Origin of the sequence: Jiella soli (genome assembly GCF_020615385.1) — a bacterium.
In the GTDB taxonomy this organism is placed as follows: domain Bacteria; phylum Pseudomonadota; class Alphaproteobacteria; order Rhizobiales; family Rhizobiaceae; genus VKMB-3413.
Window position 1 is genome coordinate 129,447 of the sequence record NZ_JAJAVB010000015.1, and the last position, 57,491, is coordinate 186,937.

At 65.7% G+C, this 57,491-nt stretch carries 50 protein-coding genes and 1 other annotated feature (1 of these 51 only partly in view); of the genes, 23 read left to right on the forward strand and 27 right to left on the reverse strand.

Features of this window, described 5'->3' with window-relative positions:
• Nucleotides 1–50 precede the first annotated feature (50 nt).
• From LH400_RS09075 to LH400_RS09100, 6 genes are all read left to right on the forward strand, one after another.
• Nucleotides 51–1,277 carry a 3-methyl-2-oxobutanoate dehydrogenase (2-methylpropanoyl-transferring) subunit alpha gene (locus LH400_RS09075; RefSeq protein ID WP_229152351.1) on the forward strand — a complete coding sequence of 409 codons (1,227 nt, stop codon included), beginning with the start codon at nt 51–53 and terminating at the stop codon, nt 1,275–1,277.
• 97 nt (nt 1,278–1,374) lie between these two features.
• Entirely contained in the window at nt 1,375–2,388 is a 1,014-nt protein-coding gene (locus LH400_RS09080; protein WP_229152352.1) for an alpha-ketoacid dehydrogenase subunit beta, read from the forward strand.
• Nucleotides 2,389–2,390: 2 nt separating this feature from the next.
• Entirely contained in the window at nt 2,391–3,791 is a 1,401-nt protein-coding gene (locus LH400_RS09085; RefSeq protein ID WP_229152353.1) for a dihydrolipoamide acetyltransferase family protein, read from the forward strand.
• Nucleotides 3,792–3,801: 10 nt separating this feature from the next.
• Nucleotides 3,802–5,199 carry a dihydrolipoyl dehydrogenase gene (gene lpdA / locus LH400_RS09090; protein ID WP_229152354.1) on the forward strand — a complete coding sequence of 466 codons (1,398 nt, stop codon included), beginning with the start codon at nt 3,802–3,804 and terminating at the stop codon, nt 5,197–5,199.
• A gap of 411 nt (nt 5,200–5,610) precedes the next feature.
• The gene (locus LH400_RS09095; protein WP_229152355.1) at nt 5,611–6,048 is read left to right on the forward strand and encodes a putative pterin-binding protein; all 438 of its coding nucleotides are present in this window, start codon (nt 5,611–5,613) and stop codon (nt 6,046–6,048) included.
• Nucleotides 6,027–8,021, forward strand: coding sequence for a putative bifunctional diguanylate cyclase/phosphodiesterase (locus LH400_RS09100; RefSeq protein ID WP_229152356.1), 1,995 nt, complete (start codon nt 6,027–6,029; stop codon nt 8,019–8,021). Before LH400_RS09095 ends, LH400_RS09100 begins: the two co-directional genes overlap by 22 nt.
• Before the next feature lie 139 nt (nt 8,022–8,160).
• Here the strand turns inward: LH400_RS09100 and LH400_RS09105 are convergent, their stop codons facing one another.
• The 7 genes from LH400_RS09105 to LH400_RS09135 all read right to left on the reverse strand — a co-directional run bounded on the left by LH400_RS09105 (nt 8,161) and on the right by LH400_RS09135 (nt 14,346).
• Nucleotides 8,161–9,021, reverse strand: a complete 861-nt coding sequence (locus LH400_RS09105; protein ID WP_229152357.1) for a universal stress protein — start codon at nt 9,019–9,021, stop codon at nt 8,161–8,163.
• A 126-nt stretch (nt 9,022–9,147) separates the two neighbouring features.
• On the reverse strand, nt 9,148–10,632 hold the full coding sequence (locus LH400_RS09110; protein WP_229152358.1) for a SulP family inorganic anion transporter: 1,485 nt from the start codon (nt 10,630–10,632) through the stop codon (nt 9,148–9,150).
• An 84-nt stretch (nt 10,633–10,716) separates the two neighbouring features.
• Nucleotides 10,717–10,769 (reverse strand) — a sequence feature (sul1 is cis-regulatory element that is thought to sense ions involved in sulfur or methionine metabolism; They are found in Alphaproteobacteria).
• Between the two features lie 212 nt (nt 10,770–10,981).
• A complete protein-coding gene (locus LH400_RS09115; RefSeq protein WP_229152359.1) occupies nt 10,982–11,131 on the reverse strand; it encodes a YjiS-like domain-containing protein in 150 nt (49 codons plus the stop codon).
• A gap of 254 nt (nt 11,132–11,385) precedes the next feature.
• Complete coding sequence (ppa, locus tag LH400_RS09120; protein WP_229152360.1) at nt 11,386–11,922, reverse strand: inorganic diphosphatase; 537 nt, start codon at nt 11,920–11,922, stop codon at nt 11,386–11,388.
• A 332-nt stretch (nt 11,923–12,254) separates the two neighbouring features.
• Complete coding sequence (locus tag LH400_RS09125; protein WP_229152361.1) at nt 12,255–12,761, reverse strand: GNAT family N-acetyltransferase; 507 nt, start codon at nt 12,759–12,761, stop codon at nt 12,255–12,257.
• 226 nt (nt 12,762–12,987) lie between these two features.
• On the reverse strand, nt 12,988–13,365 hold the full coding sequence (locus tag LH400_RS09130) for a PH domain-containing protein (protein WP_229152362.1): 378 nt from the start codon (nt 13,363–13,365) through the stop codon (nt 12,988–12,990).
• A 612-nt stretch (nt 13,366–13,977) separates the two neighbouring features.
• Nucleotides 13,978–14,346: a hypothetical protein gene (locus tag LH400_RS09135; RefSeq protein ID WP_229152363.1), complete on the reverse strand. Its 369-nt coding sequence runs from the start codon at nt 14,344–14,346 to the stop codon at nt 13,978–13,980.
• 460 nt (nt 14,347–14,806) lie between these two features.
• Between LH400_RS09135 and LH400_RS09140 the strand changes: the two genes are divergently transcribed.
• From LH400_RS09140 to LH400_RS09150, 3 genes are all read left to right on the forward strand, one after another.
• On the forward strand, nt 14,807–15,205 hold the full coding sequence (locus LH400_RS09140; RefSeq protein ID WP_229152364.1) for a hypothetical protein: 399 nt from the start codon (nt 14,807–14,809) through the stop codon (nt 15,203–15,205).
• 2 nt (nt 15,206–15,207) lie between these two features.
• Nucleotides 15,208–17,385: a pyrroloquinoline quinone-dependent dehydrogenase gene (locus LH400_RS09145; protein WP_229152365.1), complete on the forward strand. Its 2,178-nt coding sequence runs from the start codon at nt 15,208–15,210 to the stop codon at nt 17,383–17,385.
• A 99-nt stretch (nt 17,386–17,484) separates the two neighbouring features.
• Complete coding sequence (locus LH400_RS09150) at nt 17,485–18,210, forward strand: hypothetical protein (RefSeq protein ID WP_229152366.1); 726 nt, start codon at nt 17,485–17,487, stop codon at nt 18,208–18,210.
• A 229-nt stretch (nt 18,211–18,439) separates the two neighbouring features.
• On the opposite strand, the gene LH400_RS09155 is transcribed toward LH400_RS09150, so the two are convergent.
• Entirely contained in the window at nt 18,440–20,398 is a 1,959-nt protein-coding gene (locus LH400_RS09155) for an acetoacetate--CoA ligase (RefSeq protein WP_229152367.1), read from the reverse strand.
• 158 nt (nt 20,399–20,556) lie between these two features.
• On the opposite strand from LH400_RS09155, the gene LH400_RS26335 reads away from it, so the two are divergent.
• Together LH400_RS26335 and LH400_RS09165 are read left to right on the forward strand one after the other, a co-directional pair.
• A complete protein-coding gene (locus LH400_RS26335; RefSeq protein ID WP_229152368.1) occupies nt 20,557–22,413 on the forward strand; it encodes an AsmA family protein in 1,857 nt (618 codons plus the stop codon).
• A gap of 64 nt (nt 22,414–22,477) precedes the next feature.
• Entirely contained in the window at nt 22,478–23,707 is a 1,230-nt protein-coding gene (locus LH400_RS09165; protein ID WP_229152369.1) for a hypothetical protein, read from the forward strand.
• 33 nt (nt 23,708–23,740) lie between these two features.
• Here the strand turns inward: LH400_RS09165 and LH400_RS09170 are convergent, their stop codons facing one another.
• The 9 genes from LH400_RS09170 to LH400_RS09210 form a co-directional block, all read right to left on the reverse strand.
• Complete coding sequence (locus LH400_RS09170; protein ID WP_229152370.1) at nt 23,741–24,565, reverse strand: ABC transporter permease; 825 nt, start codon at nt 24,563–24,565, stop codon at nt 23,741–23,743.
• Complete coding sequence (locus tag LH400_RS09175; RefSeq protein ID WP_229152371.1) at nt 24,562–25,506, reverse strand: ABC transporter permease subunit; 945 nt, start codon at nt 25,504–25,506, stop codon at nt 24,562–24,564. The genes LH400_RS09170 and LH400_RS09175 overlap by 4 nt, the downstream gene beginning before the upstream one ends.
• 16 nt (nt 25,507–25,522) lie before the next feature.
• Nucleotides 25,523–26,674 carry an ABC transporter ATP-binding protein gene (locus LH400_RS09180; RefSeq protein WP_229152372.1) on the reverse strand — a complete coding sequence of 384 codons (1,152 nt, stop codon included), beginning with the start codon at nt 26,672–26,674 and terminating at the stop codon, nt 25,523–25,525.
• A 178-nt stretch (nt 26,675–26,852) separates the two neighbouring features.
• Nucleotides 26,853–27,944, reverse strand: a complete 1,092-nt coding sequence (locus LH400_RS09185) for a polyamine ABC transporter substrate-binding protein (RefSeq protein ID WP_370638362.1) — start codon at nt 27,942–27,944, stop codon at nt 26,853–26,855.
• A gap of 133 nt (nt 27,945–28,077) precedes the next feature.
• Nucleotides 28,078–28,590 (reverse strand): GNAT family N-acetyltransferase, encoded by a 513-nt coding sequence (locus LH400_RS09190; RefSeq protein WP_229152373.1) that lies wholly within the window; start codon nt 28,588–28,590, stop codon nt 28,078–28,080.
• 76 nt (nt 28,591–28,666) lie between these two features.
• Nucleotides 28,667–28,891 carry a hypothetical protein gene (locus LH400_RS09195; protein ID WP_229152374.1) on the reverse strand — a complete coding sequence of 75 codons (225 nt, stop codon included), beginning with the start codon at nt 28,889–28,891 and terminating at the stop codon, nt 28,667–28,669.
• Between the two features lie 23 nt (nt 28,892–28,914).
• The gene (locus tag LH400_RS09200) at nt 28,915–29,709 is read right to left on the reverse strand and encodes an aspartyl/asparaginyl beta-hydroxylase domain-containing protein (protein WP_229152375.1); all 795 of its coding nucleotides are present in this window, start codon (nt 29,707–29,709) and stop codon (nt 28,915–28,917) included.
• A 160-nt stretch (nt 29,710–29,869) separates the two neighbouring features.
• On the reverse strand, nt 29,870–31,291 hold the full coding sequence (locus LH400_RS09205; protein WP_229152376.1) for a helix-turn-helix domain-containing protein: 1,422 nt from the start codon (nt 31,289–31,291) through the stop codon (nt 29,870–29,872).
• An 85-nt stretch (nt 31,292–31,376) separates the two neighbouring features.
• Entirely contained in the window at nt 31,377–31,520 is a 144-nt protein-coding gene (locus tag LH400_RS09210; RefSeq protein ID WP_229152377.1) for a hypothetical protein, read from the reverse strand.
• A gap of 405 nt (nt 31,521–31,925) precedes the next feature.
• On the opposite strand from LH400_RS09210, the gene aceA reads away from it, so the two are divergent.
• The 12 genes from aceA (at nt 31,926) to LH400_RS09270 (ending at nt 47,209) form a co-directional block, all read left to right on the forward strand.
• Entirely contained in the window at nt 31,926–33,233 is a 1,308-nt protein-coding gene (gene aceA, locus LH400_RS09215) for an isocitrate lyase (RefSeq protein WP_229152378.1), read from the forward strand.
• 166 nt (nt 33,234–33,399) lie between these two features.
• Nucleotides 33,400–33,660, forward strand: coding sequence for an SMc00767 family acetate metabolism repressor (locus LH400_RS09220; protein ID WP_229152379.1), 261 nt, complete (start codon nt 33,400–33,402; stop codon nt 33,658–33,660).
• A 145-nt stretch (nt 33,661–33,805) separates the two neighbouring features.
• Nucleotides 33,806–34,042: a CopG family ribbon-helix-helix protein gene (locus LH400_RS09225; protein WP_229152380.1), complete on the forward strand. Its 237-nt coding sequence runs from the start codon at nt 33,806–33,808 to the stop codon at nt 34,040–34,042.
• 55 nt (nt 34,043–34,097) lie between these two features.
• Complete coding sequence (locus LH400_RS09230) at nt 34,098–34,322, forward strand: type II toxin-antitoxin system RelE/ParE family toxin (RefSeq protein ID WP_229152433.1); 225 nt, start codon at nt 34,098–34,100, stop codon at nt 34,320–34,322.
• Between the two features lie 306 nt (nt 34,323–34,628).
• Nucleotides 34,629–36,059: a glutamine synthetase family protein gene (locus LH400_RS09235; protein WP_229152434.1), complete on the forward strand. Its 1,431-nt coding sequence runs from the start codon at nt 34,629–34,631 to the stop codon at nt 36,057–36,059.
• Between the two features lie 4 nt (nt 36,060–36,063).
• On the forward strand, nt 36,064–37,347 hold the full coding sequence (locus tag LH400_RS09240) for an NAD(P)/FAD-dependent oxidoreductase (protein ID WP_229152381.1): 1,284 nt from the start codon (nt 36,064–36,066) through the stop codon (nt 37,345–37,347).
• Between the two features lie 174 nt (nt 37,348–37,521).
• Entirely contained in the window at nt 37,522–38,340 is an 819-nt protein-coding gene (locus LH400_RS09245) for a biliverdin-producing heme oxygenase (RefSeq protein WP_229152382.1), read from the forward strand.
• Nucleotides 38,337–40,931, forward strand: a complete 2,595-nt coding sequence (locus LH400_RS09250; protein ID WP_229152383.1) for an HWE histidine kinase domain-containing protein — start codon at nt 38,337–38,339, stop codon at nt 40,929–40,931. The genes LH400_RS09245 and LH400_RS09250 overlap by 4 nt, the downstream gene beginning before the upstream one ends.
• A 123-nt stretch (nt 40,932–41,054) precedes the next feature.
• A complete protein-coding gene (gene zwf / locus LH400_RS09255; RefSeq protein ID WP_229152384.1) occupies nt 41,055–42,536 on the forward strand; it encodes a glucose-6-phosphate dehydrogenase in 1,482 nt (493 codons plus the stop codon).
• Nucleotides 42,537–42,545: 9 nt separating this feature from the next.
• Nucleotides 42,546–43,250 (forward strand): 6-phosphogluconolactonase, encoded by a 705-nt coding sequence (gene pgl / locus LH400_RS09260; RefSeq protein WP_229152385.1) that lies wholly within the window; start codon nt 42,546–42,548, stop codon nt 43,248–43,250.
• Nucleotides 43,251–43,286: 36 nt separating this feature from the next.
• The gene (gene edd, locus LH400_RS09265; protein ID WP_229152386.1) at nt 43,287–45,104 is read left to right on the forward strand and encodes a phosphogluconate dehydratase; all 1,818 of its coding nucleotides are present in this window, start codon (nt 43,287–43,289) and stop codon (nt 45,102–45,104) included.
• A gap of 116 nt (nt 45,105–45,220) precedes the next feature.
• Complete coding sequence (locus LH400_RS09270; protein WP_229152387.1) at nt 45,221–47,209, forward strand: polysaccharide biosynthesis protein; 1,989 nt, start codon at nt 45,221–45,223, stop codon at nt 47,207–47,209.
• Between the two features lie 5 nt (nt 47,210–47,214).
• Here the strand turns inward: LH400_RS09270 and LH400_RS09275 are convergent, their stop codons facing one another.
• The 10 genes from LH400_RS09275 to urtB form a co-directional block, all read right to left on the reverse strand.
• Entirely contained in the window at nt 47,215–48,327 is a 1,113-nt protein-coding gene (locus tag LH400_RS09275) for an ABC transporter ATP-binding protein (RefSeq protein WP_229152388.1), read from the reverse strand.
• Nucleotides 48,328–48,364: 37 nt separating this feature from the next.
• On the reverse strand, nt 48,365–50,047 hold the full coding sequence (locus LH400_RS09280; RefSeq protein WP_229152389.1) for an alpha-glucosidase family protein: 1,683 nt from the start codon (nt 50,045–50,047) through the stop codon (nt 48,365–48,367).
• Nucleotides 50,047–50,562, reverse strand: a complete 516-nt coding sequence (locus LH400_RS09285; protein ID WP_229152390.1) for a GNAT family N-acetyltransferase — start codon at nt 50,560–50,562, stop codon at nt 50,047–50,049. Before LH400_RS09285 ends, LH400_RS09280 begins: the two co-directional genes overlap by 1 nt.
• Before the next feature lie 2 nt (nt 50,563–50,564).
• Nucleotides 50,565–51,392: a carbohydrate ABC transporter permease gene (locus LH400_RS09290; protein WP_229152391.1), complete on the reverse strand. Its 828-nt coding sequence runs from the start codon at nt 51,390–51,392 to the stop codon at nt 50,565–50,567.
• Complete coding sequence (locus LH400_RS09295) at nt 51,392–52,393, reverse strand: carbohydrate ABC transporter permease (protein ID WP_229152392.1); 1,002 nt, start codon at nt 52,391–52,393, stop codon at nt 51,392–51,394. The genes LH400_RS09290 and LH400_RS09295 overlap by 1 nt, the downstream gene beginning before the upstream one ends.
• A gap of 165 nt (nt 52,394–52,558) precedes the next feature.
• Nucleotides 52,559–53,824, reverse strand: coding sequence for an ABC transporter substrate-binding protein (locus tag LH400_RS09300; protein WP_229152393.1), 1,266 nt, complete (start codon nt 53,822–53,824; stop codon nt 52,559–52,561).
• Nucleotides 53,825–54,166: 342 nt separating this feature from the next.
• The gene (urtE, locus tag LH400_RS09305; RefSeq protein ID WP_229152394.1) at nt 54,167–54,862 is read right to left on the reverse strand and encodes an urea ABC transporter ATP-binding subunit UrtE; all 696 of its coding nucleotides are present in this window, start codon (nt 54,860–54,862) and stop codon (nt 54,167–54,169) included.
• A 325-nt stretch (nt 54,863–55,187) separates the two neighbouring features.
• The gene (gene urtD, locus LH400_RS09310) at nt 55,188–56,054 is read right to left on the reverse strand and encodes an urea ABC transporter ATP-binding protein UrtD (protein ID WP_229152435.1); all 867 of its coding nucleotides are present in this window, start codon (nt 56,052–56,054) and stop codon (nt 55,188–55,190) included.
• Between the two features lie 95 nt (nt 56,055–56,149).
• Nucleotides 56,150–57,313, reverse strand: a complete 1,164-nt coding sequence (gene urtC / locus LH400_RS09315; protein WP_229152395.1) for an urea ABC transporter permease subunit UrtC — start codon at nt 57,311–57,313, stop codon at nt 56,150–56,152.
• Nucleotides 57,310–57,491: the final stretch of an urea ABC transporter permease subunit UrtB gene (gene urtB / locus LH400_RS09320; protein WP_229152396.1), read on the reverse strand. The gene runs 1,438 nt beyond the window's last position; 182 of the gene's 1,620 nt are visible here — the last part of the coding sequence; the start codon falls outside the window, past its right edge — the gene reads right to left on this strand; the stop codon is at nt 57,310–57,312. The genes urtC and urtB overlap by 4 nt, the downstream gene beginning before the upstream one ends.

Genomic DNA, 57,491 nt, shown 5'->3' on the forward strand with positions numbered 1-57,491 from the left:
CGGGCGCGCTGCCGACGGCGCAGCGGCGCCGGATAGCGGCGGGAGGTGGCATGGACGGTCGACTAAGTCTGCATGTGCCGGAACCGGAGGTGAGGCCGGGCGGTGCACCGGACTTCTCCGGCGTGAAGATCGCCCGGGCGGGAACCGTTCGGCGGCCGCCCGTCGATGTCGAACCGGCCGAGATCCGGGACATGGCCTATTCGATCATCCGCGTCCTCAACCGCGCCGGCGAGGCGGTCGGCGAATGGGCGGGAACGCTCTCAGACGCGGAACTCCTCGCCGGTCTGAAGACCATGATGCGCGTGCGCGCCTTCGACCGGCGCATGCTAATGGCACAGCGCCAGGGCAAGACCAGCTTCTACATGCAGTGCCTGGGCGAGGAGGCGATCGCCTGCGCTTTCCGCAAGGTGCTGCGCCCCGGCGACATGAACTTCCCCACCTATCGCCAGCAGGGCCTGCTGATTGCCGACGACTATCCGCTGGTCGACATGATGTGCCAGATCTACTCCAACCGCCGCGACCCGCTGAAGGGCCGGCAGTTGCCGATCATGTATTCGTCGAAAGAGCACGGCTTCTTCTCTATCTCCGGCAATCTCGCGACCCAGTTCGTCCAAGCCGTCGGCTGGGCGATGGCCTCGGCGATCAAGGGCGACGACAAGATCGCCGCCGCCTGGATCGGCGACGGGTCCACCGCCGAGAGCGACTTCCACTCCGGCCTCGTCTTCGCCTCGACCTACAAGGCGCCGATCGTCCTCAACATCGTCAACAATCAATGGGCGATCTCGACCTTCCAGGGCATCGCCCGCGGCGGCTCCGGCACCTTCGCCGCGCGCGGCCTCGGCTTCGGCATCCCCTCGCTCCGCGTCGACGGCAACGATTATCTGGCGGTCCATGCGGTGGCGAAATGGGCCGAGGAGCGCGCACGGCGAAACCTCGGACCGACGCTGATCGAATGGGTTACCTACCGGGCCGCTGCCCATTCCACCTCCGACGATCCCTCCGCCTATCGCCCGAAGGAGGAGAGCGACGCCTGGCCGCTCGGCGATCCGGTAAAGCGGCTGAAGAACCATCTGATCCTGCGCGAGGCCTGGAGCGAGGAGCGCCACGTGCAGGCGGAAGCCGAGATCGACGCCGAAATCCTCGCCGCGCAGAAGGAGGCCGAAAGCCACGGCACGCTGCATACCGGACCGAAGCCGTCGGTCCGCGACATGTTCGAGGATGTCTATGAGGAAATGCCCACGCATCTGAGGCGGCAGCGGCAGGAGGCGGGGTATTGAGCGCTGTCGACATGGATTTGCGTCTGGCCAGCTCCCTCTGTCCTGCCGTAGGGCACGAAGCGTCCAGAATCGGCCGCCCATGCACAAGGATCACCCCATGCCTCGGATGACGATGATCGAGGCGATCCGCGACGCGCATGCGGTCAAGATGGCCGAGGACGACAATGTCGTCGTCTTCGGCGAAGATGTCGGCTATTTCGGCGGCGTCTTCCGCTGCACGGCGGGCCTGCAGGAAAGGTTCGGCAAGAGCCGCTGCTTCGACGCGCCGATCAACGAGAGCGGCATCGTCGGAACGGCGATCGGCATGGCCGCTTACGGCCTCAGGCCGGTGGTCGAGATCCAGTTCGCCGACTACGTCTATCCCGCCTATGACCAGATCGTCTCGGAGGCCGCGCGGCTGCGCTACCGGTCCGCCGGCGACTTCACCTGCCCGCTCGTCGTGCGCATGCCCACCGGCGGCGGCATCTTCGGCGGGCAGACGCATTCGCAGTCGCCGGAAGCGCTCTTCACCCACGTCTCCGGCCTGAAGACCGTCGTTCCGTCCAACCCCTATGATGCCAAGGGCCTGCTCGTCGCGGCAATCGAAGACAATGATCCGGTGATCTTCCTAGAGCCCAAGCGCCTCTATAACGGCCCCTTCGACGGCGACCACGACAAGCCGGTCACGCCCTGGTCGAAGCATGCCCTCGGCGAGGTGCCGGAAGGCCGCTATACCGTTCCCCTCGGCAAGGGCATCGTGCGCCGCGAGGGAGCGGCCGTAACCGTGATCGCCTACGGGACGATGGTGCATGTCGCCGAAGCGGCGGCAGAGACAATCGGCGTCGACGCGGAGATCCTCGACCTTCGCACGCTGATGCCGCTCGACCTCGACCTGATCGTGGCCTCGGTGAAGAAGACCGGCCGCTGCGTCGTCGTCCACGAGGCGACGCTGACCTCCGGCTTCGGTGCCGAGCTCGTTGCGGTTGTCGCCGATGCCTGCTTCTATCATCTCGAAGCTCCGATCCTGAGGGTGGCCGGCTGGGACACGCCCTATCCGCACGCCCAGGAGTGGGACTATTTTCCGGGCCAGGCCCGCATCGGCGGCGCGCTGAAACGGGTGATGGAAGGCTGAGGATGGGCACCTTCACCATCAAGCTCCCCGATGTCGGAGAAGGCGTCGCAGAGGCCGAACTCGTCGAATGGCACGTCCAGGTGGGCGATCCGGTGAAGGAGGACATGATCCTCGCCGCCGTGATGACCGACAAGGCGACGGTCGACATTCCCTCTCCCGTCGACGGAACAATCAAATGGCTCGGCGGCGAAATCGGCGAGACGCTGGCCGTCGGCTCGCCCCTCGTCCGGCTCGACGTCGACGGCCCGGGCGGCAGCAACGAGCCGGAAGAGAACGCGGACGACGGCGCGGCCCGGTCTACCAGCAGCGGGCCGGCTGCCGCAGAGACTGCGGATCAGGCCGCATCGAGCGATGCCCCGCCTGAATTCGCCAGGAGCCGCGACGGCGGCACACCTCCCTCCGAGCGGCCGACGGCCGGGGCCGGCCACGGGTCTCGGCCGACCTCCGATACCCCCTCACGGGGTGAGGTCAGGCCTTACGCAAAGGTGGAGCCGCCCCTTCACGTGGCCCGGAAGCCGGGTGAAAAGCCCCTCGCCTCGCCTGCGGTGCGCCGCCGGGCGATGGAGGCGGGCGTCGATCTGCGCCGGGTGCCGGGCTCGGGACCGGCGGGCCGGATCGGGCATGACGATCTCGACGCGTATCTCGAGGGCGGCGCCGAACCCGCGACCGGCGGGCGGCTCGCGGCGGAGACGTCTGTCACCGGAGTGAAGATCGTCGGCCTCAGGCGCCGCATCGCCGAGAAGATGGCGCTCGCGCGCGACCGCATCGTCCCGATCACCTATGTCGAGGAGATCGACTGCCAGGCGCTCGAAGAGCTGCGCGCAGCGCTGAACCGGGACCGCCGCGACCGTCAAGGCGGCGAGCGCCCGAAGCTCACCCTCCTGCCATTCCTCATGCGGGCCATGGTGATCGCCATCCGCGACCAGCCGCAGATGAACGCCCTCTACGACGACGAGGCGAATGTTCTCTCCATGCATGGCGGCGTCCATATCGGCATCGCGGCGCAGACCGGTTCCGGCCTCGTCGTTCCTGTCGCGCGACATTGCGAGGCCCGCGACATCTGGGCTTGCGCGGCCGAGGTGACCCGCCTGTCGGAGGCCGCGAAGGCCGGGACCGCCAAGCGGGAGGATCTCACCGGCTCGACCATCACCATCACCTCGCTCGGCGCCCTCGGCGGGATCGCGACGACGCCGGTGATCAACCATCCGGAGGTCGCCATCATCGGGGTCAACAAGATGGAGGTGCGCCCGGTCTGGAACGGCGATCGATTCGTGCCGCGCAAGCGGATGAACCTCTCCTCCAGCTTCGACCACCGGGTGATCGACGGCTTCGACGCGGCGGTCTTCGTCCAGCGCATCAAGGCGCTCCTGGAGACGCCCGCTCTGATCTTCGCGGAAGGCTGAGGCGCAAGACATGGCCGACATCTCCTGCCAGCTTCTCGTCATCGGCGCCGGGCCCGGCGGCTATGTCTGCGCGATCCGGGCCGGCCAGCTCGGCCTCGACACCGTTATCGTCGACGACCGCAAGCCCGGCGGCACCTGCCTCAATATCGGCTGCATCCCCTCGAAGGCTTTGATCCACGCCGCCGACGAATATTTCGCGATGCGCGAGGCGGCCGCGCGGCGCGCGATTCCCGGGCTCACCGCCGGCGAGCCGGATCTCGATTGGAGTGCCGTGGTCGGCTGGAAGGACGGCATCGTCAACCGGCTGAACAACGGCGTCACCTCTCTCCTGAAGAAGGCGCGGGTGAAGCTCGTCGACGGTCGTGCGCAGTTCCTCGACGGCAAGACCGTCCTCGTGACCAGCGAGACCGGGACCCAGCGCATCACCGCGCGCAACATCGTCATCGCCACCGGGTCGGAGCCCGTCGAACTTCCCGCGCTGCCCTTCGGCGGCAAGGTGATCTCATCCGAGGGTGCCCTCTCCCTCACGGCGCCGCCGAAGCGTCTTGCCGTTGTCGGTGGCGGCTATATCGGCGTCGAGCTCGGGACCGCATTCGCGAAGGCGGGTTCGCAGGTCACAATCGTCGAGGCGGCCGAGGAGATATTGCCGCTCTACGATGGCGACCTCGTGAAGCCGGTCCGCGCGCGCCTTGCCGAACTCGGGGTCGAAGTCCTGACGGGGGCGAAGGCGCACGGGCTCGCCGGCGAAGGCGGCGACCTGTTGGTCGAGGCGACCGAAGGCGGCGAACGGCGAATTTCGGCCGACCATGTCCTCGTCACCGTCGGCCGGCGTCCGCTCACCGAGGGCTGGGGACGGGAGGAACTCGTCCTCGACATGGACGGCCAGTTCCTGCGCGTCGACGACACCTGCGCGACCGCGATGCGCGGCGTCTACGCCATCGGCGACGTCACCGGCGAGCCGATGCTGGCGCACCGCGCGATGGCTCAGGGCGAGATGGTTGCCGAGATCGTCGCGGGCAAGCGACGCCGCTTCGACCCGCGAGCAATTCCGGCGATCTGCTTCACCGACCCCGAGATCGTCTCGGTCGGCCTGTCCCCTGCGTCGGCGAAGGCCGTCGGCATCGACATTGTCACCGGCCGTTTTCCGTTCCAGGCGAACGGCCGGGCGATGACGCTCGGCCGCGACGACGGATTCGTGCGGGTAGTCGCGCGGGCCGGGGATCATCTCGTCCTCGGCGTCCAGGCCGTCGGGGCCGGCATTGCCGAACTGTCGGCAGCCTTCACGCTGGCGATCGAGATGGGCGCATGTCTGGAAGACGTCGCCGGGACGATCCATGCCCACCCGACGCAAGGTGAAGCCTTCCTCGAAGCGGCCATGCTCGGCCTCGGTCAGGGCCTGCATCTCTGACGCTCCGTCGACAGGGCCCGTCCTAGCGCATCGGGCGACAAATCGGCATCGCTCGATGCTCTCGATCTCCTTGGTGGCGCGCCGGGTGGCCGAAAAACCGGTTTCCACTTTTTCGCCCGGCGCTCTAGCGACCGACCGGCCTCCGATGCCGATCCGGTGGCCATTTCTTCGATCGAAATGATTGTCGCGTCTGCCCTCACGGCACTTAAGGGCGCGGCTCATGCGGGAGCGATGCCGCAAATTCTCCGAAATGACGCGATGCGTGGGATTTTCCCGAGCCAATTAATATTTCGAAGACCAGGCTGAAGTAACAAGAAGGAAGTATCCAGCGGCCCGGGCAATGGTATGTCATCGATATCATCAAGAAGACAGATATTACTGTCCCTGTTGGGTTCGTGCATGCTGTTGTCGATGCCGCGCGATTGGTCTCCCGCGTTTGCCGACGAAACACCGGTCCTGACGGTCCACAGAGGTCACCAGGAGATCCGCGCCTTCACGCTCGGCGACCTTGAGGTCTTTCCGCAAGCGACGATCACGACGGGGACGCCCTGGCACCAACGCGTGGAAACATTCAGCGGCGTCGCCCTCGATGATTTCCTGGCAAGCCTCGGACAGCCTGCGAGCCGGCTCCGCCTCCTGGCGCTGAACGACTATCTCGTCGATGCCGACATCTCCGACCTCGCCGGCACCGGGGCGATCCTGGCGATCCGCGAGAACGGCGCGCTGATGCCCGTCTCCGACAAGGGACCGGTCTTCCTGATGTTCCCGTTCGACAGCGACGTCCGTCTGCGGCACCAAAGTTATTACAGTCGAGCGGTTTGGCAGCTATGTCGCATCGAACTTTCCTGAAGCGGCTGCGAGCGGCGACACGTCTGGGGCGAACCAAGCTGGTGCCGCTCCTTGCCGTCGTGACGGCGCTTCTCGCGGTTACCGCAGTGGCCTTCTCGGTCCTCGCCCTGCGCTTCCAGAACGACGTGATCGAGGCGTCCCGCTACAATAGGACCTTCGACCTTTCCCAGGCACAGGCCGAGGCTTTGCGCCTGCAACTAGCTGTCGCCAGCCAGTTCGTTCCCCACGCACCCGGCAGCGCATCCGACGTGGCGCTGCGCTACGCGATCATGAAGACACGGGTCTCGGTCCTGCACGGGCCAGGACACTATGTGCATGACGTCGTCGGGACGCATGGCAAGGAGATCGCAGCCCTCGGTCAGGCGGTCGCATCGATCGAACCGCTCATCGCCGAGGCCGACAAGCCGGACGCCGCTGCGAAGATCCTTTCGGTCTTGGCGCCCCTGAACAGCGATCTTGCGCGCTTGGCCTCCCTCTCCAACGCGATCGCCGGAGACGTGGTGGCGAGGAACCAGGAGGACCTCATCAGGGTCTTCGACGCGATCTGCGTCGTCATCGTCGGCCTCGTCCTCTTCGGTCTCGCCCTCCTGGCCCTCATGAACCAGCAGACCCGCAAACTCGACCTCGCGGCCAAGCGTGACTGGCTGACCGGACTGCCTAACCGCACTGCCCTCCACGCGATGGCCGAAAGGCTCGATCCGGACCAGGATCATGCCCTGATCTTTCTCGACCTCGACAACTTCAAGGACGTCAACGACGGCCACGGACATTCCGGCGGCGACCATATTCTGCGCGAGACCTGCAATCGGTTGCGGGAAGCCGCCGGCAAGGAAGCCTTCGTGGCGCGACTGGGCGGAGACGAGTTCGCCATTCTCATCAGTGGGGAAAATGCCGAAGCGCGCGCTCGGGACTGTGCGGCGCGCCTGTCGTCGTCCTTGTGCTCCCCGATCTGCCTCGACGGCGGGCAGGTCGTGGTCAGCGTCAGTCTCGGCGTCGCCCTCCACCGACAGGGACAGGCATTCGACCTGCCGAGCCTGCTGAAGGATGCCGACGTCGCACTCTATGCGGCTAAGGGCGCCGGCCGCTCGCAGCATGTCATCCTCACGCCCGATCTGCGCAAGGTCTCAGACTTCCGCCGACAGCTCCAGCACGACCTGCCGCTCGCCCTGGTCAACGAAGAGTTCCATCTGGTCTTTCAGCCCATTGTCGATCTGACGAACGGGCGCGCGCGCGGTTTCGAGGCACTCCTGCGCTGGGAGCATCCGCGCCTCGGCGGAATCTCACCGCAGGCGTTCATCCCGCTTGCCGAGGAGACCGGGGATATCGTCGCATTGGGGCGCTGGGTGATCGAGGAGGGCTGCCGCGTCGCGCACAATTGGCCGCAGGACATATTCCTGTCGCTCAACGTCTCGGCTGTTCAGTTCGCGGACCCGGAGCTTTCGCGTTGCGTCGCCGCCTCTCTCAAGCGCTGGGACATCCCTCCGCACCGTCTGACGCTCGAGATCACCGAAAGTGTGCTGGTGCGCAACGACGACGCCCAGCGGATCCTCGAGGATCTGCGTCAACTCGGCGTGCGGGTCTCGCTCGACGACTTCGGCACAGGCTATGCCTCCATGGGCTATCTGCGCCAGTACAGCTTCGAGAAGATCAAGATCGACAAGTCCTTCGTCAACGACATGGCGGTCGGCAACAACAGCTTCGCGATCGTCTCGGCGATCTGTTCGCTCGCCGTCAATCTTTCGGCCGAGGTCGTCGCGGAGGGAATCGAGACCGCCGAACATCTCGATCTCGCCTGCGCCAGCGGCTGCTCACTCGGGCAAGGCTATCTGTTCGCCCGGCCGATGCAGGAACGGGACGTCCTGCCATTCCTCAAGACCAATGCCGGCCCGGCCGAGATCGCCGAAGCCCGCGTCCGCCGTGTCGCCAGGGAGAGCCTTTCCCGGACGGCCGTCAGCCTCGCCGGCGGAACCTGATCTCGAAGAGGGAGGCGGCCGTCTTCGCGTCCGCCTCTCATGGTCCCACGATCTCGAAGGAACACCGGTTTCCGGACAATCCGATGCGGCAACGAAGAGATCGCCGGAGAAGCGATTTCAGTTACCGCCCGAGGACGCTCTAGCGGAACATCAGCACCGGTCGGCGGCAGCCGCGCACGATCTCGGCTGTGGTCGAGCCGATCAGGAAGCTGCGGATCCGCGAGTGGCCGTAGGCACCCATGACCAGAAGATCGACATCGTCGCGCTCCCCCTCGGCCGCGATGACGTTATCGGGTTCGCCGACGAGGATCCGGCTGGTCACCTCGTAACCGGCCTCGCCGAGCCGGGATTCTGCTGTCTGAAACGCCTTGTCCTGCCCGGCTTGAGACGCCTTGTCGGAGACCGTGAGGAGTTCGCAGGCCGCATCCTTGAGCAGCGGGCTCGCCGCAAGATAATCGATTGCCTTCAACGCGCTCGGGCCCCCGTCGAAGGCGACGATAAAGCGGTGGATCGGCCGGAAGGCGCGGGCCGTGACCAGCACCGGACGGTTCGCACCGCGCAAAACGCGTTCGAGGTTCGAGCCGAGATGGAGCTTGGCGAAATCGGCTGCTTCGCCGCGCTTGCCGATGATCGTCAGGTCGGCCGCCTCTTCCCGCTCGGCGATCGTCTCGACGAGATCGCCGAAGCGCATCTCCTCGTCGACGGTCTCGACACCGGCCTCGCGCATCCGCGCTGCCGCCTCGCCAAGGATCAGTCGTCCGCGCCGGCGCGCGAGCTTCGCCTTCTGCTCGTCGAGATCGGCGAGTTCCTTCAGAAGCTGCTCACGCTCGCCGAAGTCGAGACTGCCGGAAAAGTCCGCCGGCACGGAAGCGATGTCGCGCCGGCCGATGACATGCAGCAGTTCGACCGAGGCTCCGAGGCGGCGCGCCGCCCAGGCGGCGTTGTCGCAGACGCTCGGCGTATAGTGCGAGCCGTCGACGAGTGCGAGCAACGATGTCATGGCTTCGGTTCTCCCTGGGGCGACGGGCGCCGCTTTCTTGCTTGTTCCCGGATGCGAGCCAACGTCTGATGCGCCGACGTCAGGAGACTTTCGCAAAGCCCCGGCCGCCGCAAGACCGTGCCGCGGTCAGTGTCCGGGCAATTCGTCCAGCGCGCCCGGCTTGTCGGCGACGCCCAGCCGGTCGACCAGGGTGCGGCTCGCCTCATTCATGCCGAGGACCTCGACCTCCGTGCCTTCGCGGCGGAACTTGATGACGGCGCGGTCGAGAGCGCCGACCCCGGACAGATCCCAGATATGGGCACGGCTGACGTCGATCGTCACCTTGTCCACCGCCTCGCGGAAGTCAAAGGCTTTGGCGAACGTCTCGACCGAGGCGAAGAACACCTGGCCGAGAACGCGATAGGTGCGATGCGTCCGGTCGGCCGAGAGGTCGGTTTCGATGGCGAAGAGCTGCGCCACCTTGGACGCGAAGAAGATGCCGGAGAGGAGCACGCCGAACAGGACGCCGATCGCCAGATTGTGGGTCGCCACCACGGTCGCGACCGTCGCCAGCATGACGGCCGAGGAGCGGCGCGGATGTGTCCTGAGATTGATGATCGATTCCCAGGAGAACGTGCCGATCGAGACCATGATCATGATCGCGACGAGCGCGGCCATGGGAATGATGGCAACGAGGTCGCCGAGGACGACGATCAGGAAGAGCAGCGTCACGCCTGCGAAGGCGCAGGAGAGCCGGCCGCGGCCGCCGGATTTGATGTTGATCACCGTCTGGCCGATCATCGCGCAGCCGGCCATGCCGCCGAAGAAGCCGGTCACGGCATTGGCGACGCCCTGGCCGATGCATTCGCGGTTCTTGTCGGAGCCGGTGTCGGTCAGATCGTCGACCACCTGCGCCGTCATCAGCGATTCGAGCAGCCCGACCACCGCGATCCCCGCCGAATAGGGCAGGATGATCAACAGCGTCTCCAGCGTAAACGGCACGTCCGGCACGAGGAAGCTCGGCAGGGTCGAGGGCAGTTCCCCCATATCTCCGACGGTCCGCAGGTCGAAGCCGAAGCCGACCGACAAGGCCGTCAAGACGATGATGGTGACGAGCGGCGACGGAACCGCTGTCGTCAGCCGCGGCAGGAGATAGATGATCGCGAGACCCAGCGCGACCATTGCATAGGTCAGCGGCGGGACGTTCACGAGCTCCGGGATCTGCGCCATGAAGATCAGGATCGCCAGCGCGTTGACGAAGCCCGTCATAACCGAGCGGGAGACGAAGCGCATCGCGTCGCCGAGCTTCAGCGCCCCGGCGAGGAGCTGCAGGAGGCCGGCGAGAATGGTGGCGGCGAAGAGATATTGCAGGCCATGCTCGGCGACGAGGGTGACCATCAACACCGCCGTCGCGGCGGTCGCGGCCGAGATCATGCCCGGGCGGCCGCCGAAGATCGCAGTGAGGACCGCGATGGAGAAGGAGGCGTAGAGGCCGACCTTCGGATCGACGCCTGCAATGATCGAAAAGGCGATCGCCTCGGGTATCAGCGCCAGAGCGACAACGAGGCCGGACAGGAGATCGCTGCGAATATTGCCGAGCCAATCGGCCTTCAAGGTGCGAGTCGAGATCATCGGCTCCAGAACACATTGCTGCGCCGCCCGCCGGCCCAGCCGGCGAAGAAGAGCGGATCGCGATGTCCGCCAAGGGCGACGTCAGATTGGCCGGGGGATGGGCGCCCGGCATAGCCACCCGCCGGAGCGGGTCCTTGTTGCATCGCACTCATGGCCGATTGCGGCTGCCAAGGCAACCCGCCCGGCGGGAAGACTTAGGGTGCGGGCCATCGTGCTAGCGCGGGAATCCCTATCCCCAGAACGCCGAAGCCCGCCGGCTCTGTCGCAGGCGCCTCAGAGAGGACGTCGCTTCAGAAAGGGCGGGCAGGCAGACTATGTGTGGCTCGCCGAAGAGACGAGCGGCCGGAACTCAGCGGCGGCCGTAACGGACAGCGCGGGAGATGCTGGCGCGCTCGACGCCGATGTCGGCGAGTTCGCGGTCGTCCATCATCTGGAGCTCGCGGATGTGGTTGCGGACGGTGCGGAAGGAGTTGATGCGGTTGGCGAAGCGGCGGAACATTGTGATTGTCCATGTGCGGGATTGCGATGACGCTCAGATATTCCTCGCACCTGCGCAAAAGAAGAGCAGTCTTTGCACATCAGATGTGCAATTGGTGCATGCCCCGCAACGCCCTATGGCTAACCGATCGTGAACGCCGGTATCGCCTGCAGAATGGTCGATCCGGCAACGGTCGACGAGACCGCCCTCGCCCTGCAGAGCGCGGCCCGCTTTGCCGCGCCCTGCCCAGTGCTCAAATGTAGTGCAGGATGAGCCTATGCCTTCTGCTTATTCGCGCGATCGATGGCCGCGGTGATCAGCGCGCGCGCCCGCGAACTGTCGCCCCAATCGCCGATCTTGACCCACTTGCCGGGCTCCAGATCCTTGTAATGCTCGAAGAAGTGCTGGATCTGCTTCAGCGTGATATCAGGCAGGTCGCTGTATTCGTGGACCTTTTCGTAGCGCAGCGTCAGTTCGGGAGACGGGACCGCCAGGACCTTCTCGTCCTGGCCGCTGTTGTCTTCCATGACGAGCACACCGATCGGCCGGCAGTTGATCACGCAGCCGGGGAAGAGCGGGCGGGTGTTGCAGACCAGAACGTCGATCGGATCGCCGTCATCGGACAGGGTGTGCGGCACGAAGCCATAATTCCCCGGATACGTCATCGGTGTGTACAGAAAGCGGTCGACGACGAGACAGCCGGCGTCCTTGTCCATCTCGTACTTGATCGGCTGGCCCCCGACCGGCACCTCGATGATGACGTTGACATCGTTCGGGGGGTTCTTGCCGCGGGCGATGGCGTCGATGCGCATGGTAGATCCTCTTCGGTCAGTAATGAATGGTCGTGTCGGCTTGAAACGGCGGATGCCGACGCTCCCGGAGAAACGCCTGCCCGCGCTCGCAACGCCCTCTCAGGCGACCCTGCGCGGGGCGTAGGACCGACATGCCGGCCGGTTGGCCGCCCGGCGTTCGCGCCGTCTCTTCCAGGTGCGCCGCAAGCCCCCACGGGGACGCGCGGTCATTATCCGCTCCCCCTATTTCGCGCAACAGAGCCGTCTGCCCCCGCCCAAGGGACAAGCCCAGCGGGCGAGGAAAGGCAGATGTTAAGATTGCAGGACGGGGCCCCACAGGACGGGGCGCGAATTCAGCTCCAGACGAAGGCGATCTTCTGGAGCGAGCGTCCCTCGAAGCATTCGCGACCTTCGGCGCGTTCCATGCCGCCGAGTTGCTCGTAGAAGCCGAGCGCCATGTCGTTCTCGGCCAGCGCCCAGACCACCAGGCCGCGCAGGTCCCGCTCGCCGAGCAGGCTCCTGGCCGCCTCGAACAGGCGCCGTCCGAAGCCGAGGCCCTGAAAGGCGGGCTTGAGATAGAGCTCGTAGATCTCGCCTTCCGCGGCGATTGCCGCAGTCCTATTCCGGCCGAGGGTCGCGTAGCCGACCGTCTCGCCGCCAAAATCGACCACGAGGATCCCCGCCCCGCTTCGGATCGCTCTCGACCACCACGCAGTGTGTCGCCGGCCGATCATCGCGGTCAGTGACCGGTGCGGAATGATGCCGGCATAGGCGCCCCGCCAGGCTGCCTCGTGCACGGCCGCGAGTGCGGTGGCGTCACGCTGTTCTGCAAAGCGAATCTCGGCGGCGATCGTGGTCATCGCTCGTTAACCATAGAAGAAGATTTCCGATCCGCCAGCGCGCGCAAAAAGTTTCCTATCATCGCCCGCTTTGGGTTCAACTTTGCGTGATCAGCCGCCCGAGATCCCCCGAGGCCTTGAGGATTGGGGCTCCCGGTCGGCGTCGACCAGCCGGCGCGGCCGTCACGGCATAGGAAACTAGAGCCGCTCTTCGAGGGGAGCATGCTTCCTGCACGGCGCCCGCTCCTCACCGGGAAAGCACGCCTTCTGCCAAGGCCCGCTGGATACCGGCGATGTTGGCGCGCCGGGACAGCTCGCGCTGGATCGGCGGCTGACCGCTGATCCACAGCGTCATCTCCGAATCGACGTCGAAGTGACCGGCCGTCTCGATCGAGAACATGGTGATCGACCGGTAGGGAATCGACTGGATGTGGCGCTTGCGTCCCGTCATCCCCTGTTTGTCGATGATGATCAGCCGGAGATCGGTGAAGACCAGCACGTCCCGCACCACCTGGAACGCCAGCACGATCGTCTCGTCCGAGACCAGAAGCGGATCGAGATCAGACCGGATTTGGTCGACGTCGACATCGCTGGTGAGCCCGATAAGGCCGGACAACAATCCCATTGGATCAACTCCTGCTGGTGACGAAAATGCGCGCGTGCAGGGAAATGGGGCCTTCTCCTGCAAAAGCTGCGTGGTTGCGGCACGTCGGCGCGAAACCGTCAGCCCGCCTTCCGGTCCGGTCGTTCTACAGCGGCCGACAGTGCTGCGGGAGGCGAACAGGTGCGCCGACGGCCGCCACCCACAGAAACTTCGCAGTCGCACCGGCCCGCGCGCAGACTGAGTGAAGGCTTTCCTTGGAAAAAGCTTAGACTTTGATCTTTCCGCCTCGTCACCGCTGTGAAGAGCGTCGACGCGATACCCGTGCTCCCCCCTTCGTTCCTGCCGCTGACGCAGCGCCAGCGGCAGGAATGGCGGGCCTCGACGTGGCCGTCCCGCCAGATGCGGCTACTCCCTCCGCCCATTCCGTCTTGGACCGCGGAGCATTTGGCGGGGTGGAACGGATGGCCTCGCCGAACCTGATGCCCGATCAGGCGTAGGGCCTGACGGCAATCGCCCGCCGGAGGCCAATCGCCGGAAGGTGGGGAAGACCCTTGCGCCTGCAGTGGGAGATTCGGCTCCCCTCAGGATCGGGCCGTGGCGTGAAAACGTTTGGTGGCGCAAAACGGACGCGGATCAGACCAGGCCGAGCGTGTTGCAGTCGACATAGACCCCAAGACGTTCGTTGCGATCGCGCCCCAGCTGCCGCAGCCGGAATTCAGGGTTCGGTCCCGCGTTCGGTGAGACGCTCACGACGCGGAACGGATAGCTGCTGGATGCGCCGTCCTGCGCGGCGGTCACGATGCCGCAGACCGCGACCGCCCCCTGTTCGGTCCGCCCCGCATGCGAGCCGAGGAAGGTCACCTGCCATTCTTCGGGAAAGGCGGCCCGGACCGCCTGCCGCACGGCGGCTGTCTCGGCTGCCGTAAGGACATGGGGCGAGGTCGGAGCGAGGACCTCCTCCTCCCCGCCCGGCCAAAGGCTCGTCAGGTCGATGTCCGGCATTTCCAGAGGCGGAAGGCTGACCGAGGGAATGGTCCATTGCGGCGCCTGACCGCAGGAGGCCAGCGGGATCGTCAGGGCTAATGCGAGGGCCGCCGAAACAGCCGTTCGCCGGCCATCCCGTAGGCCGATGCGGCAGTGCGGGCGCGCGGTGTGCGCACGGATCCCCACTTGCTCTGGTCGGGATGCTCTTGACGACATCTCGAGACGTGTCCCTCCCCGCGCCGCCTCCGGGCCGGAGTGCCAAATCCATAGGATGGGTGCCGCAACGACGCAATCGACACCTTCGGTCGAAAGCGTCTCGTCCGAAAATGGTTGCAGAAGGGCGACGCCCGCAGGGCGCGGAAGGCCGACAGTCGTACAATGTCGGCATTGTGTTGCCGGCTACGGAAAAGCGGCCTCGTTGCACAATTCGCAGGCGCTAAGTCGCAGAGCAGCTGCAAAAATAGCTGGAGTTCCTCCCATGCCAGAGAGACCCGCAAGAGCCATGGCCTACGGTGCCTGGCTCCTGGTCCTGTCCGCGCTCGTCGGCTTGATCGTTGCCGCCGTCAACGCCTTCAACCCGGGCAATGGCATCGCCTTCAGCTTCGGTGCCTATCTCGTTCTCGCATCAACGACGCTGCTCCTCGTGGCCGCGCTGATCGTTGCATTCGTGCGCAGTCGCCCCCGCTGGCTCGGCGGCCTGCTAAGCTTCCTCGCCCTTCTCGACCTGATCGGCACGGGCCTCGCCGCCTACTTCCTCGAAGCCAACATTCTGCTCGGGGCCATGGTCGTCGGACTGATCGGCTGGCTCGTCCATCTCTTCGTCGACCCCTCCCCGCGTCCGGATCCGACCGACACCATGAAAGCAAGGGCCGCGTAACCATGTTGCATGACACCCGCACGGCACTGACAGTCCTTCTGCTCCTGTCGAGTTCCCTCACGACCGCAATCGCACAGGACAGTCCGCCGGCCGGAACCGACGCGCCCGCCAGCCAGAGCGGTGGCGAGGCGCCGGGTATCACTTCGCCGCAGCAGGAGAACCAGGGAGAGGCAGCGGCCGGGTCGTCCGAGCCACAGGATCAGAAGCGCGCCGAGCCGCAGACGACGACGACCGAGACCAAGGGCGGCGCCACGGTCGAGACGCCTGCTGCGGCCACCGAAGATACTGGCGGTGCTGCAGCCGTCGAGGCGAGCGCCCAACCGGCAAAGAAGGGGCCCGACGCCTGGATGCAGTCGCCGCAGAGCTGGACGACGTTCAACGGCGACCTCATGGCACAGAAATATTCGCCCGCCGACCAGATCACGCCGGACAACGTACAAAACCTAGAAAAGGTCTGGGAATATCACACCGGCGACGTCTCGGACGGCTCGGGCGACATCCCGACCACGGTCTGGTCGGCGACCCCGCTCTTCGTCAACGATACGCTCTATATCGGCACGCCCTTCTACCGGATCATCGCCCTAGCACCGGACACCGGCAAGGAGAAATGGAGTTTCGACCCGCACGCCAAGCTCGAGGCCCTGACGCAGCCGGCCATGAAGAATCGCGGCGTCGCCTATTGGCAGTCGGACGATCCCAAGAGCGGCGAGGCATGCCAGAAGATCGTCTATATCGGCACGATGGACGCCAAGCTCTACGGCGTCGATGCAGACACCGGCAAGCCCTGCGACAGCTTCGGCAAGGGCGGCATGGTCGACGTCAACCAGTGGAACACGATCAACGACAAATGGCCGCTGTCGCTTCTTCAGGCGGCGACGGTCTATCACGACACGCTGTTCCTCGGATGGGCCGGCAAGGACTGGACCAACAGCGCGGCGCCTCCGGGCACCGTCTTCGCCCTGGATGCTCGGAGCGGCAAGCTGAAGTGGATGTTCCACGCCTTGCCCAACGAGGTCATCTCCCGCACCGGCACGGCCAATGTCTGGGCCTCGATGTCGATCGACCCCGAGCGCGGGATTCTCTACATCCCGGTCTCCTCCCCGAGCCCGAACTATTACGGCGGGGCGCGCAAGGAGAAACTCCCTCTCGCGACCTCGGTCACGGCACTGGACACCGACACCGGCAAGGTGATCTGGAGCCGCCAGCTCGTCCATCACGACATCTGGGACTACGATACCGACGCGCCGCCGACGCTAGTCGACATCCAGAAGGACGGCCAGACCATCCCGGCCCTCGTCCAGACCTCCAAGCAGGGCTTTCTCTATGTCCTCAACCGGGAGACGGGCGAGCCTGTCTATCCGATCGAGGAGCGCCCTGTCCCGGCCTCGGACGTTCCGGGCGAAGAGGCTTCGCCGACACAGCCCTATGTCGCCAAGCCGCAGCGCGTGATCCCCGACGAATGGCCGGGTGTGTCGACGCTTGCCGATTGGGTGGGCTTCGGCGAATGCAGCAAGCGGGCGGCGAGCTACCGCTATGACGGCCCGTTCACGCCGCCGAGCCTCCAGGGCACCATCGCCTATCCGCCCACGACGGGCGGCTCGCAATGGGGCGGCGGCGCCGTCGATCCGAACACCGGCATCTACGTCGTCAACTCCAACTCCGTCGTGCAGATCTACACGCTCATCCCGCGCGACGAGTTCCAGCAGAAGAGCCAGGAGGGCGAGACTTCCGGCTATTACGCCCAGGGAGATGCCGACTACGCTTTCAAGCTGGAGACCTTCCTCAACTGGGCGGGCATGCCCTGCTGGAACCCGCCATACGGGACGATCGCGGCCTATGACCTGAAGACCGGCGACCGCCTCTGGAACGAGCCCTTCGGCCAAGTACAGAAATACGGCTTCTACATGCCGGAATCCTGGGGCTCGGTGACGATCGGGGCGCCGGTGATCACCAAATCGGGGCTGATCTTCATCGGCGCATCGATGGACTCGCGCGTGCGGGCGCTCGACCTGAAGACCGGCAAGGTCCTGTGGAAGACGCTGGTCGACGCGCCAGCTGTCTCCATGCCTGCCGTCTACACATACAAGGGCCGGCAATACGTGACCTTCGTCGTCGGCGGCAACACGATCCTGCTGCCGAAGGTGGCGGACCAGGTGGTGACCTACGCTTTGCCTGAGTAGCGGGCAAACGATTTACTTCTTGCGATCAAGACGTTGCCGGAACCGGCGGCGTCTCCCGGCGTTTTCTCTCGGGCACCAATAAAAAGAGAGATCTGGGATATGAAACGTCTTTCCGTCCTTCTTGCTGGTGCGGCGCTTTGCAGCCTCCCGGTGACCGCAGCGTCGGCAGATTGCCGCGCCGAACTCGCGAACCTGACGTCCGACAGCACGACGACGTCCTCCGTCACTCAGACCACTGAGGGCGGCACGTCCGGTTCCGCGGATGCCTCTGCCGCCGCGCAGGGCACGACGACGAATTTCGAGACCGGCAAGACCTCGGGTGGTTCGGCGGCCGCCGCAGATCAGAAGTCCGCCAATATTTCCAAGGATGGGACCCTCGCCCCGCTCGAAAGCCCAGGCGATGCCGACGCGCCCGCTTCGGCCAATAGCTCAGGCGAACAGGGCGGGATGTCGAGCGACCAGTCCTCGGCGTCGGCGCAAGGCACGACGACCAGTGGATCGGATACTGCCAGCGCAGGCAGCGTCTCCAAGGACGGCCAGACGATGCCGATGGCGAGCGGACAAGGCCAGGGCGAACCGAACGTCGCAATGTCCGGTCAGGACGTCAACGCCCAGCAGTCGGGCCAGAAGACAGCGGCAGCCGCGAGCGGTCAGGGCACCGGTGGGAATGCCGGCAATACGTCCGAGACGGCCAGTGCGTCGGGGAGCGGCTACGATCAGGCGGTCCAGCGTGCGCAAAATGCTCTCGCGTCCGGTGACGAGACAGCCTGTCTCGCAGCCGTCGAGGAAGCTCGGGGAATGCAGGGCGAGCGCACGACGCAGTAAGTTCTCTGAAGCGGCGGCTCACCTCGCGCGGACAATTCGCGTGCGAGGTGAGCTTGCGGTCGGCCAGTAGGGGACTGCGTAGACTAGACGCCAACACCGGTCACGCCCCAATCAACTGGTGGTCGACCGGCTCACCCTCTGTCGGAGCAAGTCAAACTTCGACGCCTGAGCCTGCGGCTCGTCGTCGTTACCACTTGCGCTCCAGAGGGTTTTCCGCACGCCGCCGGTCTCAGCTGGAAAGCTCCCCCCGCCCCTCGAATTCCCTCAGCGCCTCGGGATTGGCCAGCGCCTCCTTGTTCTTCACCGGTCGGCCCTCGACCACCTCCCGCACGGCCAGCTCGGTGATCTTGCCGGACTTCGTGCGGGGGATGTCCTTCACCGCAAGGATTTTCGCCGGCACGTGGCGGGGCGAGGCGCCGGTGCGGATCGCCTGCTTGATGCGGGTCACGAGGTCATCGGAAAACTCGGTGCCGCCAGCGAGCCTGACGAAGAGCAGGACGCGCACGTCACCCTCCCAGCTCTGGCCGATGCAGATGGCTTCGGCGACCTCCGGGAATTGTTCGACGATATTGTAGATTTCTGCGGTGCCGATCCTGACACCCTGGGGATTCAGCGTCGCGTCCGAGCGTCCGTGGATGACGATGCCGCCATGCTCGGTCCATTCGGCGAAGTCGCCATGCGCCCAGATGCCGGGGAACTCGGCGAAATAGGCGCCCTCATAGCGTTCGCCGCCGGGATCGTTGAAGAACTCGACCGGCATGGAAGGAAACGCCTTGGTGCAGACGAGATCGCCCTTTTCTCCACGCACGGGGCAGCCTTCGGCATTCCAGACGTCGACCGCCATGCCGAGGCCCGGTCCCTGGATCTCGCCCTCGTAGACCGGCAGCCAGGGCACGCCGAGGACGAAGCAGGAGACGATGTCGGTGCCGCCCGAGACCGAGGCGAGATGGACGTCGGGTTTCACCGCCTCGTAGACATAGTCGAAGCTCTCGGGCGACAGCGGCGAGCCGGTCGATGCGATCACTCGGACCGAGGAGAGATCGTGCGTGTCGATCGGCTTCACGCCGGTCTTGCGCGCCGTGTCGATGAATTTGGCACTGGTGCCGAAGAAGGTTGCCTTCTCCTCGGCCATGAAGTCGAAGATCACTTCCGGGCGCGGGTGGAAGGGCGAGCCGTCGTAGAGCAGAAGCGTCGCGCCGGAGGCGAGGCCGGAGACCAGCCAGTTCCACATCATCCAGCCGCAGGTGGTGAAATAGAAGACGCGAGCGCCCGGCTCGATCCCGCAATGGAGCTGATGTTCCTTCAGATGCTGGATCAGCGTGCCGCCGGCCGAATGGACGATGCATTTGGGAACGCCCGTCGTGCCCGAGGAAAACAGGATGTAGAGCGGGTGGCGGAAGGGCAGCCGCTCGAACTCGAGCTCGGCGGGCTCGAATGGCCGAAGAAAATCCTCCAATGCGACACCGTTCGAGACCCTGCCGGCGACCGCCCCGGCCTTGCCCAGATATGGCGCGATGATCGTTCGCCCAACCTTCAGCTTCTCGGCGATCGGTGCGAGCTTATCGGCGATGTCGATGGTTTTGCCGGCATAGTAGTAGCCGTCGCAGGTGATCAGGAGCTTCGGCTCGATCTGGCCGAAGCGGTCGAGGACACCGCGCTCGCCAAAATCGGGCGAGCAGGACGACCAGACCGCGCCGATCGAGGCGCAGGCGAGCATCGCCGCGATCGTCTCCGGCATGTTCGGCATCATCGCCGCGATCCGGTCGCCTGCGCCGACGCCTTCGGCCCGGAAGGCCTGGGCGAAGCGCGAGACCAGCGCCGTCAGCTCGTCCCAGGAGAGCCGGCGCGCGACCTTGTCTTCGCCGCGAAAGACGATCGCATCCCCATCGCCCCTGCCCGGCCGGCCAAGAAGGTTTTCGGCGAAATTCAGCCGCGCCCGCGGAAAGAACCGATCGGCCCGCATCGACCCCGCGTCGAGAAGGGCCTCGTCCCCCTTCTCGCCGACGACACCGCAGAAATCCCAGACCGCGGACCAGAATCCGGCGCGATCCTCGATGGACCAGCGATGCAGCGTCGCATAGTCGGGGAAGGACTGGCCGGAGAGGTCGGCCGCCGCCCTCGCAAACCGGGTCAGTGGCTGCGCCTCGACATATGCTTCGCTCGGGGTCCAGAGCAGCTTTCCGCCCATTATCGCGTCTCCTGATGCCGGCCGCCTTGGTGGTGCCATAGAGGTGGGACATTGGCAACGAGGCTCGGACTTGCGCTGTTTGACCGGGCGGTGGGCCACTGTCATGGCTTCCTGCTATGCCGGCATGTGGACGGAAGCCGATTCGACGAGGAGACTTGGTGGCGAGCGAGGCCTATCTCACATGGCGGGAAGCGCTGTCGGGCCGGATGCGCCGCCTGATGCCGTTCATCCAGCGCCCGCGCCTTGTCGTCAGTGGGATCGTTCTCCTCGTCGTTCTTGCCGCCGCGATCGCGTTCGTTCCCAAGCTCAGCCTCAGCCAATCGGCCGCCAAGGCGACCGTGATCGCCCGGCTGGAGACGCTGATCGGCCAGAACGTGTCGATCGACGGGCCCATCCGGTTTTCGCTGCTGCCGCGCACGCGTCTCGTGGTCGAACGGGTGCGCATCGGCCGCGGCAACGGCTTCGACATCGACCAGATCGTCGCCGATCTCGACCCGCTCGATGCCCTGTGGGGACAGCCGCGCCTGTCGCGCCTGGTGCTGATCCGGCCGGCGCTGAGGCCCGACTCCGCCTTTGGCGACATCGCTCTTGCCGATCCCGATTCAGCCGGCCTTGCCCGGCTGCGCGAGGCCGTGGGCAATGTCCTCGGCCGGATGAAGGGCCTGCAGATCTTCGAAATCCGCGACGGCGTCTATCGCCCCGCCCTGTCCGACACCGGCGGGCCCTCGGGCTTCAGCAATGCCAATCTGACGGTGACGCAGTCGTCGGAAGGCGCGGCGATCAACCTGTCCGGCTCGTTCATCTGGAACGGGCAGCCGACCGATCTGGACATGAAGATCGCCTCGCCTGAAGCGCTGATCGCCGGCGAGGAGAGCGGCATCGAGTTCCACATGCAGGCCCCGCCGCTCGAAGCCGGATTTTCCGGCACGGCGAGCCTGATGGAGAACACCGGAATCACCGGCCATATCAAGCTTGCGAGCTCGTCCTTCAGCCGCGGCATAGAATGGATCGGCAATCCGAACGGCCGGGTGCCTGATCTCGGCGCCGTCGCCATCGACGGCGACCTGCTCCTGCGCGGCCGGAGCGCCAATCTCGCCAATGTCGCCCTGACCATCGCCGGAAGCACCGGGCGCGGCGCCCTGGAGGCGAAGCTCACCGATGCGGCGCCCGTCGTGGCCGGGACGCTGGCCTTCGACCGGCTGGACCTCGATCCTTTCGGCCGCTCGATCGCGCCGCTCCCGAAGGACCTGATCGACATGGAGCGCCCGCTCGACGTTTCCTTCGCCGACGCGGTCAATCTCGACATTCGTCTCTCGGCCGGTCAGGCCAGCCTTGGTCGGATCCCGCTGAGCGACGTCGCGGCGGTCGTCACCCTTGGCGACGGGATCGCCAAGATCGATGTCGGCGATGCGGCCGTCTTCGGCGGTCGCGGCCAGGCCGTCCTCAATCTCGACGGCCGCGGCATGCATCCGCTGGTGTACGGCACTGCGGCCCTCACCGACGTCGACACGGCGCAGATGTTTCAGACGCTTTCGGCTGACAGCCTGATAGTCTCCGGAAAGTCCAACATCACCGCCACGCTGGAGGCTCCCGCGAAGGACTGGGCCTCGATCATCCGCGACATCGACTGCGACGCGCGGATCAAGGTGCGCGACGGCGCGGTCGCCGGGTTCGACCCGCAGGTCTTCGCGAAGCCGGGTGCGCGCCGGCTGATGGACGGCTCGATCGGCGCGAAGGTCCCATTCGACCGCCTGAACGCGGAGGTGTCGATGCGCGGGTCGCGGCTGCGGCTGCGCGAGGTGACGATCGCCAACGACAGCGGCGTCCTGAACGCCTGGGGCGACTACTACGCCCAGACGAACGCCGTCGCCATCCGCGGCACCTACGATGCGAATCCTCCGCAGACGGCTTCCACCACCAGCGAATTCACCGCAGCGAAACCGGTGCGCTTTACCATGCACGGCCAGTGGCCCGATCCCGACGTCGAGACCGAACCGTCGGACGAGACGAAATAACGGGCCGTCAGGACCTGCAGCCGCGGGTCCGGCCCATTTCGGATTCGAACGGAAGCCCTCGCCGATGCCCAGACGCTCAGCGCCCCAGTCGTCTCTCCTCCTCGTCCTGTCGATGACAGCCACGCTTGCCGGAGCCATGGTCTCGACGGCCGGCGCGCCAGCTTTTGCCGCGAGCCCGGCCGAACAGGGATCTTCCGCCTGCGCCGGCCGCTACCACGACGCGCTCCAAGCGGTTCGCGGCGGCGTCTACCAGACGATCAAGGGCGCGAAGGCCGACACGCACAAGGCCGACGACCGCCTGCCGGGCACCCTTCTATTCACCCCGCCATTCCGCCAGCGCGGCAGCGAAGAAAGGCTGGCGCTGATCGAGGCCAATCGGCTCGCCAAGTCGCGCGGCCGGCCCGTCTGGTCGGCTTCCAGCGACGACCGCTGGATCGTCGACCGCATCGCCAGCGAGCTCGGCGATTATCTCTCGCAGGAGCAGACCCCCTATCTGTGCGGCGGCGTTCCCGGATATCTGTCGACCCTGAGGTCCTATCTTGCCCGCGTCGGCGGCAGTCCCGACAGGACCAAGGCGCTGGTCGCCGCTCAGCGCACAGCCGCCGAGACCTCGATCCGTGCGGCCCTCGAAGCCATGCGGCCGGTGCCGATCCCGAGATTTGCGCCGCGCCTTCGCCCCGCCGACGATCCGATGTCCGGGCTGCGCCCCTCCGCTGACATCGGCAGACCCATGGGGGCCCAGACGGGAGAGACGTCCGCCGCGGACGCCTCCCGCACGGCGTCGGTGGGCGAGACAGCGTCGGGAAGCCCTGCCGGATCGCTCAATGATGCCGGCGGAGATCCCGGGCTCCCGCCCCTCGCTCCGCCGAAGCCGATCGCTCTCGAGACCGAAGGAGACCGGATCGGGGCACTCGAACGGCTCGTGAAGGCCGCCGAAGCGGCGGGCTTCCTCGCTCGGTCCGCAGAGATCGAGGCGGAGCGTCCGGCGCCCCCCGGCGACGTCGCGAAGGACGACCAGACCGAACCTGATACGACAGGGGCCATCGAAGCCGCACCGCGCCCGGTCCTGGTCAAGCTTGCGGCCGTCAAACCGCTCATCGTCGGCGCCGGGACGCCGATCCGTGACCCGCTGGTTCGCAGAACGCTCGTCGCCGCCTTTTCGGACATCGAGGCGCTCGACTATCTTGAAAATAGGCCCAGCGACGAAGACGGCTCCGTCCTGCACGCGATCGGTGCGACGCTCGATGCCATCGAAGACGCCCGCAAGGCCAGTTGCGACTGCGCTGCACAGTAGGCAAGCGGCCAGAACAGCGAGGCCGGCTCTCGATCAGCTCGAGCCGGCCGCGGCCATCCGCTCGTCCCGCGCCTTCTGGACCTCGCGTCGCTTGGTGACGATTGCCGCAAGGGCGACGCCCAGCGAGACGATCGCGATCAGAATGGTGCAGACGGCGTTGATCTCCGGGGTCACACCGAGCCGCACCTGGCTGTAGATCTTCATCGGCAGGGTCGTAGCGCCCGGTCCGGAGGTGAAGCTTGCGATCACGAGATCGTCCAGCGACAGAGTGAAGGCCAGCATCCAACCGGCCGCGACGGCGGGCCAGATCACCGGCAGCGTGATCAGGAAGAAGGTCTTCCAGGGCGGGCAGCCGAGATCTCGCGCGGCCTCTTCCAGCGAGCGGTCGAAGCTGACCAGCCGCGACTGCACCACGACCGCGACGAAACACATCGAAAAGGTGATGTGGGCAAGAACGACGGTCCAGAACCCGCGATCGAGATCCACAGCCACGAACAGCAGCAGCAGCGCGAGCCCCATGATCACGTCCGGCATGACGAGCGGCGCGTAGACCATGCCGGAAAACAGGAGCCGGCCGCGGAAGTCGGCAAAGCGCACGAGCGCCGTCGCCGCCAGCGTGCCGAGCACCGTGGCGACGCTGGCCGAGATCACCGCGACCCGCAGCGTTACCCAGGCGGCATCGAGGACCGCCTGGTCGCGCAGGAGTTCGCCGTACCATTTGGTCGAGAACCCACCCCAGACCGTCACCAGCCGCGACCCGTTGAACGAGTAGATGACGAGGAGGACGATCGGCAGATAGAGGAACGCGAAGCCCGCGACGACGGACGTGATATTGAACGGGCTCCAGGACCTCCTCACAGCGCATTCCTCGCCTGTGCGCGCTGAAAGAGGACGATCGGCAGGACCAGTACGAGCAGAAGCACCACGGCGACAGCCGAGGAGACCGGCCAGTCGCGATTGTTGAAGAACTCGTTCCAGAGCGTCTTGCCGATCATCAGCGTGCGCGAGCCGCCGAGAAGGTCCGGAATGACGAATTCGCCCACCGCCGGAATGAAGACCAGGAAGACGCCGGCGAGGACGCCGGGCAGCGACAAGGGAAAGGTGATGGCCCAGAACGCCTTCATCGGCGGGCAACCGAGATCGTTCGCAGCCTCGAGCAGCGACCCGTCCATGCGTTCCAGGCTCGCATAGATCGGCAGCACCATGAACGGCAGGTAGGAATAGACGATGCCGATATAGACGGCGGAATTGGTGTTCAGGATGGTCAGCGGCGCGGAGATCACCCCGAGCCAGAGGAGAAGCTGGTTGAGCAGCCCCTCGTTCTTCAGGATGCCGATCCAGGCGTAGACGCGGATCAGGAAGCTCGTCCAGAACGGCAGGATCGTCAGCATCAGGAGGATCGGCCGCAGCGCCCGCGGCGCCCGCGCCATGCCATAGGCGAAGGGGTATCCGATCAAAAGCGTCAGAAGTGTCGAGCCCCCCGCGATGAAGAGGCTCGACAGGTAGGAATTGAGATAGAGCGGGTCGCCGGCGAGCCAGAGATAGCTGCCGAGATCGAGTTCGCTCAGATTGCTGAAAAACCCCGAGATGCTGTCGAAGGTGAAGACCGGCCTGTAGGGCGGCAGCGCGATCGCCGTCTCCGAAAGCGAGATCTTGAGGACGATCAGGAACGGCACCAGGAAGAAGGCGAGCAGCCAGAGATAGGGCAGAGAGATCACCAGCCGCCGGTAGATGCCGCCCGAGCGGTCGCTCCGCGGTTCGTCACGGTCCTCTGCGCTCTTCACCGACGCCTCGCTCATCCCGGCCCCCTCCGCTTCACCGCACCAGCACGACGCCGGCATCCGGCGCGAAGGACAGCCATACCTCCTCGTCCCAGCCGATCGGTTCCTCAATGCTGCGCGAGGCATTGATCGTCGTGGCGCGCAGGATGTCGCCGGATGCAAGCTTGACGTTGAACAGGGTGACGTCGCCGAGATAGGCGATGTCCCAGACCTCGCCCTTCATCGCATTGACGTCGGAGCGGGCCGGCGCCTTGCGGCTGATCCGCATCTTCTCCGGGCGGATGGCGAAGAAGGCCGGGCTGCCTGCTGTAAGACTCGCCGCCCCCTCGACCTCGACGATGGTGCCCGCCGCGGCGATCCGCGTCAGCCCGTTTCGCTCGCTCTCGACGGTTCCTTCGAGGATGTTCACATTGCCGATGAAGTCCGCCACGTAACGTGTTTCGGGCGCTTCATAAATCACCGCCGGCGTCGCCACCTGGACGATCCGGCCCTCGCGCATCACCGCAATCCGGTCCGACATCACCATCGCCTCTTCCTGATCGTGCGTCACGATCAGGAAGGTCAGGCCGAGATCCTGCTGGAGGTCCATCAGCTCGAACTGGGTCTCCTCGCGCAGCTTCTTGTCGAGCGCGCCGAGCGGCTCGTCCAGAAGCAGGACCTTCGGGCGCTTGGCGAGCGAGCGGGCCAGCGCCACGCGCTGCTGCTGACCGCCGGAGAGCTGTTGCGGCTTGCGCTTGGCGAAGGGTTCCAGCTTGACGAGCTTCAGCATCTCGGCGACCCGGTCGCGGATTTCCGAGCGCGCCATACGGTCCTGCCTCAGGCCGAACGCGACATTGGCCTCGACGCTCATATGCGGAAACAGCGCATATGACTGGAACATCATGTTCACCGGCCTCCGGTGCGGCGGCACGCCGATGAGGCTCGCCCCGTCGAGCCTCAGGTCGCCCCGCGTCGGCTCCTCGAAGCCGGCGAGCATGCGCAGCAGCGTCGACTTGCCGCAGCCGGAGGGGCCCAGCAGCGCGAAGAACTCACGCGTGAAGATCGGCAGCGACAGATCGTCGACCGCGGTGAACTCACCGAAGACCTTGGTGATGCCGTCGAACTCGACCAGCGGCTTCTGCGCAGCGTCGTTCCACGGCTCGAAGGTGCGCCGGATATTGCCGAAGGATTTTGTCGCCAGCGCCATGGCGCAACCTGCCCGTTGAAAGCCGACCGTCGGAGGCTCCCGGCGCCGTCAGAGCATGATCCGGAGACGAAGAAACCGCGTCTCCGAAACGATCGTGCGGACAAGAGAGGCGCGTGCCAGGAAACGGCCGAACCTCATCCCATCCTGCTCCAGCGGCCGGGAACCAGCCCGGTCTCGTTTACTGGCCGGTCTTCACCGTGGTGAAGGCGCGGGTGACGAGCCGCGTCGAGCGCGCGTCGTACGGCTTCTTGGTAAAGAGCTTGTCCAGCGTCTCCGCGTTCGGATAGACGGCCGGATCGTTCAGGATCTTCGGATCGACGAACTTCTGCGACGCCTTGTTGCCGTTGGCGTAGACGACGACATTGGTCGCCTTGGCGATCACTTCCGGCCGCATCAGGTAGTTGATGAACTGAAGGCCGGCATCGGGATGCGGCGCGTCCGCCGGCATGGCGAGCTGGTCGAACCACATCATCGCGCCTTCCCGCGGGATCGAATACTTGATCTCGACCCCCTGCTTGGCCTCCGCGGCCCGGTCGCGGGCCTGGAACACGTCGCCCGAGTAGCCGATCGCGACGCAGATGTCGCCATTGGCGAGGCCATTGATGTATTCCGAGGAGTGGAACTTGCGGATGTAGGGCCGGACCTTGAGGAGCATGTCCTCGGCCTTCTGGATATCGGCGGGATCGCGGCTATCGGGGTCGAGCCCGAGATATTTCAGGGCGGCGGGGATGATCTCCGCCGGGGCATCCAGGAAGTCGATGCCGCAGCTGGCGAGCTTTTCCGCGTTCTTCGGGTCGAAGACCAGCGCCCAGGAGTCTACCGGCGCGTTCGGCAGCGCGGTCTCGACCTTCTTGACGTTGTAGCCGATGCCGGTCGTGCCCCACATGTAGTTGACCGAATAGGCATTGTCCGGATCGTATTGGGCGACGCGCTTCTGGATCACGTCCCACATGTTGTCGAGATTGGTCAGCTTCGACTTGTCGAGCTTCTGGAACACGCCGGCCTGGATCTGCCGCGCGAGATATTCCGCAGAGGGAACCACGACGTCGTAGCCGGTGCCGCCGGCCAGCAGCTTGGTCTCCAGCATCTCGTTGGAATCATAGACGTCGTAGACGACCTTGATGCCGGTTTCCTTGGTGAAGTCCGTCAGGATCGAATCGTCGATATAGTCCGACCAGTTGTAAACGTTGACGACCTTGTCCTCGGCGAAGGCGCTCGTCGTCGCGAACACGGCCAAACCCGCGCAAAATCCAGTAAGAACGCGCATCATCCTCGGCAATTCCCCCTCTGCTCGTATCGTCCGGCAGCCATTCCAGACACCCCTTGCCTGTCGAGCATAGCGGCATCGGGGTCGCAATTCCTAGCCCGCAGCGACGGCCAGCGGCGATAAAAAGCGGCACTGCCTAAGCGCGCGTCACCCGCACCATCCACCGCGCGTCCGGGCCGTAGCCCGCGAGCACATCCGGTGCCATGCGGTCGGAGGCGTCCTCAAAGCCGAAGCGCGTCCAGAACGCGGCCGTTCCGTAGACCGAAACAAGCGTCGTCGCAGGATATGGCTCCGCGAGGTTGAGGAGCGCCTCGACCCCGCCGGCCGCAAGCCCCTGCCCGCGAAGCTCGGGAGCGACCACGATGTCGTGGATGTAGAGACAGTCCGGCCGGGCCGGAAGCGCCCCGAGCAGCGTGTTCAGCTTTGGAGGACCCGCACAATGGAAGGGATGGCCGACGGCATAGCCAGCGACCCTGTCGCCCGCGGCGAGGATCAGCGCCCCCTCCGGAAAGAGCGCGAGGCGCTCGGCGAAGACGGCGTCATCCTCGGGAAGGTCCGGATGGGCCCGCGCTGCGAGACCACCAACGGCGGGCAGATCATCCTGCCGCATCGGGCGCCAGAAGCCGACCGGATTCAAGGGTAGTGCCACGCCCACCATGCCAGCACGGCCGCCATGAGCACCATGCCCGCCGGCGCGACGAAGAACGCGAACAGCTCGTAGTCAGTCATCGGTCGAGCCTCTTCAGAAAAAACCGACCCACCAAATGTAGGCTGGAACCGAGAAGCAGACAAATCGCCCAACCAAGCACCGCGGTTGCGAGGTCGACAGGGGCGGTGCCAAAGATTGACCCGAGCAGCGGTGCGATTCCGCCTGTCACGAGAGTTCCCGCTCCGACGATGTTGAGGAAATTTGCCGTCAGCTTCAGACGCTCCCTTTCGCCCTCGCTCATCGGCCTCTATCCCGTCCTCACGCTCAGCGATGCTTGGTGCCCTCGCCGTAGAACAGCTTCTCCCAGGCCTTGTGGGCCTTGTAGCCCTCGCGGATGAATGGCGTGAATACCGCCATGTTGAGAACGGCCCTGTTGGTCAGGCGCGCCGGGAAGTTGAGCGGCTTCTCGAAGTCGACGAACAGAACCACGCGGACCTTGTCGGAGTGGTTCCAGGCCTCGTGCTCGTAGGCGTCGTCGAAGATCAGCGCCTTGCCCTCTTCCCAATGGCAGACCTGGTCGTCGACCCGGATGGCGATCTTGTCGGGCTCCGGCGGAACGATCAGACCGAGGTGGAAGCGCAGCACGCCGTTGTAGGGACCGCGGTGCGCCGGCAGGTGCTTTCCCGGCTCAAAAATCGAGAACATCGCAGACTTGAGGCCCGGAATCTTCTGCAGGATGCGCCAGGTCTCCGGGCACTGGCGGATCGCAGCCTCCGACTTGATGCCGTAGCCGCACAGGAAGAAGGTCTTCCAGTTGTTGTCGGACGAGATCGAGCGCACTTCCGAGGAGATCTCGTGAAATGCCGGTAGTTCGCCCTTGCGCACCAGGATCTGATCGAGCTCGGCGCGAATCAGTCTCCACTCGGCTTCAATCTCACGGGCCCAGGGGAAAGCGTCTGTCGGAAAAACCGGCGGATTACCCACGGCCGAATGCTTGAGATTGAGGCTTTCCGCGCCGTCGACGAGGCGCTGGATCGTGCGCGCGGCAAGACCCGGCCGGGTCAGCGTGTCCTCCAGTCCCTCGGTCTTCAGTTTCTGCTGACTGACGCTCTTGTCCATAACTCTTCGCTTCTTCGGTCTGCCGGAGCGATCCTGGCCCGCTCGCTTATCATCGGGACAAAGCGATACCGCGACATCCTCTCCGGATGAAGCCCATGACCGTTTCGTGACAGGAGGATCGCCGGCATTGCCCCACTCTGAAGCCGATGTGGGCCGCGCCTCACTGGAAGTCAAACGCCGAAAGCCCCGTCACCATCTCGTCGAGGCCTAGCGGGCGTGTCAGCGGCGGCTCGGCCCGCGCAAGACAGCCCTGCCGCTCGCACAGGCGGCAGGCCGGACCGATCCTCGTCACCGCAGGCCGGGCGCCGAGATGCCGGCCGTAGACGGTCTCTTCCCGGAAGGCGATGTCGCAGCCGATCAGGATGGCGGTCCGGCGCGGCCGCTCCTCGAACCCGGCCTGGAGCCCTTCCAGCGTGCGCGCGATCAAAAGGAACTCCGCGCCGTCCGGCATCTCCGCCGTCTCGACCAGGATCTGGCCCGGCTGGGCGAAGGCGGCGTGGATCGGCAGCTTCGGGCACCCGCCTCCGAAGCGCTGCACCGGAAATCCCCTTGCGCCGGCGCGGCGGAACCGATTGCCGGCATTGTCGACCTCCAGCATGAAGAACGGCACGCCCGGCGCGCCCTGCCGCTGCAGCGAGGTCAGGCGGTTGGCGGCCTGCTCGAAGGAAACCTGGAACCGGCCCCTGAGGACGTCGATGTCGTAGGCCGCGCGCTCGGCGGCGGCCTGGAAGGCACCGTAGGGCATCATCAGCGCGTGCGCGGCGTAGCGCAGGAGTTCGAATCGGGCGAGCCGCCTCGCCTCGGCACTGGTGAAGGCGAAGCTCTCCACCTCCGCGGCCACGAGATCGGGAAAGGCCAGGAGGCAGACCTCCATCGCCGTCTCGCGCAGCCGGTCGGCCGGCGTCAGCCGCTCGGACAGGAACAGCCGCCGCGAGTGGCGGTCGAAGCGCCGGCGCCACAGCGGCATGGTCTGCACCGGCAGCACCCGGACAGAGACCTCATGCGTTTTGCGCAGCCAGGTGCGAAGCGCGGCCATCAAATCGTCGCCGGGCTCGAGGTCGCGGTGGAGCTTTTCGCTTGCCGTATCGATTGCGGCGAAGAAGTTCGGCCGGGTCTCGAAAACGTCGCGGACCTCGTCGATCGGCAGCCGCGTCGCCGCGGGACCGGCCCAACGCCCCTCCCGCGCCAGGAGGTCGGAGAGGTCGGAGAGCCGGCCCTGCTGCTCGCGATAGGCGCGGTAGAGCTTGGAGATGCCGGCGGCAGCGTTCGGCGCGGCATCTGCGATCTCGACGAGTTCCTGATCCCCTGGCAGTTCGCCGGAGATCAGCGGATCGGAGAACACCGCCTTCAGGTCGGAGAAGGCGCCCTGCTGCCGGCCGCCCTGAAGATCGGCGAGATCGATCTCGTAGGTCTCCGACAGTTTCAGGATCAGCTGTACCGTCAGCGGCCGCTGGTTGCGCTCGATGAGGTTGAGATAGGAGGGCGAGATGCCGAGTTCCTCGGCCATCGCCGTCTGGGTGAGGCCGAGGCCGTTGCGGATGCGGCGGATGCGCGGCCCGGCGAAGATCTTGTTCTCGGCCATCAGCCCGGCACCCACCAGGGTGGAACGAGCGACGTCGTCCGGGTTCCCGCGGTTCTGCGGGATGGGCTCGGCGGAGCGGCTAGCCTCAGGCGATGCGAATCTTCATCTTGCGCGCACAGGCCGGGCCCGGGCCGCGCATATAGTGGCGCTCCGGCTGGTAGGTGGGCCAGAGGAACTCGGAAACCGCGAAAAGGATCTTCTTCATCTTCATGGTCGCTACGATCGGCATGGCGCTCTCCCGTCTTTGGGTTCGTGCGCCTTGAGTGGAAGTGCCAGGATCGTTCTAGCGGGTTGAAATTTCGCGAATGTTTCGAGGCTGTTACGCGCGCGTCGAGAAAATCTTCCGACATCGTGAGAACTTTCTGAACGAGCCGACAGCCGGCCGGCTGTCGAAGCACGTGAAGCAAGCGCCGGGACCGGCCGAACCGATTGTCCGCCCGCCTTTTACAATCTTCACAAGATTACAGCCGCGATCGGTCAAAGACAAGACAAGCCGACCCGAATTGAGCCTCTGACGTTTCGGTTCTCCCTTCGCCCAACGACTGCAAACTGCCAAATTGCTTGCAGCGCTCGGGCAGGACGGCAGCGACGCCAGCCGGCCCCGGTGAAGACCAGGACAGAAGGACAATGCGCCATGACCGATTTTTACAATCTTGTTCCCTCCGCGCCGGAAGGCCGCTTCGACGATCTTGAGCGCAACTATTCGGTCGAGGACGTCAAGCGCCTCAGGGGCAGCGTGCAAATCCGCTACACCCTGGCAGAAAACGGCGCCAACCGGCTGTGGCAGCTCATCCATTCGGAGGACTTCGTCAATTCGCTCGGCGCCATGACCGGCAATCAGGCGATGCAGCAGGTGCGCGCCGGCCTCAAGGCGATCTATCTCTCCGGCTGGCAGGTCGCGGCCGATTCCAACACCGCCTCGGCGATGTATCCCGACCAGTCGCTCTATCCGGCCAATGCCGGGCCGGAACTCTGCCGCCGCATCAACCGGACGCTGCAGCGCGCCGACCAGATCGAGACCGCCGAGGGCAAGGGCCTTTCAGTCGACACCTGGTTCGCGCCGATCGTCGCCGACGCAGAGGCCGGCTTCGGCGGTCCGCTCAACGCGTTCGAACTGATGAAGGCCTATATCGAGGCCGGCGCGGCGGGCGTCCATTTCGAGGACCAGCTCGCCTCGGAGAAGAAGTGTGGCCATCTCGGCGGCAAGGTGCTGATCCCGACCCAGGCGCATATCCGCAACCTGTCGGCCGCGCGACTCGCCGCCGACGTCATGGGTGTGCCGACCCTGGTCGTCGCCAGAACCGACGCCGAGGCGGCCAAGCTTCTGACGTCTGACATCGACGAGCGCGACCGGCCCTTCGTCGACTATGACGCGGGCCGCACGCCCGAGGGCTTCTACCGGGTGAAGAACGGCATCGAGCCCTGCATTGCGCGCGCCATTGCTTATGCGCCCCATTCCGACCTCATCTGGTGCGAGACGTCGAAGCCCGACCTCGACCAGGCGCGGCGCTTTGCCGAGGCCGTGAAGAAGGAGCATCCGAACCAGTTGCTCGCCTACAACTGCTCGCCCTCCTTCAACTGGAAGAAGAACCTCGACGACGCGACGATCGCCAAGTTCCAGCGCGAACTCGGCGCGATGGGCTACAAGTTCCAGTTCATCACGCTCGCCGGCTTCCACCAGCTGAACTACGGCATGTTCTCGCTCGCCAAGGGTTATCGGGAGCGGCAGATGGCGGCCTATTCGGAGCTGCAGGAGGCCGAGTTCGCTGCCGAGCGCGACGGCTTCACCGCGACGCGCCACCAGCGCGAGGTCGGCACCGGCTATTTCGACGCCGTCTCCATGGCGATCACCGGTGGCTCGTCATCGACGACGGCGATGGGCGAATCCACGGAGAGCGCGCAGTTCAAGACCGATCCGCAGATGAGCGTCGCCGCCGAGTAGCGATCCCCCGCTCGTTTCGGCGATCTTCAGCGACGCTTGGCGCGACGGGCCGAAAGCTCCCGTCGCGTCCGGGCCGGGCAGCGCCTTTGGGAGAGGCCGCCCGGCCCCTGAAAACCGACAGCGACCGGACGCTTCGCAGAAGCACCGGCAAACAAGGAGAAAGAGAATGAGCGCAGTCGCCAATGACCAGGACCGTCCGCGCACCCGCGTGAAGGAACGGGCCGAAGAGCAGTCGTCCGCGATGGACGAGGCACAGCAGACGGCGATCCGCATGCTGGCCAACGATCTCCACCGGCTCAACCAGTCGGTCATGAAGGCCGTCGAGGCCGGCGTCTCGGTCGAGCTCGTCCGCTCGGCCCGCCATCATGGCGGCAACGGCAATTGGGGCGATCTCCTGATCCCGGTCGTCCTGAAGAGCGAACGCTGAACGCACAGCTCTGCGATGCACAGACAGTCGGCCGCGACCGCGCGGCCGGCAGACGTCATGAGCCAAGCTGGCGCGCCTAATCCAAGAGACGATCGCCGCTTTCGAAGAGTTGCCGCGCCGCGTCGCCGCACGGCATAATCATTCCATGACGATAACGATTGATCTTCCCCCCGAACAACTCGCGCGAATTGACGCGTTGGCGGCGCGTTCGAGGCGGTCGGTTGCCGAGGTGGTAAGCGATGCACTCGAAAACGGCCATTCCCTCGAGTGGCAGGAATACTACCTCGATAAGGTGGAAGCCGGCACTGCCGCGGCCGATCGTGGTGACTTCGCCACTCCGGAAGATCTCGAGCGAGTGCTGAGCAAGTGCCGGCTTGGATAATGCGGGTCGTCTGGACTATCCCGGCTCTCGATCAGCTTGAGGAATTCAGGATTTCATAGCACTCGATAGCCCCCGCGCCGCCGAGCGCCTTGCTAAGTCGGTTGTCGGACGCACAGCCATCCTCGCCGATAATCCGATGTTAGGCCGACGCGGGCGGGCATTCGGAACCCGTGATTTGGTCATCACGGGAACGCCTTACATCGTTGTCTACCGCGCCAATGCGGTCGTGGAGATCCTTGCGGTCATCCATGGCGCGCGACGCTGGCCGGAAGAATCCTAGCTTAATCACAAGATACCAACGAACTGTCCGACCCTGTCGGACGCAGTAAGTGCCATGGCCGCGATCTGGTACCGGCCGCGGCTTCTTGGCCTTGGATTACAAGCTCGCCGCAGACAATCTCCCCCCGCCTTCCCTCACCCCCTGCTCGCGGTCTATGCTCGGTTCGCCGAATGGCAGCCCCCAAAGGATCGCATGTCAGAGACCTCAAAACCCGGTTCCTCGCGCCCGCGCTCGCCGCAGCGCTTCGAGCCCCGCAAGAAACCGTCCTCCGGCGGCAACGAGGCGAGCCCGATCAAGGGCGCGCCGATGCCGGTCAAGCGCGACTTCAACCATGTGAAGCTCTCGCCCGACGAAAAGCGCGCCTTCCTCGATTCCAAGCGCGGCGTGCGATCGATGCAGGAGGCCGCCGAATGGCTCGCGGTGCGCGGCATCGACGATCTCGAGTGTATCACGCCGGACCTTGCCGGCGTTGCCCGCGGCAAGATGATGCCGGCCAAGAAGTTTGCCGCGAACACCTCGCTGGCGCTTCCCTCCGCGCTGTTCATGCACACCATCTCCGGCGAATATCCGGAAGAGAGCGGCGAGTTCCGCTATTCGCCCAATGACGGCGACCTGAAGCTCGTCCCGGACCTGTCGACCCTGTGCCTCGTCCCCTGGGAAAACGATCCGACCGCGCAGGTGATCTGCGACCTCGTCGACACATCGGGCGCCGCCGTCGGCTATACGCCGCGCAGCGTCCTGCGCCGGGTGATGGCGCTCTACCAGAACCGCGGCTGGAAGCCGGTCGTCGCGCCCGAGATCGAGTTCTACCTCGTCTCCAAGAACGTCGATCCCGACTATCCGCTGGTCCCGCCGATCGGGCGCTCCGGCCGTCAGATCCAGTCCGGCCAGTCCTATTCGATCGGCGGCGTCAACGAGTTCGACGAGTTGATCGACGACATCTACGACTTTTCCGATGCGCAAGGGCTGGAGATCGACACCCTCATCCACGAAGAGGGCGCCGCGCAGCTCGAGATCAATCTGCGCCACGGCGATCCGCTGGAACTCGCCGACCAGGTGTTCATGTTCAAGCGCACCATCCGCGAGGCGGCGCTCGGCCAGGACATCTACGCGACCTTCATGGCAAAGCCGATCCAGGGCCAACCAGGCTCGGCGATGCACATCCACCAGTCGGTGGTCGACGCGCGCACCGGCAGGAACGTCTTCTCGAACGAGGACGGCAGCGCATCCGATCTCTTCTACAACTTCATCGGCGGCATGCAGCATTACGTGCCGGCGGCGCTGATCATGATGGCCCCTTACGTGAACTCCTATCGACGGCTGACCTACGGCATGGGAGCGCCGACCAACAACGCCTGGGGCTACGACAACCGGACCACCGCCTTTCGCGTGCCGACATCGGACGCGGCCGGCCGACGGGTGGAGAACCGCCTGCCCTCCTCCGACACCAATCCCTATCTTGCGATCGCCGCCTCGCTCGCCTGCGGCTATCTCGGCATGGTGAACGCGGTGAAGCCGGCCGACCCGACGGACCGTACCGTCAATGAGGACGGCGAGATCGAACTGCCGCGTGGCCTGCTCGAGGCTGTCGCGGCCTTCGAGGCCGAGGAAGCGTTCCGCGAGGTCTTCAGCCGCGAGTTCGTCGGGACCTATGCGGGGGTGAAGCGGGGCGAGCACGAGACCTTCATGCAGGTGATCAGTCCCTGGGAACGCGAATTCCTGCTCCTCCAGGTCTGAGGCGATGGCGCCCTATCAGTCGCCCATCGCGCCGGGACGCTCCTGGTACGAGGACTCCGTCGAACGTCCCGTCTACCCTGCGCTCGGCGGCAGCCTCGACGTCGACGTCCTGGTCGTCGGTGGCGGCTTCACCGGCCTTTCCGCGGGTCTCCACCTCGCACGTGCGGGCCTCCGTGTCGCCGTCCTCGAAGCCCATCGGTTCGGCGACGGCGCCTCGGGGCGGAACGGCGGCCAGATGGGCACCGGCCAGCGGCTGTGGCCGGGCGAGATCGAAGAGGCCTACGGCCTGGAGCGGTCGAAGGCGCTGTTCGACCTTGCCGAGGAGGCCAAGGCCCATCTCTTCGACTTCATCGAGACCAACGGCATCGACGCGGATCTGAGGCGCGGCCAGCTTTCGGTCGTTCACAAGCGGCGCTACCTCAAGGACTATCGGGCTCAGGTCGAGGATCTGGCCACCCGCTACGACTATCCGCACACGAGCTTCATGGACGCCGAGGAAACCGCCTCGCGACTCGGATCGAGGCGCTATTTCGGCGGCATCCGCGACCTCGGCACCGGCCATCTGAATCCGATGAAGCTCGTCGTCGCAACGGCGCGGATCGCGGCGGAATGCGGCGCCCTCCTCCATGAGAACAGCGCCGTCACCCGGCTAGACCGGTCGGGCGGAAAAATCGTCGCCGAGACGGCGACAGGCACCATCCGGGCAGAGCGTGCGCTTCTCGCAGTCAATGCCTATGGGTCCGGGCTTTCGTCGGAGATCGACGCCCATGTGATGCCGATTGGATCATTCATCGGGGCGAGCGAGCCGCTGGCCGAGCCGGATCGGATCCTGCCGGGAGGCGAATCCTGCGATGATTCCCGTTTCGTCGTGCGCTATTTCCGCAAGAGTGTCGACGGACGGCTGCTGTTCGGCGGGCGCGAGGCCTATACGTCGGCCACCGGCGATATCGCCCGGCACATCCGCAAGCAGATCGCCGAGGTCTATCCGCATCTTGCGGACGTCAGGATTACCCATGCCTGGGGCGGCTCGGTCGGGATCACCATGGAGCGGATGCCCTATGTGCGCAGCCTGTCGCCGGGAGTGACGACGATCGGCGGCTTTTCCGGCCATGGCGTGATGCTGGCGAACTTCGCCGGGCGGCTCTATGCGGAGCGGGTGGCCGGCAATCGCGACCGGCTGGCCGAATTCGAGGCGCTGCGCATTCCCGCCTTCCCTGGAAGCACGCGGATGCGGGTGCCGCTGCTCTTCCTGGCCATGACTTGGTTCTCTTTGCGCGACCGCTTCTGACGCTGGCAGCGGCAGAAACCATAGCCGGCTATCATTGCAAGACGAACACATTTTTGTTGGAGCGGCGGCCGTCTCTGCCTGCAAGCTGGACCGCGTCCGGGATGCAGGCTCGTTTCCGAAACCCGGCCGCCGCCCATAAGCGCCTCCTGTGTCTGAGGCTTTATGTCTGCCGGAGTGAGCGAGCATGCCTGCCGCAGAGTGCAGCCACAACCGATCCGCCCACGGCTACGGGATGCTGGAGGCCTGCAAGCCTATGCCGGAGGTTGCGGCATGGCGATGCGTCGCCCCTTGCAAGTCCTTCACACCGAATGCATTTCCTGCCCAATGAACGAGATCACGACGATTCGGATGGACAAGTCCGAAGGACGGGCCCACCGTGAAGCCGTGGCTTCGACGCGGGCAATATTGCGGAGCGAGACGGCAGAGGCCCACGCGCGGCTCGACCACCGTTTCGAAGGCATGTTCGCGGCCGCGTCGCCGGACATCTATCACCGCTTCGTCAGGATGAACCATGCCTGCCACGCCATGCTGGAGCCGCTTCTGGCGCGTGAAACAGACGCGCGGCGCGGACCCCCGGCAACGCAGGGCGCACCGGTCAGCCTCCTGCCGCAACTTCGCGCCGATATGGAAGCGATGGAGCTCGCTCCGGTCCGGCTCGACAGCCAATTTCTGCCGCAGAGCGGGACTGCCGAAGCCGTCGGCGCGCTCTATGTTCTCGAGGGATCGCGTCTCGGCGCGCGCTTTCTCCATCGCGCCTTTCAGGACGGCGAGGTGTCGAGGCGCTGGTCAGGAGCCACGACCTTCTACCTCGATGCGGCTGCACGCCCTGGGAACATCGCCGGAATGCTGGAGATGTATTCGGAGCGAATCGGCTCGCCGCATGCGCTGCAGCGCGCCTGCGCCAGCGCATGTGCTACCTTTTCACTGTTCGCGGCGGCTGCCGATGCCTCCGACGCGACGAGCCGGCCGACGGCCGACGGCGACACTGCATGAGCGACCAGACCCAGACCTTCGACGTCGACCTTTCCAACTGCGATCGCGAACCGATCCACCTTCTCGGCCAGATCCAGGGCTTCGGCTTCCTGGTCGCGGTGTCGATGGATTGGATGATCCAACACGTATCGGCCAATATCGGCGCCTTCTGCGGCCGCGAGGCTGACGAGATTCTCGGCGGTCCGGTGGCCGACATCCTGCCGCCGTCGAGCCTTCACGCGATCCGGGGACGGCTGCAGCTTCTCGCGCCGAACGAGGGGTCGGAGCGGATCTTCGGGGTCGACCTGTTCCAGACGGGCCGCGCCTTCGACGTCGCCATCCACATTTCCGACGAGTCGATCGTCATCGAGGCGGAGCCCTCCTCGCAGACGGAGGCGGTCAATCCCGGCGCGCTGGTCAAGAGCATGATCGCGCGCATCCAGCGCTGCGAGTCTCTGCCCCAGCTTTACAACGAGTGCGTCCGGCAGTTGCGCGCGATCACCGGTTTCGACCGGGTCATGCTCTACCGCTTTTCCGAAAATGGTGCTGGCAGCGTCATCGCCGAGGCGCTCGGCCGCTCGATCGAGCCCTTCCTCGGCCTCAACTATCCGGCCGCCGACATCCCCAAGCAGGCCCGCGCGCTCTACATCCGCAACCAGATCCGCATCATCGCGGATGTCGATGCGACGCCGGTGCCGGTCGTCCCTCCGATCAACCCGCATGGCCAGGCTCTCGATCTGTCGCTTTCGCTGCTGCGGTCGGTGTCGCCGATCCATATCGAATACCTGCAGAACATGGGCGTCTCTGCCTCCTTCTCGATCTCCATCGTGATCGACGGCAAGCTCTGGGGCCTGTTCGCGCTGCATCACTACAGTGCGCGGCATCTGCCGATGGAGCTTCGCTCGACGGCCGAACTCTTCGGCCAGATGGTGTCGCTGGTGATCGAGGGCCGCCTCGCCAAGGAAATGCGGCTCGTCGAGGAGACGGCACGAGACCTCCACGACAAGGTGGTCGGCCGGCTGATCTCGACGACGCCGTCGATCGACGAGCTGATCGATTTCGCCAGCGACTTCCGGGAGCTGATCGCCGCGGACGGCTTCGCGCTTTGGGCGCACGGCGTTGCGCGCACGGTCGGCACCTGCCCCTTCCCTGACGACCTGCCCGCCCTCTCCCGTTTCCTCAACCGCGCCGCCGCCAGCCGCGTCTATGCCACCGACAATCTTGGCGCGGTCTACCCCAAGGCCACCGATTTCGCCGATCGTGCGGCCGGGCTTCTCGCCATCCCGATCTCGCGTACGCCGCGCGACTATCTCTTGTTCTTCCGCCGCGAGATCGTCCAGAACGTGACCTGGGCCGGCAATCCGCAGGCGAAGGAGGCGGTATACGGTCCGAACGGGTCCCGCCTGACCCCGCGGAAGAGTTTCGAGGCCTGGCAGGAGACCGTTCGCGGTAAGAGCACCGCCTGGACCCTCTCTGAGATGAAGGCCGCGGAGGCGCTGCGGGTTTCGATCCTGGAAGTGCTGCTGCGTTTCAACGAGGAGAACGAGCGCCAGCGGGCTCAGGCGACCCAGCGCCAGGAACTGCTGATCGCCGAGCTCAACCACCGTGTCCGCAACATTCTGGCGTTGATGCGGGCCCTGGTCGTGCAGAGCCGCGCCGGCGCGCGCACCGTGGAGGAATTCTCGAACATCATCGGCGGCCGCATCCAGGCGCTGGCGAGAGCCCACGACCAGATCACCGAGGACAGCTACGCGGCCCAGAGCCTGAGGGACATCATCCAGACCGAGATCGAGGCCTATATCGGAAGCAAGGCCGGGCGCGTCAGCCTGACCGGTCCCGAGATTCTCGTCGACGCCAAGGCGTTTTCGACCCTCGCACTCGTCTTCCACGAGATGGTCACGAACTCCGCCAAATACGGCGCCCTCTCGGACTCGCGCGGTGCGGTCGAGGTCGAGTGGATGGTCGACGAGAACGACTGCTGCACGCTGCGCTGGCGCGAGCTCGACGGGCCGCCCGTCGCGCCGCCGGTCCGTCGCGGCTTCGGCTCGACGATCATCGAGCGCTCGATCCCGCACGACCTCGGCGGCACGGCGGAAGTCGACTATCGCCTCGCGGGTCTTCAGGCCCGCTTCGTACTACCTCCGAACGTGTTCGGGGTGAGCGAGCCCGGGCAGGAGCTCGGACGTCACGAAGCCGTCGAGGCCCAGACAGGGAAAGGCAATAGCGTGTCGGATTTGAAGACCAGTCTGCAGGGCCTGCGGGGTCTCGTGGTCGAGGACAACATGATCATCTCGCTCGATGCGGAGCAGCTGCTGCTCGATCAGGGCATGGCCGAAGTGTTCACGGCAATGAGCGTGGCCGATGCGAAGCGGATCATCGAGAAGGAGGCGGTGGATGTCGCCATTCTCGACGTCAATCTCGGCAGCGAGACGAGTTTTCCGCTGATCACCCCCCTGAACCAGAAGGGCGTGCCCTATGTCTTCGTAACCGGCTATGGCGAGAAGATCGATCTGCCCGAGGACGCGGCGGACGGCGTAGAGGCGATCAAGAAGCCGTTTGCGGCGGAACAGGTAGTGGCGGCCGTGTCGCGGGCGGCTTCCAGACGCAGGTAGTCGGCGCCGATCGTCGCGGACCAGAATTCCGGCATTTTTTCGGACCTCTGGAAAAATTCAAACGATTAGACTATGCAGCAGCCGACGCCCGCGCGGCTGCGCCTTGCGAACGGAAGACGACCGATGTCCAGCCAGATCATTCCCGTCGATCCCTTCGACTACGTCGTTTTCGGCGGCAATGGTGACCTCGCGGAACGAAAGCTCCTGCCAGCGCTCTACCATCGCGACCATGACGGCCAGCTCCCCGCCGGGGCGCGGATCATCGGCGCCTCGCGCAGCCATATCTCCGACGAGGAGTATCGCAGCTTCGCCCGCGAGGCGCTGTCGAAGCACGTCAAGCCCGAGGATTTGCACGAGGTCTCGTTGGAGCGTTTTCTGCTGCGCCTCCACTATCGGCAGGTCGACGCCATGGCGGACGGCGGCTGGGACGAGTTGCGGAGCCTGCTCGACGAAGCCGGCACGGACTGCATCCGCGCCTTCTACCTTGCGGTCGGGCCGGCGCTGTTCGGCGAGATCGCCAGCCGCATCAGCGAGAAAGGCCTGTCGACGCCGAACTCGCGCCTCGTCGTCGAGAAGCCGGTCGGCCGCGATCTCGAATCGGCGCGCGCATTGAACCAGCAGATCGGCCAGTATTTCGACGAGGATCAGGTCTTTCGCATCGACCACTATCTCGGCAAGGAGACGGTGCAGAACCTGATGGCGTTGCGCTTCGCCAACGCGCTCTACGAGCCGATCTGGAACTCGAGCCATATCGACCACGTGCAGATCACCGTCGCGGAGTCGGTGGGTCTCGAAGGGCGTGCCGGCTATTACGACAAGGCGGGCGCCCTCCGCGACATGGTGCAGAACCACATCGTCCAGCTGATGTGCCTTGTGGCGCTGGAGCCGCCTTCGGCGATGGACGCCGACGCGCTGCGCGACGAGAAGCTGAAGGTGCTGAGGGCCCTCAAGCGGATCGACGCGAGCAATGTCGAAAACCTCACGGTCCGTGGACAGTACAAGGCCGGGGCCTCCGGCGGGGCCGCCGTCAAGAGCTATCTCGACGATCTCGGTAATGGTGGCAGCGACACCGAGACCTTCGTCGCCATCAAGGCCGAGATCGGCAATTGGCGTTGGGCGGGCGTGCCTTTCTATCTCCGGACCGGCAAGCGGCTTTCGGAGCGCATGTCCGAGATCGTCGTCACCTTCCGTCCGGTCCCGCACAACATCTTCGCCGGAATGGCGGCGGGCAACGTCCACCAGAACCAGCTCGTCATGCGGCTGCAGCCGGACGAGGGCGTCAAGCAATGGCTGATGATCAAGGATCCTGGTCCGGGCGGCATGCGCCTGCGCCATGTGCCGCTCGACATGACATTCGCGGAGTCCTTCAGAACCCGCAACCCCGACGCCTATGAGCGTCTCCTGATGGATGTCATCCGCGGCAACCAGACCCTCTTCATGCGCCGCGACGAGGTCGAGGCCGCGTGGGAATGGATCGATCCGATCCTCAAGGCCTGGGACGAGCGCAGCATGAAGCCGCAGGGCTACACGGCGGGGACCTGGGGTCCCTCCTCCTCCATCGCGCTGATCGAGCGCGACGGGCGCACCTGGCACGAGCCGGACTGAGGCCGCGCCATGCCGAACCCGGTGCTGCACCGCTATCCGACCCCCGAGGCGCTCGCCGAGGCTCTGGCGGGCGGCGTCGCGGCAGTGCTCGCCGGCGCCATCGCCACCCGCGGCATGGCGACGCTCGCCGTCTCCGGCGGCACGACGCCAAAGCACTTTCTCGAACGGCTTTCGCAGACCGGCATCGACTGGGCCGATGTCACCGTCCTCCTCGTCGACGAGCGCTGGGTGCCCGAGACGAGCGAGCGGTCGAACGGCGCGATGGTCCGCCGCCACCTCCTGAAGGGACCGGCGGCGGCCGCGCATTTTCTTCCGCTCTACCGGGACGCGGACGCGCCGGAATCTGTCGCCGACGGACTGTCCGCCTGCTTTCAGCGGCTGAGCCGGCCCTTCGACGCCGTCGTTCTCGGCATGGGCAGCGACGGGCATACGGCGTCCTTCCTGCCGGGAGCAGACGGACTTTCCGCCGCGATCGATCCTCTCACGAGCGAACCGATCACGATCATTCGGGCCGGGGAATGCGCGGAGCCGCGCGTGACCCTGTCGCTGCCGATGCTTACCGATGCCCGGCTCCTCGCCCTCCACATCGAGGGGGAGGAGAAGATGGCCTCCTACGTGCGGGCAGTCACTGAGGGCCCCGCCGAGGAAATGCCCGTACGAGCCGTCCTGCGTGCACCGCGCGACGAACCCGTGAACGTCTTCTGGGCGCCCTGACGCCGTCCAGCTCTTATCCGAAAAGGTTGCAAGCTGATGACTGCAGACCGCCGCATCGAAGAGATCACCGACCGCATCCGTGAACGCTCGGCCGCAACGCGTGAGCCCTATCTCGCCCGCATCCGAGCCAAGGGGGCGGAAGGGCCGAAGCGCTCCACCCTCACCTGCGGCAATCTCGCCCATGGATTCGCCGCCTGCGGGCCGACCGACAAGGCACGCCTCTCCGGCGGCGAGACGGCCAATCTCGGCATCATCACCGCCTATAACGACATGCTCTCGGCCCACCAGCCCTATGAGCGCTTCCCGGAGATGATCCGCCAGGCCGCGCGCGAAGTCGGCGCCACCGCGCAGGTCGCTTCGGGCGTTCCGGCGATGTGCGACGGCGTCACCCAAGGCCAGACCGGCATGGAGCTTTCGCTGTTTTCGCGCGACGTCATCGCGATGGCCGCCGCCGTCGGCCTGTCCCACGACATGTTCGACGCCGCCGTCTATCTCGGCATCTGCGACAAGATCGTTCCCGGCCTTGCGATCGCCGCACTGACTTTCGGCCATCTGCCGGCGATCTTCGTGCCGGCGGGACCGATGACGTCGGGCCTTCCCAACGACGAGAAGAGCCGCATCCGCCAGCTCTACGCCGAGGGCAAGGTCGGACGCGAGGCGCTGCTCGAGGCGGAATCGGCCTCCTATCACGGCCCGGGCACCTGCACCTTCTACGGCACCGCCAATTCCAACCAGATGCTGATGGAGATCATGGGCCTGCACACGCCGGGCTCGTCCTTCGTCAACCCGAACACGCCGCTGCGCGATGCGCTGACCCGGGAGGCGGCGAGACGCGCCCTTTCGATCACGGCCCTCGGCAACGAGTACACACCCGCCGGCCTGGTGGTCGACGAGCGCGCCGTCGTCAACGGCGTCGTCGGTCTTCATGCGACGGGCGGCTCGACCAACCATACCATGCATCTCGTGGCGATCGCCGCGGCCGCAGGCATCAAGCTGACCTGGCAGGACATTTCCGACCTGTCCGACGTCACCCCCCTGCTCGCGCGTGTCTATCCGAACGGGCTTGCCGACGTGAACCACTTCCATGCCGCCGGCGGCATGGGCTTCCTGATCCGCGAGCTCCTCGACCGCGGCCTCCTGCACGAGGACGTGCGCACCGCCTGGGGGACGGGCCTCAGAGCCTACACGATCGAGGCCAAGCTCGGCACCGACGGCCATAGCGTCGTGCGGGAGAGCGTCCCGACCGTGAGCGGCGACCCCAAGGTGCTGACGACGGCGGACAAGCCGTTCTCGATGAATGGCGGCCTCAGAATGCTCAACGGCAATCTCGGCAAGGCGGTGATCAAGGTCTCGGCGGTCAAGCCGGAGCGCCGCGTCGTCGAAGCGCCCGCCAAGGTCTTCCATGACCAGAACCAGCTGAAGGTCGCCTTCGATGCCGGTGAACTCGACCAGGACTTCATCGCCGTCGTCCGCTTCCAGGGACCGCAGTCGAACGGCATGCCCGAGCTGCACAAGCTGACGCCGCTGCTCGGCGTGCTGCAGGACCGCGGACACAAGGTGGCGCTGGTGACGGACGGCCGCATGTCCGGCGCCTCCGGCAAGGTACCGGCCGCGATTCACGTGACGCCCGAGGCCAAGGCTGGCGGCCCGATCGCCCTCATCGAGGAGGGCGACATGATCCGGGTCGACAGCGAGATGGGAACGCTGGAACTGCTCGTCGATGCCGCCGAGCTTTCCTCACGCAAGCCGGCGACGCCAGACCTTGCCGGCAACGAATTCGGGCTCGGCCGGGACCTGTTCGCCCCTTTCAGGGCAGCTGTCGGAACGGCCGACAACGGCGCCAGCGTATTCTGAGCGCTGGCGGCGATGCAGAACTGGCCGGACGGTTCTTTGTGCTGTAACGTCCGGCGCGACGGCATGACGCCTCCCGTCCGGCTGACGCGCCGGTCGGACGCAATTTGGATCGACGGATGAAGTTCGCAGCCACGCGCCCTTTCCGCCTGCCGCGCGTCTCCCTGCGCCCGCTCGGCATCGTACATGACGTGCTCGTCGCGTTCCTCGCTATCACGCTGTCGATGACCCTCGCCTGGGGCTGGGCGCCGCTTCTGGACGTCTGGCAGATCTGGGTGCTGATCGGCGCCTACACCGCGCTCAGCGCTGCGGTGTTTCCGATGTTCTCGCTGAACAGCGGCGCCTGGCGCTACGCCTCGCTCCTCGACGCCATGTCGATCGTCAAGGCGGTCACGACGATCACTCTGGTCTTCCTCGTCGTCAATTTCTTCCTCTTCCGCGGCGCCTATCTTCCGCGCACGGCGATGGTCGTCTCCTGGTTCGTGATGATCGTCGGCCTCGGCGGGCCGCGTCTCGTCTATCGGATGATGAAGGAGCGCGGTCTTGCCACGCCGGTGGCGGACGATGCTGCCGACTTCCGCCACGGCGTCCTGCTCTACGGCTTCAACGACAATGCGGACCTCTTCATCCGCAAGGCGCGTCGCAACCGGCGCCACAGCGTCATCTTCGGCATCATCGACGAGCGGACGAAGAACCGGCGGCGCCAGTTGCACGGCGTGCCGGTCCTCGGCCCCCTCTCGCAGCTGAACATGATCGCGCGCAGGGCGGAACTGCGCGCCACCGCCATCCGCGAACTGATCATCACCGACACCGAGATCGCGCCGGCCGCGCTTTCCGAACTCGTCGCGGCCGCCGCCCCCCTGAAGATCGCGCTCAAGCGCCTGCCGGACATCAGCCGCGCAGGCATCGTCGACGAGAACGCGCCGATTGAGCCGCTGCCGGTCTCGCTCGAGGATCTTCTGGGCCGCCGGGAGGTCGATCTCGACATCCGCGAGGTCGCCAAGCTGATCAACGAGCGCCTCGTCGTCGTCACCGGCGCCGGCGGTTCGATCGGCTCGGAACTCGTCCGCCAGATCGCGATGTTCCATCCGCGGCTGCTTGTCCTGATCGACAATTCCGAGTTCAATCTCTGGTCGATCGAAAAGCAGATCGCCGAGGAATTTCCGACCGTGCCGGTGCTCGCCCGGATCGTCGACGTGCGCCAGCGCATGCGGGTCGACACGCTGTTCCGGCAGCTGTCGCCGGACGTCATCTTCCATGCCGCGGCGCTCAAGCATGTGCCGATCGTGGAGGAAAATCCCGTCGAGGGCATCGAGACCAACCTCCTCGGCACCCGCAATGTCGCCGATGCGGCGCTCGCCGTCGGCGCCGGTGCCTTCGTCATGGTCTCGACCGACAAGGCCGTGAACCCGTCGAACATCATGGGCGCCACCAAGCGCGCGGCGGAGTCCTACTGCCAGGCGCTCGATCTCGCCCAGGACAAGACCCGCTTCATGACGGTGCGCTTCGGCAACGTTCTGGGATCGACGGGATCGGTGATCCCGCTGTTCCGCTCGCAGCTCGCCAAGGGCGGGCCGCTGACGGTTACTCATCCGAAGATCACCCGCTTCTTCATGACCATTCCCGAAGCTTCGCGGCTGATCCTCCACGCGGCCGGCCACGGCATGAACGACAGCCGCGCGAAGGGACAGATCTTCGTCCTCGACATGGGCCAGCCGATCCGCATCGCCGAACTCGCCGAGCGGCTGATCCAGCTGGCGGGGCTGAGGCCCCATATCGACGTCGCCATCCGCTTCGTCGGCCTGCGCAAGGGCGAAAAGCTTTATGAGGAGCTGTTCAGCGACGGCGAGACCCGCGAGGAGACTGGGCGCGAGGGACTGATGTTCGCGCGCTCGCGCGTCGGGGACGCAAAGCTCCTGGGGCGCAGTTTCGACATAATCCAGACGGCCGTCCAGGCCAATGACGCCGATCGCGCCGTCGAGGTGCTGAAGCGTATCGTGCCGGAATACCAGCCGGCCGAGGAAGCACTTGCCCTTCCCGCCATCGCCCAGCATTCGGGCTCCGGCGAGGTGACGGATTTGCCCCGCCTTCCCGGCCGCGAGGCCTGATCCGCTCAGGCGGCGGCGCGGCGCTGGCCGGGTCTGATCGCATCGCCAGCCTCATCGAAGAGCCGCATCGTCTCGGGCTTGGCTTCGAGCGAGACCACCGTGCCCCGCGCGATCGACGCCTCGCCGGGCAGCTTGGCGACGAATGACTCGTCGGTGCGGCCGATATCCACATAGAGCAGCGTGACCTCGCCGAGCGACTCAGTCAGCGTGACCTCGCCGCGGAACGGGGCGTTCTCAGACGACGTCACCGCAAGATCTTCGGGGCGGATACCGAGATGGGCGGCAGCGCCATTCATCGCTCCCGGCGTCGCGACCGGGAGGGTCACCTGCCGCCCGCCTTCCGGCAGGACCACGGTCGATTCCCCGGTCAGTTCGATCCGCGCCGGCAAGATGTTCATCGAGGGGGAGCCGAGGAACTTTGCGACGAAGAGGTTGTCCGGCTCCTTATAGAGTTCCATGGGCGAGCCGACCTGCTCGACATGCCCCTTGTTGAGGACAACGATCCGGTCGGCGAGCGTCATCGCCTCGACCTGGTCATGCGTCACATAGACCATCGTCGTGCCTTCCATCCTCTCGTGCAGGCGCGCGATCTCGATCCGGGTCTGGACGCGCAGGGCGGCATCGAGATTGGAGAGCGGCTCGTCGAAGAGGAAGACCTGCGGATCCCGGGTGATCGCCCGGCCGATGGCGACGCGCTGGCGCTGGCCGCCCGACAAAGCCTTGGGCAGCCGGTCGAGATAGGGCTCGATCTGCAGGATGCGCGCGGCCTCCCGAACCCGCTTGTCGATATCGGACTTGGCCGTGCCCTTCTCCAGCGTCAGGCCGAATGCCATGTTGTCGTAGACGCTCATATGCGGATAGAGCGCGTAGGATTGGAAGACCATGGCGATGCCGCGCTGCTTCGGGGTCAGCGCGTTGACGACCTTGCCGCCGATCTCCAGCGTGCCGCCGGTGATGTCCTCGAGCCCGGCGATGACGCGCAGGAGCGTCGACTTGCCGCAGCCGGAGGGACCGACGAAGACGACGAACTCGCCAGCCTGAATATCGAGGTCGATGCCGTGCAGCACCTTGACCGCCCCATAGGCCTTGCGGATCCCGGTGAGCTTCACATTGGCCATCGCGCTCCTCCCTTCGCCGGATATCTCCCCGGCCCTGTCACAATTGTCCGATGAACCCGTCATGCGGGGGGATGCTGATCCTCTGTCCCTCGGCGCGGCCGGCAAAGCCGTGACCGGCGAGAGCCGTCGGCGATCCTTCTCCCGCAAGGTCGAGAACGGCCTCGGTCGCGCCGAGATTGAAGGCGCAGACGAGCGCTTCATTGCCCGCCTTGCGAACGAAGGCGAGCACCTCGGCCGGCGCCTCGATGAACCGCATCGCCCCCCTGACCAGAGGCGGGTTCGCCCGGCGGAATGCGAGCAGCGCCCGGTAAAAATGCAGAAGCGAGGCGGGATCGGCCTCCATCCGATCGACGGCTCGCGAAAGATGTTCCGGCGGGACCGCCAGCCAGGGGCGCGCCTTGGAGAACCCGCCATTGGGCGCGTCTGCCTCCCAGACCATCGGCGTACGGGCGCCGTCGCGGCCCTTCACCTCCGGCCAGAAATTGATGCCATAGGGATCGACGATGTCCTCATAGGCGATGTCGGCCTCGGTCAGGCCCAGCTCCTCGCCCTGATAGAGGCAGACCGAGCCGCGGATCGTCAGGAGGATGCCGGCTGCCAGCCGCAGGATCCGCTCCGTCTCGGCGCTGCCGCCGCTCCAGCGGCTGGCATGGCGCGGCACGTCATGGTTGGAAAAGGCCCAGCAGGCCCAGCCGTCGGCGGCGGTTCTTTCGAACCGGCCGAGAATGCCGCGGATCGTCTCCGCGGGCGGCATCTCGCCGGACAGGAAATCGAAGGCGTAGCACATCTGCAGCTTGTCGCCGCCCGAGGCGTATTCGCCCATCAGCTCGACGCCGCGGATGCGCTCGCCCACCTCGCCGACCGCCATCGCACCGTATTCGTCGAGGAGCGCCCGCAATTCCCGCAGGAAGACATTCACCTCCGGCCGGTTCTTGTCGTGGACGTGATCCTGGAAATTGTAGGGCTGGTTGCGCGAGGCCATGACCTCGGACTGGAGCGCTGTGCCGAGCGGCGGATTGTCGCGAAGCTTTGCGTCGTGAAAGTAGAAATTCGTCGTGTCCAGCCGGAAGCCGTCGACGCCGCGATCGAGCCAGAAACGCACATCGGAAAGCAGCGCCTCGCGCACCGCCGGATTGTGGAAGTTGAGGTCCGGCTGCGAGGTCAGGAAGTTGTGGAGGTAATACTGCCGTCGCCGCGAGTCCCATTCCCAGGACGTGCCGCCGAAGACCGAGAGCCAGTTGTTCGGCGGCGTCCCATCCGGCTTCGGATCGGCCCAGACATACCAGTCGGCCTTCGCATTGTCGCGGCCCGAGCGGCTTTCGACGAACCATGGATGCCGGTCGGACGTATGGGAGAGCACCTGGTCGATGACGACCTTGAGGCCGAGCCGATGCGCCTCGGCGACGAGGGCATCGAAGTCTTCGAGCGTTCCGAAGATCGGGTCGACGCCACGATAGTCGGAAATGTCGTAGCCGAAATCCTTCATCGGCGAGGGCATGAAGGGAGAGATCCAGATCGCGTCGACGCCAAGCGAGGCGACATAGGCCAGGCGTCGCGTGATGCCCGCGAGATCGCCGATCCCGTCCCCGCTGGAATCCTGGTAGGAGCGCGGATAGATCTGGTAGATGACGCCGCCGCGCCACCACTCGGCGTCGCCGTGCGAATTTTCGCCTGGCCTTGCGTCGAAGGGGTCGGGGCGGTCCTGCAAACGGGTCTCCATCAGCCGGTGGCCTCGAACGCTTCGTGAAAGACGATCTCGCCTGCAGGCGCAGGCGGAACAAGGACGCGGCGTTGCACAAGTCGCGCCGGCACGTCGCGATAGGTGAGCCTTGGATCGCTCTCGAATCCAAACCGGGAATAGAAGCCCGGGTCGCCGACAAGCACGCATCCCCTGGCGCCCCATCCTTCGAGGCGGCGGAGGCCGTCCGTCACGAGCGCCGTCCCGATCCCCTGGCGCTGGAGCTGCGGCCAGACCGAGATCGGCCCGAGCGCGTACCATGCGCCCTCGCCGCTTTCGATCGTCACCGGCGAGAAGACGACATGGCCCATGATGCCGCCGTCGGGATCGACCGCGACGAGGGAGAGAACCATCGCGTCGGCGCCTCTCAGCGCGTCGACGATCGCCGCCTCTGTCTGCTGGCTGTGCGGCGCGTCCTTGAAGGCCGCCTGCGTCAGGGCCCGGATCACGTCGATATCGGCCGGCGTCTCCGGCCGGATGTGGGGCGGCACCGTCATCGTCATCCCTTCACGCCGCCGGCCGTGAGACCGGAGATGATCTTGCGCTGGAAGATGAGGACGAGGACGATCAGGGGCACCGTCACGATGACCGAGGCGGCCATGATCGTGCCCCAGGGGATCTCCTGTTCGGAGGCGCCCGAGAGGAGTGCGATCGCCACCGGCACGGTGCGGGTCGAATTGTTGGAGACGAAGGTCAGCGCGAACAGGAACTCGTTCCAGGCGGCGATGAAGGCGAGCAGGCCCGTCGTCACCAGCGCCGGCCACATCAGCGGCAGGAAGACCCGGACGACGATGGTGAAGGGCGAGGCGCCGTCGACGATCGCCGCCTCCTCGATCTCGACCGGCAGGTCCCGCATGAAGGTCGTCAACACCCAGACGGTGAACGGCAGGGTGAAGATCATATAGGCGAAGATCAGCGAGAACAGCGTGTTATAGACGCCGGCCCAGCGGACCATCTCGAACAGGCCGGCGAGGACCGCGATCTGCGGGAACATCGAGACGGCGAGGATGGTCAGGAGGAGAAGGCCACGCCCGGCGAAGTTGATCCGCGACAAAGCATAGGCTGCCGTCACCGCCAGGAACAGTGAGATCGCCACGACCACGACGGCGACGATCACCGAATTGAGGATGTTCGTCGGAAAGACGCCGTTGGTGAGGACGCCCTCGTAATTCGCCAGCGAGAAGTCGACCGGCAGGTAGTTCACCCGGAACAGCGCCGTGCCGGACTTCAGGCTGGTCAGGATGGCGTAGTAGAAGGGGAAGACCGAGAACAGGACGATGAGGACGACGAGGGCATAAAAGCCGGTGCGCTTGACTGCGTAAGGCATCACTTCCCCCTGCCGCCGAGATCGAGCCGGGCGATCTTGATGTAGAACAGCGTGATGAAGGCGATCACCAGGAACAGAAGCGTCGAGGCGGCCGAGCCATAGGCGAACTTGTCGAACTGGAAGAGGTTTTCCTGGGCGAAGACCGACATCGATTTCGTCTGGGTGTTGTTCGGCGTCAGAACGTAGATCAGGTCGAAGACCCTGAGCGCATCCAGCGCCCTGAAGATCACCGCGACGAGGATCGCCGGGCGGATCAGCGGCAGCGTCACCTTCCAGAACACCTTGACCGGATGGATGCCGTCGATCTTCGCCGCCTCGTAGACGTCGCCCGGCACCATCTGCAGGCCGGCCAGGATGAGCAACGCCATGAACGGCGTCGTCTTCCACACGTCGACGATGATCACCGCCCACATCGCCGTATCGGGGCTCGCCGTCCAGGCGACGGGCGAGGAGATGATGCCGACCCCCACCAGCATGTCGTTGAGGATGCCGAACTGGTCGTTCATCATCCAGGCCCACATCTTGGCCGAGACGATGGTCGGGATCGCCCAGGGGATGAGGACGGCGGCGCGGACGAAGGCGCGGCCCTTGAACTCGGCATTGAGGACGAGGGCGAAGACGAGGCCGAGCACCGTCTCGATCGCCACGGAGATCACCGAATAATAGACGGTGTTGTAGACGGCGTTCCACCACTGCGGATCGAACAGGAGGCCGAAATACTCGCCCTCCCCGTCGCCGTAGTCGACATATTCCCAGTAGTTGCGCAAACCAACGAACTCGGCGCCTTCGAGATCGGAGAGGCTGGCGTTGGTGAGCGAGAACCAGATGGTCTTCAGGAGCGGCCAGCCGGCGACGAGGGCGAGCACCAGGAGCATCGGTGCGAGGAACAGCCAGGCCGACCTCAGGCGCTGGCGGGACAGATCGGAACGTGGCCGCGCGCCGGCCCGCTCGGTTTCAAGCGACTTTTCGGTCGGCGGCACGCCCGCCTGAACGTTGGCCATGATCTCCTCCCCGTCCGATGCCGCGGTCGCGCCGGCCTGCCGGCTTCTCCGGTCTTGAGGCTATCGCGATCGCTTCATGCGCCGTCGGCCGGACGCCCTCCTGTCGCCGACGCCGAGTGGCGAGGCGCGGGACCTCTTGCGAGACCCCGCAGCCTCAGGCGGGGATCACTCCCAAGCGCTGCGCTTCAGCCGGCGCAGTCGCTTTTCCAGCTGGTCGAGATTGTCGGCGGCCGAGCCGCGCCCGGACAGCGTCTCGTTGACGGCGGTCCAGAACTCCTTGGAGACCTCGTTGTACTGCTTCTTCGTCGCCGCCGAGGGCCGCGGCACGGCATTCTCGACGACATCGCCCCAGGAAGCCACGATCGGCTGCGCCTTGGCGATCTCCGGATCTTCGTAGAGCGAGGGAATGGTCGGGAGGCGCGAGGAGTTCATCGCCCGCTCCTTCTGGGCCGCCTCCGAGCCGAGAAACTTGACGAGTTCGATCGCCGCTTCCTGGTGCTGGGAATATTTCGACACGGCGAGGTTCCAGCCACCCAGGCAGGCTGCCGACTGGCCGCCCTCGCCCGCCGGCAGCGGCGTGACGTCGAACTTGCCCTTCACGGCGCTGTCATCGCCGGCCGACAGGGCATAGGCATAGGGCCAGTTGCGCATGAAGACGGCGTTGCCCGTCTGCCAGACGCCCCGGGCCTCTTCCTCCTTGTAGGAGAGAACACCTTCCGGCGCGATTGTGCCGACCCAGCCCTTGGCCATGTCGATGGCCGCAGCGGCCTTCTCGTTGTTGATGGTGATCTCGCCATCCGGCGAGACGATCTGGCCGCCGCCGTTGGAGGCGACCCATTCGAGCCCGTCGCAGGTCAGGCCCTCATAGGGCGCGCCCTGGAAAACGAAGCCGTTCATCTGGGCATTGCCGGCCTCACGCTCCTTGTCCTGGATCTCCTTGGCGATCTCGGTCAGCTCGGCCCAGGTCTTCGGCGGCTCCTTGCCGTATTTCTCCAGAAGATCGCTGCGATAATACAGGGCCGGCGCGTCGGTATACATCGGGAAGGCGACGAGCTTGCCGTCCACCGTCTGGGACTGGATGATCGACGGGTTGTGCTTGGGGATCTCGTCCTTCATCGCCTCGGAAAGGTCGACGAAGCTGGCGGCCAACTGCGGCGCCCAGATCACGTCGGTGCGATAGACGTCGACATCCGCGTTGCCGGCCGACAGCCAGAGCCGGTATTGGCCGAACTGGTCGGTCGTCGAAGCCGGCATTTCGACGAGCTTGACCGTGTGACCGGTCTCCTTCTCGAACGCGTCGAGCTGCATTCTCAGTTCGGAGATGTCCTTGCCGATCGAGCCGGCCACGAGCGCCAGCTCCTCGGCCTTGGCGGCACCGCCGGACATCAACGCGCTTGCGGCCACGGCGAGCGCCATGTTGCGGAACTTCATTCGACTTCCTCCCATCCTGGTCGTCGATGCGACACGCCGGCGCGTCTTTGCGACGTCTGAAGCCCGACGGCTCCACCACTCCCATGGCCGGCGCCGCGTCGCATCCCGTTGTTATGGAATGCTAGCCGAAGAAGAGGGAAAGGCAAGTTGTGCGGAGGAAGTTAGTTTACCGGCGGCGAGACGAGATCTGTGGTCTCGGCGCGCCTCGCGCAGGCAGGGCGCGCCGTCTCCGCCGGTCGAATCCGCATCGGCTGAGTTCCTCGATCGGAGCAAAAATGGCGGCTGAGACGCGGCGGGAAAAAGACCCGCGGCCGGACGCGGCAATCGATGTCGTGCCCCCCTTCAGACCGTCAGATGCTTGCGAACCTCCGGATCGTCGAGGCCCTCGGCCGGTCCTTCGAAAACGATCTCGCCACGGTCCATGATGTAGACCTTGTCGGCAAGTTCGCGGCAGAAATCGAGATACTGCTCGACGAGAAGGATCGCGAGGCCCGCCTCGGCCTTCAGGAAGCGGATCGCCCGGCCGATGTCCTTGATGATCGAAGGCTGGATGCCCTCGGTCGGCTCGTCGAGGACGAGAAGCTGCGGGCGCGTCACCAGCGCGCGGCCGATCGCCAATTGTTGCTGCTGGCCGCCTGACAGATCGCCGCCTCGCCGGGAGAGCATGTCCTTCAGGACCGGGAAGAGCTCGAAGACATGGTCGGGGATCGACCGGTCCGCGCTCTTCAGCGGCGCGTAGCCTGTCTGCAGGTTCTCGCGGACGGTGAGCAGCGGGAAGATCTCGCGCCCCTGCGGCACGAAGCCGATGCCGCGACGTGCGCGGGTATAGGGCGCCTCGCGGCCGAGCGAATGGCCGTCGAGGCTGATCTCGCCGCGCCGGATCGGCTGCTGGCCGACGATGGCCCTCAACAGCGAGGTCTTGCCGACGCCGTTGCGCCCGAGGACGCAGGTGATCTCACCCTTCTCTGCGCCGAGCGAGACCTTCCGGAGAGCTTGGGCGGCACCGTAATAGAGATCGACGTTGGAGACGGTCAGCATGGGACACTCCCCTCCACGGTCGTCATTCTCGGGCCCCGTCCCGAGAATCCAGGGGCACCCGCCGCAACATCGGCCACTTCCGCCCCCTGCAGATGGAGCCAATGACGCCCGACGATCTCTGGATTCTCGGGACGGAGCCCGAGAATGACGAAGCGTTGGGGCTGGCGCCTCCGGCTTCTGCACCCCGGTTTTGCCGACCTCCTTCGCGAGCAGCTGGCTCGAAAGCTCTTTTCGGGTCGTGCGAATGCTTTAGGGACAAGCCTGAGGATGACGCCGCGGAGGGGGCCTTGCCCCGTCAACGCGACCGAAGGAGACAGCAACATCCTCATCGTCCCAGATACACCTCGATCACCTTCGGATCCGCCGAGACCTGGTCGAGCGGGCCTTCGGCGAGCACCGAGCCCTCGTGCAGGCAGGTGACCTTCACCCCGAGCGCGCGGACGAAATGCATGTCGTGTTCGACGACGACGACGGAGCGGGTCCGGGCGATGTCGCGCAACAGCCGCGCGGTCTCCTCGGTCTCGGCGTCGGTCATGCCGGCGACCGGCTCGTCGACGAGCAGGAGCTCGGGGTCCTGGGCGAGCAGCATGCCGATCTCCAGCCATTGCTTCTGCCCATGGCTGAGGCCCGCCGCGAGTGTTCGCCGCTTGGCGGTGAGCCGGGTCGTTTCAAGGATCGCTTCGATGCGCTCGCGCTCGGGCTCGTCCTTGCGGTGGAACAGTGCCTCGAGGACCGAGCGCGGGCCGGAGAGCGACAGGCGGATATTGTCCTCCACCGTATGGCTCTCGAAGACCGTCGGCTTCTGGAACTTGCGGCCGATGCCCATATTGGCGATCGCCGCCTCGTCGTGATGGGTGAGGTCGACATCGCCGTTGAAATAGACCTCGCCGCGATCGGGCCGGGTCTTGCCGGTGATGATGTCCATCATCGTCGTCTTGCCGGCGCCGTTCGGCCCGATGATCGCGCGCATCTCGCCCTTCTCGACGACGATGGAGAGATTGTTGATCGCCTTGAAGCCGTCGAAGCTCTTGGTCACGCCGGACAGGTACAGCAGCGTGTCGCGGCGCGCCCGGCCATGCGACTGCTCTTCAAGGAGCCGAGCCCGCTCGGTGGCGTAGGGATGCGGCGAGACGCGGATCGGCTCGGGCTTGGCGGCGTCCGCGGCGGGAGCGGCCGGCGCCGGCGTGATCATTGCGGGCGGCGTCTCCGCCCCGCCCTGTGCTTGGGTCAGCGCCCGTGCCTGCTTTTCCGCTTCCAGCGTCATCGCCGCCTTCTCTTCCATCACGCTCATTCCGCCGGATTGGGAACCGCGGCCGGATCGTCATCCACCACCTCGCCGCTCTCGCTTTCGCGCGAACGCCTGCGGGCGCGCCAGGCGTCCCAGCCATGGTCGATCGTGCCGACGATACCGCGCGGCAGGAACAGCGTGACGAAGACGAACAGGCCGCCGAGCACGAACAGCCAGAACTCCGGCGCGACCGCGGTGAAGACGCTCTTGCCGTAATTGACGATCAGCGCGCCGATGACCGGACCGAGCAGCGTGCCCCGGCCGCCGACCGCCGCCCAGACGACGATCTCGATGGAATTGACCGGCGCGAACTCGCCGGGATTGATGATGCCGACCTGCGGCACGTAGAGCGCGCCGGCGATTCCCGCCATCACCGCCGAGACGGTGAAGGCGAAGAGCTTCACATATTCCGGCCGCCAGCCGATGAAGCGCGTCCGGCTCTCGGCGTCTCTCACGGCGATCATCAGCTTGCCGAGCTTCGACCGGGTGATCCAGCCGACGAGCAGGACGCCGAGAGCAAGCGCGATGCAGCTCGCCGCAAACAGGCCCGCGCGGGTGGAATCCACCTGGATCGGGAAGCCGAGAATGTCCTTGAAATCGGTCAGACCGTTATTGCCGCCGAAGCCCATGTCATTGCGGAAGAAGGCGAGCAGCAGCGCATAGGTCATGGCCTGGGTGATGATCGACAGATAGACGCCGGTGACGCGCGAGCGGAATGCGAAGAAGCCGAAGACGAAGCCGAGCAGGCCGGGGACGACGAGCACCATCAGCGCCGCGAACCAGAACTGGTCGAAGCCGGTCCAGTACCAGGGCAGTTCCTTCCAGTTGAGGAAGACCATGAAGTCCGGCAGGACCGGATTGCCATAGACCCCGCGCGAGCCGATCTGGCGCATGAGATACATGCCCATGGCATAGCCGCCGAGCGCGAAGAAGGCGCCATGGCCGAGCGAGAGGATTCCCACATAGCCCCAGACGAGGTCGAGCGCGAGCGCGAGCAGCGCGTAGCAGACATATTTGCCGAAGAGCGGCACCAGATAGGACGGCACGTGGAACGCGCTCGTGGGCGGCAGGACGAGATTGGCGACCGGGATCAGGACCGCCGCCGCGATCAGCGCCGCGACGAGGAGCCAGACGCGGGGTCCGAGGAAGCGCGCGAGGATCATGCGTCGACGAACCTTCCCTTTTGGGCGAAGAGGCCGCGCGGACGCTTCTGGATGAACAGGATGATCAGGACGAGCACGACGATCTTGCCCAGCACCGCCCCCGCATAGGGCTCGAGGAATTTGTTGACGACGCCGAGCGTCATCGCGCCGACCAGCGTGCCCCAGAGATTGCCGACCC

Excerpts from the sequence above, each read along its gene's own strand:
- LH400_RS09140 (WP_229152364.1), top strand. The coding sequence starts at position 14,807 with ATGCCAGAGAGACCCGCAAGAGCCATGGCCTACGGTGCCTGGCTCCTG.
- LH400_RS09165 (WP_229152369.1), top strand. The coding sequence starts at position 22,478 with ATGCCCAGACGCTCAGCGCCCCAGTCGTCTCTCCTCCTCGTCCTGTCG.
- LH400_RS09285 (WP_229152390.1), bottom strand. The coding sequence starts at position 50,562 with ATGACGGTGCCGCCCCACATCCGGCCGGAGACGCCGGCCGATATCGAC.
- LH400_RS09100 (WP_229152356.1), top strand. The coding sequence starts at position 6,027 with ATGTCGCATCGAACTTTCCTGAAGCGGCTGCGAGCGGCGACACGTCTG.
- LH400_RS09085 (WP_229152353.1), top strand. The coding sequence starts at position 2,391 with ATGGGCACCTTCACCATCAAGCTCCCCGATGTCGGAGAAGGCGTCGCA.
- LH400_RS09235 (WP_229152434.1), top strand. The coding sequence starts at position 34,629 with ATGCCGGTCAAGCGCGACTTCAACCATGTGAAGCTCTCGCCCGACGAA.
- pgl (WP_229152385.1), top strand. The coding sequence starts at position 42,546 with ATGCCGAACCCGGTGCTGCACCGCTATCCGACCCCCGAGGCGCTCGCC.
- LH400_RS09295 (WP_229152392.1), bottom strand. The coding sequence starts at position 52,393 with ATGGCCAACGTTCAGGCGGGCGTGCCGCCGACCGAAAAGTCGCTTGAA.
- zwf (WP_229152384.1), top strand. The coding sequence starts at position 41,055 with ATGTCCAGCCAGATCATTCCCGTCGATCCCTTCGACTACGTCGTTTTC.
- LH400_RS09130 (WP_229152362.1), bottom strand. The coding sequence starts at position 13,365 with ATGGGATTGTTGTCCGGCCTTATCGGGCTCACCAGCGATGTCGACGTC.
- LH400_RS09095 (WP_229152355.1), top strand. The coding sequence starts at position 5,611 with ATGCCGCGCGATTGGTCTCCCGCGTTTGCCGACGAAACACCGGTCCTG.
- LH400_RS09115 (WP_229152359.1), bottom strand. The coding sequence starts at position 11,131 with ATGTTCCGCCGCTTCGCCAACCGCATCAACTCCTTCCGCACCGTCCGC.
- LH400_RS09210 (WP_229152377.1), bottom strand. The coding sequence starts at position 31,520 with ATGCCGATCGTAGCGACCATGAAGATGAAGAAGATCCTTTTCGCGGTT.
- edd (WP_229152386.1), top strand. The coding sequence starts at position 43,287 with ATGACTGCAGACCGCCGCATCGAAGAGATCACCGACCGCATCCGTGAA.
- LH400_RS09200 (WP_229152375.1), bottom strand. The coding sequence starts at position 29,709 with ATGGACAAGAGCGTCAGTCAGCAGAAACTGAAGACCGAGGGACTGGAG.
- LH400_RS09300 (WP_229152393.1), bottom strand. The coding sequence starts at position 53,824 with ATGAAGTTCCGCAACATGGCGCTCGCCGTGGCCGCAAGCGCGTTGATG.
- aceA (WP_229152378.1), top strand. The coding sequence starts at position 31,926 with ATGACCGATTTTTACAATCTTGTTCCCTCCGCGCCGGAAGGCCGCTTC.
- LH400_RS09155 (WP_229152367.1), bottom strand. The coding sequence starts at position 20,398 with ATGGGCGGAAAGCTGCTCTGGACCCCGAGCGAAGCATATGTCGAGGCG.
- LH400_RS09145 (WP_229152365.1), top strand. The coding sequence starts at position 15,208 with ATGTTGCATGACACCCGCACGGCACTGACAGTCCTTCTGCTCCTGTCG.
- LH400_RS09135 (WP_229152363.1), bottom strand. The coding sequence starts at position 14,346 with ATGCCGGACATCGACCTGACGAGCCTTTGGCCGGGCGGGGAGGAGGAG.
- LH400_RS09080 (WP_229152352.1), top strand. The coding sequence starts at position 1,375 with ATGCCTCGGATGACGATGATCGAGGCGATCCGCGACGCGCATGCGGTC.
- urtD (WP_229152435.1), bottom strand. The coding sequence starts at position 56,054 with ATGATCACGCCGGCGCCGGCCGCTCCCGCCGCGGACGCCGCCAAGCCC.
- LH400_RS09290 (WP_229152391.1), bottom strand. The coding sequence starts at position 51,392 with ATGCCTTACGCAGTCAAGCGCACCGGCTTTTATGCCCTCGTCGTCCTC.
- LH400_RS09105 (WP_229152357.1), bottom strand. The coding sequence starts at position 9,021 with ATGACATCGTTGCTCGCACTCGTCGACGGCTCGCACTATACGCCGAGC.
- LH400_RS09250 (WP_229152383.1), top strand. The coding sequence starts at position 38,337 with ATGAGCGACCAGACCCAGACCTTCGACGTCGACCTTTCCAACTGCGAT.
- urtC (WP_229152395.1), bottom strand. The coding sequence starts at position 57,313 with ATGATCCTCGCGCGCTTCCTCGGACCCCGCGTCTGGCTCCTCGTCGCG.
- LH400_RS09185 (WP_370638362.1), bottom strand. The coding sequence starts at position 27,944 with ATGATGCGCGTTCTTACTGGATTTTGCGCGGGTTTGGCCGTGTTCGCG.
- LH400_RS09205 (WP_229152376.1), bottom strand. The coding sequence starts at position 31,291 with ATGGCCGAGAACAAGATCTTCGCCGGGCCGCGCATCCGCCGCATCCGC.
- ppa (WP_229152360.1), bottom strand. The coding sequence starts at position 11,922 with ATGCGCATCGACGCCATCGCCCGCGGCAAGAACCCCCCGAACGATGTC.
- LH400_RS09075 (WP_229152351.1), top strand. The coding sequence starts at position 51 with ATGGACGGTCGACTAAGTCTGCATGTGCCGGAACCGGAGGTGAGGCCG.
- LH400_RS09270 (WP_229152387.1), top strand. The coding sequence starts at position 45,221 with ATGAAGTTCGCAGCCACGCGCCCTTTCCGCCTGCCGCGCGTCTCCCTG.
- urtE (WP_229152394.1), bottom strand. The coding sequence starts at position 54,862 with ATGCTGACCGTCTCCAACGTCGATCTCTATTACGGTGCCGCCCAAGCT.
- lpdA (WP_229152354.1), top strand. The coding sequence starts at position 3,802 with ATGGCCGACATCTCCTGCCAGCTTCTCGTCATCGGCGCCGGGCCCGGC.
- LH400_RS09110 (WP_229152358.1), bottom strand. The coding sequence starts at position 10,632 with ATGATCTCGACTCGCACCTTGAAGGCCGATTGGCTCGGCAATATTCGC.
- LH400_RS09180 (WP_229152372.1), bottom strand. The coding sequence starts at position 26,674 with ATGGCGCTGGCGACAAAATCCTTCGGCAATATCCGGCGCACCTTCGAG.
- LH400_RS09175 (WP_229152371.1), bottom strand. The coding sequence starts at position 25,506 with ATGAGCGAGGCGTCGGTGAAGAGCGCAGAGGACCGTGACGAACCGCGG.
- LH400_RS09280 (WP_229152389.1), bottom strand. The coding sequence starts at position 50,047 with ATGGAGACCCGTTTGCAGGACCGCCCCGACCCCTTCGACGCAAGGCCA.
- LH400_RS09275 (WP_229152388.1), bottom strand. The coding sequence starts at position 48,327 with ATGGCCAATGTGAAGCTCACCGGGATCCGCAAGGCCTATGGGGCGGTC.
- LH400_RS09125 (WP_229152361.1), bottom strand. The coding sequence starts at position 12,761 with ATGACCACGATCGCCGCCGAGATTCGCTTTGCAGAACAGCGTGACGCC.
- LH400_RS09240 (WP_229152381.1), top strand. The coding sequence starts at position 36,064 with ATGGCGCCCTATCAGTCGCCCATCGCGCCGGGACGCTCCTGGTACGAG.
- LH400_RS09150 (WP_229152366.1), top strand. The coding sequence starts at position 17,485 with ATGAAACGTCTTTCCGTCCTTCTTGCTGGTGCGGCGCTTTGCAGCCTC.
- LH400_RS09195 (WP_229152374.1), bottom strand. The coding sequence starts at position 28,891 with ATGAGCGAGGGCGAAAGGGAGCGTCTGAAGCTGACGGCAAATTTCCTC.
- LH400_RS09225 (WP_229152380.1), top strand. The coding sequence starts at position 33,806 with ATGACGATAACGATTGATCTTCCCCCCGAACAACTCGCGCGAATTGAC.
- LH400_RS09220 (WP_229152379.1), top strand. The coding sequence starts at position 33,400 with ATGAGCGCAGTCGCCAATGACCAGGACCGTCCGCGCACCCGCGTGAAG.